The sequence below is a fragment of the Nocardia sp. NPDC051911 genome, from assembly GCF_040681035.1.
Lineage (GTDB): Bacteria > Actinomycetota > Actinomycetes > Mycobacteriales > Mycobacteriaceae > Nocardia > Nocardia sichangensis.
Map to the genome: position 1 here is coordinate 593,038 of NZ_JBFAXY010000001.1, position 49,069 is coordinate 642,106.

Consider the following 49,069-nt stretch of genomic DNA (forward strand, 5'->3'; position numbering starts at 1 on the left):
TAGGGCACGAACGCGCGGACATCGTCGATGGTGAATCCGGCATCGAGCAGTTCCCGGATGTTGTGTACCCGCTTCACCGCCTCTTCGTCGTAGCGGCGGTAGCCCGAAGTGGTGCGTTCACAGGTGAGCAGACCTCGTTCCTCGTAGAAGCGCAGAGCGCGCGTGGTCGTTCCGGTCCGCTCCGCCAGTTCACCGATCAGCATTGTCGTGTCCTTCCCGTGGTGACTGTTCAACGCGTGAGCCGCACAACTACTTTCCCGGTGTAGCGACCTCGCACCAGGTCGAGCAGTGCCTGTGGAGCGTTTTCCAGCCCATCGACGACATTCTCGGCGTGCCGCAGCGAACCCTCGGCGAGCCACTGGCGTAACCGCCGTCCGAATTCCGGCGCCAGATCCAGGTGATCGAGGGCGGTGAATCCGCGCAGTGTGATTCGCTTCGCGATCACCGGCAGCAGGTCTCCGGGCCCACCATCGGGCGTCCCACCCGCGCGCTGCCGGGCGAGCGCGCCGCACAGGGCGATTCGTCCGCCGACGTTCATCGTCTCGATCGCGGCGCGCAGTTGCGCGCCGCCGACGTTGTCGAAATACACGTCGACCCCTTCCGGCGCGGCTGCCCGGAACTGGTCGGACAACGGCTGGTCGTGATAGTCGAACGCCGTGTCGAAGCCGAGCTCGTCTATGACGTAGCGGGCCTTCCGCGGTGATCCCACGCTCCCGACGACTCGCCCGGCGCCGAGCAGTCGCGCGAGCTGGCCGGCCAGGGTTCCGGTAGCTCCGGCGGCGCTGGAGACCAGAACGGTCTCACCCTCGCGTAACCCCGCGACCACGGTCAGCCCCACATACGCGACCAATCCGAAACCGAGGTACGTCGACGGCGACGGATACGCCTGTGCGTCGACGACCCGAACGCTGTCGGCGTCCGCGATGGCGTACTCGCGCCAGCCGTGTTGGTGCAGCACCAATGCTCCCTCCGGCACATACTGGTCAGCGGACGCGACGACCTCACCGATCGCGCCACCGGACATCACTTCGCCGACGGCGAAGGCGGGCATCGGGATTTCGGGATATCCGCCGATTTGCATCAGCATCCCCGGATCGAGCGACAGGTACAGGTTGCGGATCAGCACTTGTCCCGGTGCGGGGTCGGGTACCGCCTCTTCGATCAGCCGGAAGTCCGGCAATGCCGGCAATCCGTTCGGTCGCGCGGCCAGCTGAATCGCTCGGGAGGTTCGCGTCACAGTCGTCATGCCCCGACGCTAAGGATTGACGCATACGTGAAGGTCAAGCAGCAGCCAGGCGCAAGGGGACGCTTCGCGGTTCGAACCCTTCCATCCGGCACTAAGTAACGCGCAGGGTCCCTACCACGACGTCCTCGGTGACGTATGGCCCGTCGGGGGGCTTGTCCGTCCACTTTGTCGGTGTATGGAATGGGAAATCAGGACATGGCTCTTCGCGAGTTCTTCGCGCGGCATCGCATCGCTTCGGCGGTTGCCGCTCCGGCGGTGCTGGGCGTGGCGGCGGTGGTCGCCACCTCGTTGGCGTTGACGTCGACGCCGGAAACCAGGGAAACCCAGCTCACGACCTCCGTCACGGAATGCCGCGACATGGTCACCATCTCGGTGGCCGGTCGCAACGACACTCCGGTGGAGGGGACCACCAGGATGCTGGTGGATGCCAACGGCAACCCGTTGCCCGCCGCGCTGTCGGGTGATCACAGCAGTGAGTGGGTCGATCCGGTCGTCAACGCACCGGCCGACGACGTCGACCCCGACGCGTACGCCGCGGTCTACATCGCCTATCCAGCGAATATGTCCACCTACGAGGACGCTGTCAACGCGGGTGTCGCGAATACCGAGCGGGTGATGCGGGAGATCGCCCAGGCGTGCCCCGACACCAAGTTCTCGATCGTCGGCTACAGCGAGGGCGCCGACGTCGTCCGCCGCGTCGCGATGCAGATCGGCCATCAGGAACCCGGCCAGGACGGCGCGTACGGGATCGTGGATCCGGACGACGTCGTCGGCGTCGTCATCCTCGCCGACTCGGGTCGCTCGGCGGGCGACGGGCCGTTCCCCGGATCGAAGGACCCGTTCAGCAACCCGGACGGCTTCGACCAGCAATATCAGAACGGCACGAACGCGGTTCCCGGGCAGGGCGCGGTGCGCGGCAGCAGCGGTGACTTCGGCGCGCTGAACGGCAAGATCGCGTCGTTCTGCTCCGACGGCGATCTCACCTGCTCGGCGCCGCAGAACATCTCCCTGCTGCAATTGGTGGTCAATGTCGGCAGGCAGTTGAACGTGGACGCGCTCGAGCGCGACGGGCTCACGCCCGCGACCGGGCAGGACGTCGCCGTAGTCCTCGGCCGGATCGCGATGGCGGCGTTCGCGGACATCCAGTCGCAGCCGAACTGGATGCAGAGCGACGAGACCTTCCTGCAGGTGCTGCTGCGGGTGTCGGACCCGGCGTACAAGCCGGGTGAGAAGAAGGCGCCGGTGCAGGCGGACTCCATTGCCACGAACGACATGTCGCCGCTGGCCTACCTGCCGCAGAAGGTGCTCAACGAGATCGTCGGGCTCATCGTGACGAACCAGAACACGATCCCGGTCATCCTCAGCGACCCGTACAACCTCACCCTGGGCCCGAATCACACCGGTCACCACTTCGACTACTGGGACGACGCGGACCCCGCCGCGGGCAAGCCGCTGACCTCGGCGGAGTACGCGGCCGCGTGGCTCACCCATCTGGCGAAGCAGGCGCAGGCCGGTAAGCAGGTCGACCCGACGTCCAAGCCGCAGGAGGCGGACCTGGCCGCCGTGTACAAGGCGGCGGAGACCACCTCGGCGGCTCCGACGACCGCACCCGCCAAGAGCTCGACCACGGCACCGAAGCCGACCAGCGCCGCCCCTACGACGACCGGCACCACGGACCGGCCGACGACGACGGCGCCTACCTCGACCACCACCTCGGCGCCGGTGGTCACCACCACCACGCCCGCGCCTGCTCCGGTCGCGGCGCCGGTCGAAACGACGAAGCCGACCACCACGACCGAATCGACCACGACGACAACGCACTCCGCGGCGCCGACCACCACGGCGACCGCGAAGGCGTCGAACTGATCGACCCGCGGGCCGCGATCACAGCCGTTCGGCGTGATCGCGGCCCGCGGCGTATTCGCCCGCCAACGCGCGAGTGGTGACGTGTAACCGGGTGCGCTCGGTGTCGGGCGGAATCAGTCGTGCACGGCGCGAAGGTTGCGGGCCAGCACTTCGACGCGATGGCGTTGGAGCTGGGTGAATTCCTCAGGATGATGGATCTCCACACTCAGCCGTCCGGCGAAAGTGCTGATGACGCAGGTGCCGCCGCCCGGTTGCTGCGGACGGCGGCCGGTCAGGTCCGGCTTCGCGAGCATGGTGGAGTGGAAGTCGTCGATGCGCAACTCGCCCTGCTCGGGCAGCGGCGGGATAGTGCCCCAGTTGGTCGCGATGACCACGCCGGGCAGAGCCGGTCGCGGCGCCGCCGCCATGTCGGGGATGCTCAACGGCGTGCGTTGCACGATGCCAGCGGCCAGGCCCGCGTGCAGCGCCGCGCTGATGCCGCGGGCCGATTCCACCAGCGTGACGGCGGATTCGGGGGAGAGGTAATTGGCGAAACCGAGGACGTTCGTGCCTTCGGTGGCGGAGATTTCGGGGCTCACCCTGGTCCGCAGGTCGACGGAGTACAGGTAGAGCAGCCCGGTGAGCGGTAGCTCGCGGATCTCGGCTTCGGTCCGCAACAGCGCCGCCGACACCAGACCGTGCACCGTGACGTTCTCGCGATGTCCGAGGGCGACCAGCGCCGCGGTCTCCTCTCGGGAGAGCCGGCATCGGGTGGTGTGCAGCGTCGGATAGTCGTCGTCGCGCGGCTGCGGTACCTGTGGCGCGGTAGCAGCGGCCCCGGCTCCGGGCAGCGCCATCTTCTCGATGCCTCGCGCCGCGAGCAGATGCTCGATCGATTCGGGGAACGCGTGCACCGGCGACTCGGGGATCTTTCCGCCGACCGCGTCTCGATACCCGGCCCAGAACTCGGTGACGATGGCGAACGCGTGGAACGCGTCCGCGATGCTGTGATGGATCACGACGGTGACGCTCGCGGTGTCGCCGTCGCGTACCACGCACAGCCCACAGACGCCGGTGCGCTGGTCGAATTTCGCTCCGGTGAAGGCGAATTCGGTATCGCCGTCGGCGACGAAGACCTGGGGTGCCGCGTCCGTCACGGTGAAGACTCGACCGCCGTCGGCGGACGACTCGATGCGGGCGCGCAGAATGGGATGCGCCCGGGCGACTGCCTCGAAGGCGGCTGTCAACGCGGGCAGGTCCAACCGACCGGATACCCGTGCCGCATAACCGATGAAGACCTCGCCCGCGGCGAACATCTCCTCGCTCGGGGCCAGTCGGCGGATGACGTCGACCACGATGATGCCTTCCCTTCGCTCCGGGCGAAGACTAGCCCGAACAACGTTGCACTCGCGCATCATTCGCTCAAATAGGACGAACGGGACATGGAAACGGAGCGAACCGGCCTTGCCGGAGCGGGGAAGTGGATCTGTCGGATGATCGGATCGCCTGGATAAGCTCCCAGTGGTCGAAAGCGAGCGGAGCATGTTCTCAACCCCCGGCACCGAATCGGTCGCCGTCCGTCCGCGCCGCGCGGTGGTCGTGCGATGACCCGCCGCGGATGGGCCCTCTTCCTGGCGATGGGCGTGATCTGGGGCGTGCCGTACGCGATGATCCGCATCGCGGTGGAGGATCTCGACCCGATCGTGGTCGCGTTCGGCCGCACGCTGATCGGTGGCTTGCTGCTCCTGCCGGTCGCGCTCTACGCCGACGCGCTGGCGCCGGTGTTCCGGCGATGGCGGCCTCTGCTGCTCTACACCCTGGTGGAGATCACCGGGCCGTGGTTCCTGATCGGGTACGCCGAGACCACGCTGCACAGTTCGACGGTCGGCTTGCTGATCGCGGCGGTGCCGCTGATCGCCGTGGTGATCGTGACCGTGCTCGGCCACGACCGGTTCGACGCGAGCCGGGTGGTCGGCCTGCTCGTCGGGTTCGCGGGCGTCGCCGCGCTCGTCGGCTTGGATGTCGATTCGGGGAATCCGGCGGCGATCGCGGCGATCGGGCTCACCACGGTCGGCTACGCGGTCGGTCCGATCGTCATCAATCGCGCACTGGCCGATCTGCCCCCGCTCGGTGTGGTGACCGCATCGCTGCTGCTGGCGGCGGTGATCTACGCGCCGTTCGCGGGGTGGCTGCGCCCGTCGCGCATCACCGCCGACGCGGCCTGGTCGGTGCTCGGCCTCGCGGTGATCTGCACGGCCGTAGCGTTCCTGTTCTTCTTCGCGCTGATCGCCGAGGTCGGCCCGGCCCGTGCGACGGTGATCACCTACATCAATCCCGCGGTGGCGATCCTGCTCGGCGTCACGGCGCTCGGCGAGCCGCTGACCGCGGGCATGGCGCTCGGCTTCCCGCTGGTCATCCTCGGTTCCGTGCTGGGAACCGCGCGCGGTCGCGACACAGCGGCACGAGCGGACGCGCCCGCCGCGCCGGAGGCTGCCGCCCAATTACCCGAGAGGTGATCGTCACGGCGCCTCATCACCCGGCACCGCGTCTACGCGGACGGCCTCGCCGTCGCCCTGGCATTCGATTCGAGGGAGTGAGCACGTAATACGCTGCTCCGGGTGCTGGATTCGACCGAAGACTTCGCAGACGAACACCCTGACGTGGCCGCCACCCGAGCCGCCTACGACGACGTCGCCGAGCTCTACACCGAGCTTTTCCGCCACCACCTCGCCGGTGCGATGCTCGATCGGGCGATGCTCGGCGCCTTCGTGGAATCGGTGGCGGGCAACGGCTCCGGCCCCATAGCCGATGTCGGCTGCGGCCCAGGACGGATCACCGGACACCTCGCTGCGTTGGGTGCGCAGGTATTCGGGATCGATCTCTCGCCGCGAATGGTGGAGCTGGCCCGCGTGGAACATCCGCAGCTACTTTTCGCGCAAGGTTCCGTAGAGCAGCTACCGATAAGCAACGAGGCGCTCGGCGGCATAGTCGCGTGGTATTCGTTGATTCACCTCCCACCGGATCGCGTGCCGCACGTGTTGAGCGAGTTCCATCGGGTACTCGCAAGCAAAGGGCACGTGTTGCTGGCTTTCCAGACGGCCGACCAGCCCGACGCGGTGGAAGCCTTCGACCACAAGGTGACTCGCGCCTACCGGTGGGCGCCGAAGCGTCTCGTGCGTCTGCTCGGTGACGCCGGGTTCGCCATGATCGCTCGCATGGTGCGCGAGCCGGGTCCCGACGAGCGGTTCGGGCAGGCCTACCTGCTGGCCTCGAAGGTTCGGTGATTCACCGAACGCGGTCCGTCGCGCCCGGGTAAGTTTGTCGTGTCGCGGCGGTTTCATGGCTGCGCGGGCCCGCCGACAACGTGGTCGATTCGTACTCCGAACATCCTCACCATGTCGTCAGGGGGCGACTCATCATGGAATTCATCGCGCCGGTCGATGCCGTCTTCTTGCTCGCCGAATCCCGCGAACAGCCGATGCACGTGGGAGCGTTGCAGCTGTTCGAGCCGCCGGAGGACGCCGGAGCGGACTTCGCCGCACAAGTGCACGACAAGCTATTACGCAGCACCGACATCGATCCGGCCTTTCGCAAGCATCCCGCGACGATCTTCGGGTCTCCGCAGATGGCGTGGACGCGCGCCGAGGACGTGGAACTCGACTACCACGTGCGGCGGCTGGCCGTGCCCGGGCCGGGACGCATGGACCAACTCGTTGAGCTGGCCTCCGGCCTGCACGGCAGTCTGCTCGACCGGCACCGCCCGCTGTGGGAGTTCCACCTGATCGAGGGCCTCGCCGACGGCAGGTTCGCACTGTATTCGAAGATGCATCACGCGTTGATCGACGGCGTTTCCGCCCAGCGTCTACTCCGGCGCACGCTGACCGGCGATCCGTCCTCGAGTGTCACGCGCGTGCCGTGGCACCTGCCTCGGGGCAGGCGTAGGACGCCGTCCGGTACGGATGGTGTGGCGCGAAACCTGTTCTCCGCCGCGACATCCGGCGCATCGGTGCTGCGTGCCGCGCGCACCGCGCTGTCGCGGCAGCAGCTGACCCTGCCGTTCGCGGCGCCGCGCACCATGTTCAACGTCCCGATCGGCGGCGCGCGCCGTGCGGTGGTGCGGTCCTGGCCGTTGGAACGGTTGCAGCAAGTGAAAAAGGCGACCGGCTCGACGCTCAACGACGTGGTGCTCACCATGTCGGCGGGCGCACTGCGGCGCTACCTGCTCGAACGAGACGCTCTGCCGGACAAGCCGTTGGTCGCGATGGTGCCGATGTCGCTGCGCGCCGAGGACGACGACGAGACCAACGGGGTCAAGGTCGGCGCGGTGCTGTGCAACCTCGGCACCGACATCGCCGATGCGCTGGAGCGCCTGCAGGTGGTCACCGCGTCGATGCGCGACGGCAAGGACGTCTATCGCACGCTGTCGTGCAATCAGACGATGGCGTTGTCGGCACTGATGCTCAGCCCGCTCGCCCTCAACCTCGTGCCCGCGCTGATCCCGTGGACCAGTCCGACCTTCAACATCGTCATCTCGAACGTGCCCGGGCCGCGAGAGCCGATGTACTGGAACGGCGCGCGTCTCGACGCGAGTTACCCGCTGTCGATCCCGTTCGACGGTCAGGCGGTGAACATCACGCTCACCTCCAACGCGGGCAATCTCGACTTCGGCCTGGTCGGCTGCCGTCGCAGTGTGCCGCAGCTGCCCCGTCTGCTCGACCACCTGGAGGAGTCGCTCGCCGAACTGGAGCGCGCCACCGCCTGATCCGGCATCGCATTCCGCAGAAAACTAGAACGTGTTACTGTCGAGGCATGGTGCGAAGGCCAGTCGAGGATGCCGCAGCCGCTTCATGGCGATATCAGCGGCTCGCGGTGGACTCGACGTGCGGCGACCAGGCCGAACCGAGCGCCACTTATGCAACTCGTTCTAGTACATCTGCGCCGCGCCGTTCGCGGCGGAGCAGTTAGGGAGACCAGCACGCCATGCGTACCGAAATCTGCGAACGGCTCGGGATCGAATTCCCTATCTTCGCCTTCACCCACTGCCGCGACGTGGCGGCCGCGGTCAGCAATGCGGGCGGACTCGGCGTGCTCGGCGCCGTCGGCTTCACCGCCGAGCAGCTCGAGGTCGAGTTGGCTTGGCTGGATGAGCACGTACAGGGCGTGTACGGCGTCGATCTGGTGATTCCCTCCAAGTACGAGGGCAAGGGCATCGATGGACTGAGCCCGGAGGAACTCGAAGCCAAGCTGGCCGAACTGGTCCCGCAGGGGCACCGCGACTTCGCCGAGAAGATCCTCGCCGACCACGGCGTGCCCAAGCTGCCCGAAGGCGAGCACCACAACCAACTGCTCGGCTGGACCGCCACCACAGCGGGCCCGCAGGTGGAGGTGATTCTGCGGCACCCGAAGGCGAAGCTGGTCGCCAACGCCCTCGGCACCCCGCCCGAGGACGTGATCAAGCAGGTGCAGGATTCCGGCCGGTTGATCGGCGCGCTGTGCGGTTCGGTCAAGCACGCGCTCAACCACAAGCGCGCCGGCCTCGACTTCGTGGTCTGCCAGGGCACCGAGGGCGGCGGCCACTGCGGCGAGGTCTCCTCGATGGTGCTGTGGCCACAGGTCATCGATGCCGTCGGCGATCTGCCCGTGCTGGCCGCGGGCGGCATCGGCAACGGCCGCCAGGTGGCCGCCGCGATGGCGATGGGCGCGGCGGGCGCGTGGACCGGCTCGGTGTGGCTCACCGTCGAGGAAGCCAACGTGCCGCCCGCCCAGATGCAGACCTACATCGACGCGACCAGCCACGACACCGTGCGTTCGCGCGCATGGACCGGCAAGCCCGCCCGCATGCTGCGCAACGACTGGACCGAGGCGTGGGAGCGGGCCGATACCCCCGACCCGCTGCCGATGCCGCTGCAGATGATGGTCGCGTTGGAAGGCGTGAAGCGCGGGCACCGTTATCCGGAGGCCGCCAAGGACGTCAACTTCAATCCGGTCGGCCAGATCGTCGGCATGATGAATCGGGTGGAGCGTTCCGCGGATGTGGTCAACCGCCTGATCCAGGAGTACGTCGAGGCGTGCGAGCGCCTCAACAAGCTCAACGGCGGGGCCTGAGTCCGGGCGTCGATTCCGGGACGGCGATGCCGTGCGGCATCCGTCCGGTCGAAAGCCCGGGACGATCGCACCGGCGTAGCGGCGGCCACCCCTACGCCGGTGCGATCTCCGGTTCACGACTTCGGGCCGAACTCGAACCCCGCTGCCCAGAAGCACTCGGTCGCGCCGCTGAGACCCTGTGCCGGAGACGATTTCGTCGTGGTCGGCGCGGTGCGCAGCGGCCCGAATACCCGCGCGAGCCGGCGGCCGATTCATCCCATTCGACCCATTAGCGTCTGGGACAGATACCCTCAGGGAACGCGGTGGCCCGGCTGACTTCGGCGCAACGAGAGGATGGTCGGGGCAAATCGTCCCAGACGCACTGTGCAGCGTACGAAACGACTAGGCGGTGGCGGCCTGGTTCACGCCGGCGCTTTCCTCGATGCCGACCACCAATTCCTCGAAGCGCGCGATCACCTTCTCGTGGTACATGCCGAACAGATCCTCGAACAGCGCCAGCTGAGCCTCGCTCGGCCCCGAGCCGGAATCCCACACCGCGGCCAGCGCTCGCCAGACCAGAACGTGCAGATCCGGCGCGCCCGCGAAATACGCTTCGACCGCCTCCGGCACCTCGAGCACCGTCTCACCGATCGAGTTCAAGATCGCCCGCTGCATGGGGAGACCGAGCGTGGTCAGCAGTCTGCGCACCAGCGCGACCTCGAGCGCCAGCATCTGCCGCAGATCCGGAACCTGCTGACGCGCCAGGGATTCGAGCTCGTCGATGGTGGATTTCAGTTCGGCCGAATCGATCCGCTGTTCGCCACCGGTGTAGGCGAGCAGCGTCTCGAGCACCAGATTGCGCTCGACGTCCACGATGTCGCGGAACATCTCCATCGCGATGTCCGGCATGGGAATCGAGAAGCGGAACAGCTGGCGGTACACGTCCACCCCGCCCGCCTCTCGGACGTCACGGATCGTGAATCCCTTGCCGCGCCGGGCTTCGACGAAACCGTACGACTCCAGCCTGCCCAGCGTCAGCTGCGCGGTCGCGCGGTTCATATCGAATTCCTCGGCGACCTGACGCACCGACGGCATGAGATCCCCCGGCTGATATTCCCCCGCGGCAACCCGGCGCGCCAGCTCGTCGGCAACGTCGGCGACCACCGTCTGGGATCCCATCGAAGTCACCTTTCGACTACTTTCGAACACGTCCCAGACAGTCTAAGCCCTACTGTCGGGTACTGCACCTGTGTCACACTTGTGCCCGCGACTGTGAGGTGAGTCATGACCATCCGGCCCATCGGAGAGCGCCCCGAGCCGGGGGCCGCGGGCAAACGATCCCGGCTCTTCGCGTCGCGTTCCCACGATAAACCGCCTGTTCACGGCGCTGTTCGCGGCGCGAGACTGGCCGCGCTGCCGGTGGCCTTCGCGGGACGGCAGGCCGCGGGCATCGGCAAGCGGGCGCTCGGCAGATCGGCCGAAGAAGTCAATCGGGACATTCAGCTCCGCACCGCGCAGCACATCTTCGAGGTGCTCGGCGAGCTGAAAGGCTGCGCCGCGAAGCTGGGGCAACTGCTGGCCATCTACGAGTTGGCACTGCCGCGGGAGGTGGCCGAGCCGTACCGGATCGCGCTCAGCAGGTTGCAGGACGCCGCGCCCGCGATGCTGCCGCACACCGTCCGCGCTGCCATAGCCGAAAGCATGGGGACGGAATGGCATTCGCACTTCCGCGAGTTCGATGATCGACGCGCCGCCGCGGCCTCGCTAGGGCAGGTGCACCGGGCGATCTGGCACGACGGCAGACCGGTCGCGGTCAAGGTGATGTATCCCGGCGGCAGGCAGGCGGTGGCCCGCGATTTGGACCACCTGCGCCGGATCTCCTATCTCGCCACGGTTTTCCTGCCGGGCGCGGACGTGAAGGCGGTGACCGAAGCGATCTGCGCGTCGGTCGCAGGGGAACTCGACTATGCGGCGGAAGCCGAGCATCAGCGCGCCTTCGCCGCGGCCTACGCGGATGATCCCGACTTCTATGTGCCGAATGTGGTTGCGCAACACGGCGACGTGCTGATCAGCGAATGGATCGATGGCACACCCGTACCGCGCGTCCTCGCCGCGGGCACGCAGGCCGAGCGTGACCGGGTGGGCATGCTCATGGTCCGCTTCGTGACCTCCGGCTGGGCTCGCCACGGCCTGCTGTACGCCGATCCGCATCCGGGCAACTTCCGCGTGCTGCCGGACGGCCGGCTCGGCGTCATGGACTTCGGCGCGTGCAGCCCGTGGCCTCCTGCGGGTTTCGGCGAACTGACGCTCGACTGCTGTAAAGCGATATTCCGAGGCGGGCCAGGAGATCTGGCCGACGCCACGCGCCGACACGGCTTCGTGGCGAACGGACTCGCTCTCGACAGCGACGCGCTCTACGCCGCCATCACTCCCTGCGGTGAACCCTTCCGGCACGAGACCTACCGGCTGACCACCCGCTGGTTGCGGCGACAAGTGTTGCGCACCACCAATCCTCGATTGACCAATGTGGTCCGGCAGCTGACCATGCCCGCCTACTTCACGCCGTTCGCCCGCTCGTTCCTCACGCTCGTTGGCGTGCTCGGTCAGCTGGAGACCGAAGGTCCTTATCGCGACGAGATCGTCCGTTGGGTACCGGAATTGAGCGAAGCGTTCGTCTCGGACGAGGTGCCGAAGGGCGGTTCGCCGACGCTGGATCTGGAGCCCGCGCGGAGACGGCGGGCAGAGGCGGCCGAGCGGGGAATGTCGATCGGGTAATTCCGGTCACTCTGGGGCGCAGGGGATTTCGGTGCAACGCCGGGTCGGTGACGCCGAATTCGAAAAAGTAGGCTGTTCTGTCTGAGACAGATTAGCCTATACAATCCGAAATCGACGTGTCACCGCGACAGCCACGCGCGCCACTGCGGAGCGATGAGCGCGGCCATCTCCTCGTAACCCGCGGCCCCTGGGTGCGCCCCGTCACCCGCGCGCACGTCGGCGGCCCACACCGCGCTGTCGCGCAGTAGCTGGTGCACTCGCACGTACGGCACCTCCGCCGGGGCGCAGACCTGCGCGAATCGCTCGTCCAGTGCGGCGGTGCGGGCATTGTGCTCGTCGTCGGCGATCGGCGGCGGAGCGACCATCAGCACCGGCCAACCTCGCTCGCCCGCCTGCGCGAGCAACTCGCCGAGGTTGGCCACCGATTCCCCGGGCGCGACCCGCGGACCGCCGTTCTCGTGCATGGCGTCGTTCACGCCGAAGGAGAGCACGACCCGCGCGTCCACGCCCTCCGGCAGGCGGGGCGCGCATTCGGCGCGGAAGCGCCGCACGATCTCGGCCGAGGTCTGTCTGCGCACCCCGAGGTTGTAGGCCGTCAGCGGAATCCCTTCCGCATGTGCCGCGGACGCGAGCCTGCCTACCCACCCCCGGAAATCCGGGTCGCCGACACCGGCGACGAACGAATCCCCGACGAAACACACCCGCAGATCCCGGTTCATTCGCGTGATCCTCGCAGGGCCGGTACCGGCCCGCGTGTTCCGGGTACGGGCAATATGATCACGGAGGTTCGACCGGGAGGGAGTAATGGTGACAACCGAGCCGGAGCTCGCGACACCGCCGGTTCCGCAGTGGTTCGCAGAGTTGTTCGCCCACCGACGCTGGATCCGGCGCAGCAGGCCCTTTCCGCACGTGTACGCCCGCGATGTCTTCGTTCCCGAGTTCTATCAGCGGTTGACCGAGCAACTGGAGCGGGTTCGCGGCGAGCGCCCCGACCTGGTCGCCCCGGTCGCCGACGGCTACAGCGCCGACGGAATTCGGCTGGGGGACCTGCGCGACGGCCCGCTCGCGGTGTTCACCTCACGCGAGTGGCACGACCTGGTCGCCCGGCTCGGGGGCGTCGAACCGACCGGCGACGTCGAAGGATCGGTGCACCACCACGGGCCGGGCAGCCCGTTCGGCTGGCCGCACAACGATCTCAACCCGGCCTGGTTCCCCGGCCCGCCGCCAAGTCCCGGCGAAGTACGCCTGCCCGACGCCACCGTGCACACCAAAACTGGGGCACGCGCGCCCGGCGTCGTCGCGCGCGAGACCGTGCGCGGCGTCGCGGTGCTGTTCTATCTGGGCAATCCGGGCTGGCAGCCGGGCGACGGCGGCGAGACCGCGCTGTACGACCACGTCGCCCAGGGAGCCGCGCTGCCGTCGGTGTCCCTCGTCCCGCCGCTGGACAATTCGCTGCTGCTGTTCGAGGTCACCCCGCGCACCTGGCACACGTTCGCGGGCAACAACGTCAACGACCGCAACAGCGTGGTGATGTGGGTGCACCGCACCAAGGCGGACGCCGAACGGCGCTGGGGAGGAGACAAGATTGTCCACTGGTGAACGCCGCGTCTGCCTGCTCACCGGTGCGAGCGGCACGCTGGGCGACGCGTTCTGCCAGGCCTACTACCGCGACTACGACATCGTCGCCGTGTGCCGCACGCGCACACCCGCGGTGCCGTCGCAGCTGGAGTGGTACATCGATCCGCTGGCGCCGGACGCGACCGTGCCCGAGAACGATTCCCGTGTGTTCGTGGTGCGGTCGGATCTGACCGAGCCGGGTGAAGTGGAACGGGTGGTCGATCTGGCGCTGGCCCGGTTCGGCGGAGTCGACCTGCTGGTGAACAACGCGGCGCACGTCCGGCTGCATCCGGGCGGCATCGTCGACGGCGACGCAGCGCTGGACGACTTCGATCCGCACTTCGCGCTGAACGTAGCGGTACCCCTGCGTCTTTCGGCGCGGCTGGCACAACGATGCTGGTTGCACGCGGGACCCGAGAATCGCGCGCGCAACCGCAACATCGTCAATGTCTCGAGCATCTCCGGCTCGGAGGTCTACCCGGCACAGACGCTGTACTCCGCGTCGAAAGCCGCGCTCAACCAGCTGACCCGGAATATCGCCGCCGAGTTCGCCGAGTTCGGGGTGCGCGCGAACGCGATCGCCCCGACCACTTTTCCGGCCCTGGTCCCCACCGAGCAAGTCGCGCGCGCGATCGTCGAGCTGGACGCGGGCGCGGTGTCCGGTGGGGTGTACGGGGTCGGTGTCGAGCCGGAGCGGGCAGCGGGCTCCTCACTCCGGCTCGCAGAACCGTGACCGCCTGACTATTCGGTCGACGTGAGCCCGGTGGCCCGCTCGGACAGCGTCCAGAGCCGTCCCGCGAGATCGGCGTCGACCGCCTGCTTGTTGCGCGGCGGCTCCAGTCGGAAACGATGGAAGTACTGGCCGTTGATCGCCGCACCGTCGGCGGTCGTGGCCAAATGCACCAGCGGCTCGGCGCCCTTGTCCGGCTGGATGAAGAACGGGCGCGCCAGCGGAGACCGGACGAACCAGCCGAAGCCGAGTGGCGCGTTGTCGTAGACATGGGTCGCGACCACACCGGGGTGGAAGGCCGCGGTGGTGATGCCGGTGCCCTCGGTGCGGCGGGCCAGTTCCCTGGTGAACAAGATATTCGCCAGTTTGGACGCGCCGTACGCGCCGAGCTGGTTGAACGAGCCGGTCGGCGCGTTGGCCGTGTCCAAGTCCAGCTTCGCCATCCGGTAGGTCGTGCTCGCGGTGTTCACCACCCGGGCCCGCGAACGGGTCAAACGCTCCAGCAGCAGGTTGGTCAGCAGGAACGGGGACAGGTGATTGACCTGGAAGGTGAGTTCGTTGCCGTCGTCGGTGACCGTCCGCTTGGGCCACGCGCCGCCCGCGTTGTTGGCCAGCACGTCGATCGTCGGGTACCGGTCGAGCAGTTGGTCGGCCAGCTTGCGCACGTCGTCGAGCCGGGCGAAGTCGGCGACGAATGGCTGCGCGCCCGCCTTCGCCGCCACCTCGGCGGTGCGCTCCGGTGATCGGCCGACGACGGCGACGGTGGCGCCGCGAGCCGCGAGCCGCTGCGCCGCTGCCGCGCCGATGCCCGAGCTCGCGCCGGTCACCACCACCGTCTTTCCGGTGAGGTCCTGGTCCTGTGTCTGTTCCTGCGCTGCCATCGCTGCCTCTCGCAGATCGGTTTACCTGACCCGATCGTCATCGGCTCGCGCGGGTTCGGCAAGCACCGACGCGCTCGAGTAGTGGGCGGCGATCTCGTCGCTGGTGGTCAGCCACACTCTCGGGTGGCCCGACACGTATGCGAGTGCTTCGTCCAGGTATTTGATCCGGAAAGCCTGCCCGATCACGAAGGGGTGCAGGGCCAGCGCCATGACCCGCCCGCTGTCGGCCGACTCGGCGTAGAGCTGGTCGAACTGATCGCGGACCATGCGCACGAAATCCGGTCCGCTGGTGGCTTTGCCGAGGAACAGTGTGTTGTCGTTGAGTTCCACCGAGTAAGGGACACTGAGCACGCCGGGTACCGACAGGGGATAGGGCTGGTCGTCGTTGGTCCAGTCGAGGACGTAGCCGAGGCCGAGTTCGGCCAGCAGCGACGGGGTGCGGAAGGACTCGGTGAGCGCGGGCCCCATCCAGCCGCGCGGCCTGCGTCCGGTCGCGCGCTCGATGGTCGCGACCACATCGGCGAGGTAGGCGCCCTCCTCCTCCGCCGGAACGTCCGGCTGGAAGATCGAGTTGTTCTTCCCGTGCGCGAGCCACGCCCAGTCCCGCCGTACACCCGCCGCGATGATCTGCGGATACCGCTCGGCGACATCGGAATTCAGCAACGCGCTGGCCCGGATACCGTGCCGGTCGAGCACCTCGATCACCCGCCAGATGCCCACCCGCGGTCCGTAATCACGCCAGCCGTAGTTCAGCGGATCCGGCGCGAGCCCGGCAGTACCGGGAAAGATGCTCGTGGACGGCCGGTCCACCCGATAGTGCTCGACATTGAGTCCGACATAGAACGCCACCCTGGCACCGCCGGGCCACCGCAACGGCGGACGATCGACGATCGGGCTGTACTCGAAGAGTTCGTTGTCCATGCCCTCATGCTGAAACTTGACACTGATGTGAAGATCAACCTCGAGCGTGAGTGATGTCCGGCACACTGCACAACCGAGCGGAGACAGCGGCGGGGTTCCGCGAGCCGGATCGTCCACACCAGCCGGTATCGTGCAGCGAACGTAACAACAGACTTCGTACGCACATGGGTAACTCACCGGGTACGCCCAGAAAAGGGGAGCGGCACTCGACGCAGGACCTGAACGCGGGTCTCGCGGCTCCAACCAGTACGGCCTGAATACCCGGAGAGGCGGGCGAGCATGCGAGTGGACGGGCGGGAGATCCCGGTCACGGGGAGCCTGCTACAGCCGCTGATCCGGCGCACGAGTGACATCATCCGGGTCGTCCTCGCAACACTGTGGGTGGCGGTCGTGATCGCGGCCTCACTGATCACCCGCCCGGAATGGCTGGCCCTGGAACGCTCGGTCTCCAACATCGTCGGTTTCCTCAACCCGGACCAGTCGAACCTGGTGTACCTGGTCTACGGCATGGCGATTCTCGCGCTGCCGTTCGCGATCCTGATCGAGCTGATCATCGGCAGGCAGTGGAAGCTGCTCGCCGGCTATGCCGCTGCCGGGGTGGTAGCGGGATTGCTGTTGTCCATCACCGGCACCGGCCTCTCCGCGCCGAAATGGCATCTGCAGGTGCCGGACCGGTTGGACACCTTCCTGTCCCAGTTCCTCGACGATCCGCGCTGGATCGCGATGATCGCCGCCATGCTCACCGTCGCCAGTCCGTGGCTGCCCACCCGCCCGCGGCGCTGGTTGTGGTTCCTGCTGCTGGCGTTCGCGCCGATCCACCTCGCGGTCAGCACCGTGGTGCCCGCCCGGGCGATGTTCGGGCTCGCGGTCGGCTGGCTGGTCGGCGCGGTGATCGTGCTCGTGGTGGGCACGCCCGCGTTGGAGGTTCCGCTCGACGCGGCCGTGCGGGTGCTCGCCAATCGTGGTCACACGGTCACCGGGTTCACCGTGGTGCATCCGGCGGGCCGCGGTCCGTTGGTGCTCGCCGCCGCCATCGAAGGGCCGGAACGCGAGCTGCTCGTCGAGATGTTCGGCAAGAACCAGCGCAGTTTCGGCGCGCTGCGCCAGCTGTGGCGCTGGCTGACCTTCCGCTCCAGCGAAACCGCGGCCATCCACGGTTCCATGCACCGTGCGGTCGAGCATCGCGCGCTCATGGCGATCGCCGTCGCCGACCTGGGGCTCGGCAGCGGCACCCCCGTCGCGGTCGCCGCGCTGTCGCGTGGCTGGATGTTGTACGCGCACACGCAGCCGTGCGGCACGGCGATCACCGAACAGTCCGCCGAAGTGCTGCCCGGAGTGTGGCGAGCGCTGGACACTCTGCAACAGAAGCAGATCTCACACGGCGACCTGCGGCCGGTCGACATCCGTGTGGCCGACGGCGTCACACTGTTCGGCGGCTTCGGCAACGCCGAATACGGAGCGTCGGACGCGCAACTGCAATCCGACATCGCCCAGTTGCTGGTGACGACCACCGCGACGTTCGGCAAGGAGCCCGCCGTGCGCGCGGCGATCGAAACCCTGGGTGAGGCGCGGGTACTCGCCGCGGCGGGCCGGTTGACCAAGTCGGCCATACCGACCGGCATCCGCAAAGCGGTCCCGGAATGGAAGACCGCGCTGTCCGACGCCCGCGACGAGGTGCGCAAACAGACCGGTCAGGACCGGATCGAAGCCGAGCAGATCACCCGGTTCTCCCGCAACCAGATCATCCAGTTGGTCCTGCTGATCGGGCTGGTGTACGTCGCCTACCCGTTCATCAGCGCCGTGCCGACCTTCTTCACCCAGCTGCGCACGGCGAACTGGTGGTGGGCGCTGCTCGGGCTGCTCGTCTCCGCCCTGACCTACGTCGGCGCGGCGGCGGCGCTGTGGGCCTGTGCGTTCGGCGCGGTGAACATCCGGAATCTGCTCATCATGCAGGTCGCCAATACTTTCGCCGCGACCACCACTCCCGCAGGCGTCGGCGGACTCGCGTTGAGCGTGCGGTTTCTGCAGAAGTCAGGTATCGGCACGGTGCGCGCCACCGCCGCGGTCGCGCTGCAACAGGCGGTGCAGGTGATCACGCATGTCGGTCTGCTGCTCGCGTTCAGCATCCTGGCGGGCACCTCGACGGACCTGTCGCATTTCGTCCCGCACGCCACGGTGCTGTATCTGCTCGCCGGCGTGGGCGTCGGGATCGTCGGCGCGTTCATGTTCGTGCCGAAACTGCGCCGCTGGCTGAACGACGCGGTGCGGCCGCAGTTGCAGGAGGTCATCGGCGAACTCGCCGACCTGGCCCGCGATCCCAAACGTTCCGCGGTGATCATCGGCGGATGCGCGGCGCTCACCGTCGGTATGGCGGGCGCGCTGTGGGCCAGCGTGCAGGCGTTCGGCGGCGGCACCACCTTCATCACCGTCACGATCGTCACCATGATCGGCGGCACGCTGGCCGCGGCCGCGCCGACCCCGGGCGGTGTCGGCGCGGTCGAGGCGGCGCTGATCGGTGGTCTGGCCGCCTTCGGCCTGCCCGCGAACATCGCGGTGCCCTCGGTGCTGCTCTACCGCGTACTCACCTGCTGGCTTCCGGTGTTCTGCGGCTGGGGCGCCATGCGCTGGCTGGCGAAGAAGGACCTGATCTAAGCGGCGGTCTCGCCTGGTTTATTCGCCAGCAGCACGGCGGTCGCGGGGCGGACGACGACGAATTCGACACTTTCGAAACCGTTCGCGCGCAGGTCGTCTCGATACCGGCGGATATCGATGCCCGCCAGTGGATCACCGTGGTCGTGATCGGCATCGTGGGTGCGGTGCGCCGCGAATCTCGCCATGACGCGCACCACGGTGGAGAGCAACGGATCGGTCGGCAGCGTGTCGGCGAGCAGCAGCCGGCCGCCCGGGCGCAATACCCGGAACATCTGCGCGATGGCGTCGGCACGGTGCGACGCGGGGATGTGATGCATCGCGAAGGTCGAGGTCACGAGATCGGCGGACGCGTCGGGCAGCGGAAGATCCTGTGCCGTCCCGACTTCGAACCGGCAATTGGCCAGGTCATGTGAGCGCGCGGTCGCGTAGTCGATCATCTGCGGCGACGGATCGACGCCGGTGACCCGGCCGACGCGGCGAGCGAGCACGCGAGCGAGGTCGCCCGGACCGCAACCGACATCGACGACCTCGGCGCCGGCGGCGGGACGAGCCAACTCGGCGAGCCGGGCGTTCAGGCGGTTCGCCCGGCCGAGTAGAAGCGCGGCTTTGAGGGCACGGTAGCGGCGCGGTTGGGTGAGCAGCACGCCGACGTCGGGGTGGCTATCGGTGGCAGACTGGTGTTCGTTTCCGGACATGAGTTCAGGATCTGCCGATATGGCCGTGCCGACCAGGATCAATGCCACGGAAACCGTCCGTAATCGGACGCGTACGAGACATTTGTCCGGGAGGCACCGTGCAGGAAGAACAGGACAGCGCCGATCGCCGGGTCCGGCGCACCAGGGCCTCGCTGCACCGAGCGCTGATCGAACTCATGGTCGAAGGCGCCTACGACCGGATCACCGTGCGCGACATCCTCGAGCGCGCGGACGTCGGGCGGTCGACGTTCTACACCCACTACCGGGACAAAGACGATCTGCTGCTGCGCAGCAGCACCGACTACCTGCGCGCGGCCATGACCGCGGCGGAGACCGACGCGGACGCTCCCGAACCGCTCGCGCCGGTGCGCACGCTGTTCGAGCTGGCCGCCGGTCACCCGGAGATCTACCGGGCGCTGCTCGGCCGCAAGAGCGGCACGGTGCTATTGCGCACCACGCGGGTGATGGTCGCGCAGATCCTCGCCGAGCGGCTGCGCGACCGGCTGACGATGCCGGAAGACGAGTTCGCGACCACCGTGACGTTCCTGTCCTGGGGTGTCGTCGGCCTGCTCGGCGCGATCGCGGAAGGACACCCACCGCTCTCGGCCGAGGAGGCGTACCAGCAGGTGGTCCGCCTCATCGGTCCAGGGTTGGCCGGACGGAGTGGGTGACCGGCCTTCCGCGTGGGCCGAGAAGCCATTTCCTCCGCGGCGATGCTCAGCCGCTGATCAGTTCCAGCGCATCCGCGGCGCGCACACTGCCCGCTGTGACGAGTTCGAGGTTGGCCAAAGCGGCTTCGTGCGCTTCCGGGGTGGCGGCGGCCACGCAGTCGGCTACCGGGTGCACGGTGAAGCCGAGATCGGTGCCGTGCCGTGCGGTCTGCTCGACGGTCAGGTTGGTGGCGACGCCAGTGACGAAGAGCGTCTCGATCCCTTGATCGGCCAACCATTCCGGCAGTTTGCTGCCCGCCAGGCCGGAGAGTTTCTGGTTGTCGAAGACTTCCGTCGGCTGCGCCGCCATCTCCGGAATTATCGCGGCACCCGGTGATTCCGGCCGGAACTCGGTCTGCGCCGCGCCGACCGAGCGCATGAATCCGGTGTTGCGCACCAGTTCTCCTTCGCCGATCGGAATGGTGAACCGGGTGAAGACCACCGGCAGCCGCGCCGCGAGCGCCGCGGCGTGGAAGTCCGTGGCCCGCGCCACGACGCCAGAAGCCGCCACGGGCGCGGCCAGCATGGGACCGAAGAACCCCTCCGGCCGAATGACATTCACCTGCCAGTGCAGCGCCAGCACGGCGGCGCGGATGCGTCGGATCGCCATGTGACGACCTTACGCATCCGCGCCCGCGTGCATTGTCCGATTCACGTGAAACCGAACGCACCGCACGCTCAAGACGAATAGTCCTTGCGCAACTGGACTTTGACCACCTTGCCGCTCGCATTGCGCGGCAGCTCGGCAAGCAGCACCAGTTCCTTGGGGTGCTTGTAGCGCGCGAGGTTCTCGTTGAGGAACGGCTCCAACTCGGCCAAGGTCAGCTCATCGTCCGGGTTGTGCAGGGCGACCACCGCGACCGGCACCTCACCCCACTTCTCGTGCGTGCGGCCCACCACCGCGGCCTCCCGGATCTTCGGGTGGGCGAACAGGACGTTCTCCACCTCGGCGCAGTAGATGTTCTCGCCACCGGAGATGATCATGTCCTTCTTGCGGTCCACCACGTAGACGAAGCCCTCTTCGTCCTGGCGGACCAGGTCGCCGGAGTGGAACCAGCCGCCCGCGAAGGCCTCGGCGGTGGCTTCCGGCTTGTTCCAGTAGCCCCGCATGAGCGTGGGACCGCGATAGACGATCTCGCCCACTTCGCCGGGCGCGACGTCGTTCATCTCGTCGTCGACGATGCGCGCCTGGATGGTGGGGATCACCTTGCCGACCGAGCCGAGCTTGCGGATGGCGTCCTTGCCCTCCAGCACGCAGGTGATCGGCGACATCTCCGTCTGGCCGAACACCGCGACGTTGAACGAGTTCGGGAAGCACTCGGCCATCGCGCGCAGCACGGTGTCGGAGGCGGGCGCGGCGCCCCAGCTGAGCACCTCGAGCGCGAGCTTGCGATCCTTCACCGTCGGATGGTCGCAGACCAGCTGCCACTGCGCGGGCACGCAGAACGCGGAGGTGGCCTGCTCGCGCTCCAGCGCGTCCAGGAACTCACCGGCGTCGAAGGCGCCGAGCGGATGCAGCACCGTCTTCGAGCCCAGCAGGAAGGCGGGCGCGAGGCTACCGAGACCGGCGATGTGGAACAGCGGCGAGGTGCACAGCCCGATCGAGTCGGGTTCCAGCGCCAGCGCTCGGATGCAGGTCAGCGCCTGCGCGTTCATATTCGCGTGGGTCAGCACCGCGCCCTTCGGGCTGCCGGTGGTGCCCGAGGTGTACATGATGAGGCTGGGGGTGTCCTCGGGGATGTCCAGCGGGGTGTGCGACTCACCCGATTCGGCGATCAGGTCGTCGTAGCCGATCACGCCGTCCTCGGACGCGCCGCCGATCACCACGAGGGTCTCCAGGGCGAGCGCCTGCGCTCGCACGGCGGCGGCCAGCGGCCGCAGCACGGTATCGGTGACGACCGCCTTGGCCCCGCTGTCGCCGACGATATAGGCGACCTCCGGCGGCGTGAGCCGGAAGTTGACCGGGACCGCGATCGCGCCCAGCGCGTTGATGCCGAACACGGCCTCGAGGTATTCCGGGTAATTCAGCGCCAGGATCAGCACCCGGTCGCCGAACCCGACGCCCCGGCGCGCCAGTCCGTCGGCGAACTTCAGCGACCGCTCGTGCAACTGCCGCCAGGTCGTGTCCACGCCACGGAACCGGATCGCGACCGCGTCCGGGCGCATCTGCGCGTGCACGGCGATCTGGTTGTTCCAGTGATTACGCCGCGACCTGATCGGCTCGTCGAGCGCTGCTGCCCCGGTGGTCATTGCCACGAACTCCTCTCGGACCGTCATCGGCCCGCCGGGTGGTCCGACGGCGGCGACGGGCTGAATCGCGTGCAGAATATCAACTAACTTAAACGCCCGGCAAGAGATTGCGGAATGAATCCGGGTTAATCAGCCCGGAGCTGGTACCCGGTTCGGCTTGAACTCTTCTAGCAGGCCATTTGACCTCCCACCGAACGGTTGCGAAGCGGAAACGGCAGCGATGAAGATCGTCAAATATGCGAACCTCGGCTCACTTGTGAGTTGAAGACGGGCCGATTCTCGTGTCACCATCGACCCGAACGGGCGAACCGGCACGCCCGCGCGAGACATAGGAGAAGCGCAATGCTGCGGACCAGGTTCACCGAGAAGTTCGGGGTGGAACACCCGATCGTGCAGGGCGGCATGATGTGGGTCGGGCGGGCCGAACTCGTCGCGGCCGTCGCCAACGCGGGCGGGCTCGGCTTCATCACGGCGCTGACCCAGCCGACCCCGGACGACCTGCTCCGCGAGATCGAGCGCACCAGAGAACTCACCGACAAGCCGTTCGGCGTGAACGTCACCATCCTGCCGTCGATCAATCCGCCGCCGTACGCGGAATACGTGCGGGCGATCATCGACAGCGGCGTCGGGATCGTCGAAACGGCAGGCAGCAACCCCGAACCGTTCCTGCCGTACTACAAGGACGCGGGTATCAAGGTGCTGCACAAGTGCACCAGCGTGCGGCACGCGCTGAAGGCCGAGCGGATCGGCGTGGACGGAGTGAGCATCGATGGCTTCGAATGCGCGGGCCACCCCGGTGAGGACGACGTCCCCGGCCTGGTGCTCATCCCGGCCGCCGCACGGGAGCTGAGCATCCCGATGATCGCCTCCGGCGGCATCGCCGACGCCCGCGGCCTGGTCGCCGCGCTCGCCCTCGGCGCGGACGGCGTCAACATGGGCACCCGGTTCCTGTGCACGCAGGAGTCCTCGATCGATCAGAAGGTCAAGGAGAAGATCGTCGCGAACTCCGAGCGCGACACCCAGCTCATCTTCCGCACCATGCGCAACACGGCGCGGGTGGCGGACAACGAGATCAGCCGCAAGGTCGTCGAGATCGAGAAGTCCGGCGGCACCTTCGACGACGTGCGGGACCTGGTGGCGGGTGCGCGCGGCCGCCGGGTGTTCGAGGAGGGCGACCTGGACGCGGGCATCTGGTCGGTCGGCCTGTGCCAGGGCCTGATCCACGACATCCCGACCTGCGCCGAGCTGATCGGCCGGATGGTCACCGAGGCCGAGGAGCTGATCACGGCCCGTCTGGCCGAAACCGTGGTGGTCGGCTGACCGCGTTTACTTGGCCGCGCGGGCGGTGACGGCCGCGTAGTCGTGGCTCGCGACGAGTTCGATGCCGTCGGGCAGCGCGTGCAGGCGATGGATCGTGGTGAAGGCGGCGTCCCGGTCGGCGTCGAACAGCTTGCCCGGCATGGGCGCCTTCTCCCGCAGCAGATCGACCTGCAACTTGCTCCAGACGGCGTCGCCGGCGAACAGCACGCGGCTGCCGTCGTCCACCGCGAGCAATACGCCGATGCTGCCCGGCGTGTGGCCCGCGAGATCGACCAGCAGCACGGAGCCGTCGCCGAACAGGTCCTTGCTGCGCGGGAAGGTCAGCACGGGCGGTCCGTCCAGCTCGAAGCGGTCGAAACTGCGCCCACGCAGCGGTCCGCGCGCCACACCGGCCGGTGCGTGCGGGCCGCCCATCGCCCAGTCGTACTCGACTCCGGGCAATCGGATCTCGACCGAGGCGGGCAGCTCCAGCAGGCCGGAGACGTGATCCCAGTGCAGATGGGTCGGCACCACGAAATCGATGTCCTCGCCCGCGACATCGTGCGCGGCGAGCGCGTCGGACAGCCCGAGCACCGGCTTGTCCGGCGCGACGAGCAGCGGCACCGGGAACGGCAATTCGGGCAGCACGCGCTCGTGCACGCCCGCACACAGGGCCGGGTCGACCAGGAACCGCGCCTTCGGATGCTCGACCAGGAACGCCGCCATCGACAGCCGCATCTCCCGCAGGCTGCGCACGCCCTCGGCCACGATCGTGGTCGGCGCCGACATGGTGGCCTGGGTGAGCACGGTCAGCCGGACCGTGGCGCTCGCGGCGGGCGGCGGCAGCGCTTCGAGGTTCGCCAGCAGGGCGGTGTCGGGGCGGCGCGGCCGCAACAACCGGCCCGGCGTGGCCGCCAGGGCGGCGCAGCAGCGCAGCAGGGTGGGCAGAGTCGGCGTGCGCTCGGCACGGGTGGCGGCACCGCTGTCCGGTTCGGTCACGGTGCCACGGTATGTGATCACGCCGGTTCGCGAAAGAGCCGGGCAGGCAGCGGATATGCGACGTTGCTCCGGGCGGTTTCTGCGGCATAATCGCGGGGGTACCGTTCTCGAGCGGTGACAGCAGCCGGGGAGACGGGGAGGGAGGACGCGATGCGGCCCGGTCTTCCGGACGGGCACAGTGGTGCACCGGAACACGACGGTTCGCTCGGCAATAGCCGACGCACCGCACTCACTTGTGCCGCCGTCCTTGCCGTAGCGGATCTACTAGGTGTCGACGCCGCCTCGGTGTCGACCAGCTCGCCATTCACCGATCTCGGCCTCGGTTCCACTCAGCTCGCGAGGCTGACCGCCTATCTCGAGGACGCCATGGGAGTCGAAGTTCCGCTGACCGCGCTCTACGACCATCCGGACATCGAACAGCTTGTCGAGTATCTCGCGATGCGATGAGCAGCGCGGTCACTGATTCCGTCGGCTCGCATCCACCCGTCTCCATCATCGGCATCGGCTGCCGACTGCCCGGGGCGGCGAGCGTCGCCGAGTTCTGGCAGCTGTTGCTCGAGGGCCGGGACGCCACGTCCGCCCCGCCCGCCGGGCGGCTGGGCTCGCGGCGCGGCGGGTACCTCGCGGATGTCGAGTCCTTCGACAACGACTGGTTCGCCATCTCCGACCGCGAGGCCGCGCTGATGGATCCGCAGCAGCGGCTCGCGCTGGAAGTCGCGGTCGAGGCGCTCGACGATGCCGGGATCGGCTATCGCACGCGGGGTTCCGGCGCGGCCGTCGTCTTCGGCGCGTCGGGGTACGACCACGGCATCGCGGTGCTCGGCCGCGCGGGTCACGACGCGCCCTACGCGGTGACCGGGTCGGCGCTCAGCATCATCGCCAACCGGTTGTCGTATGTGCTCGACCTGCACGGGCCGAGTCTGGTACTCGACAGCGCATGCTCGTCCTCGCTCGCCGCGGTCGACCTCGCGGTCCGGCTGCTCGCCGACGGCGCCGTCCCGTTCGCCATCGTGGGCGGCGTCAATCTCGTCTTGCTGGAACACACCTCGAACTACCTGGCCGAGGGCGGCTTCCTGTCGCCCGGCGGACGCTCGACGCCGTTCGACGTCGCCGCGGACGGTTACACCCGCGGCGACGGCTGCGCCGTGGTGATTCTGCAGCGCAGCGCGGACGCGGTACGCGAGGGCAACCGGGTGTACGCGGAGATCGTCGGAACCGCCGTCGGATCGGACGGCCGCTCCAACGGCCTGTACGCGCCGAACGGCCGCGCACAGCAGGAGACGTTGCGGGCCGCGTGGTCGCGAGCCGGGCGCCCGCCCAGCAGCGCGGGGTACATCGAATGCCACGGCACCGGAACGCCTTTGGGTGACGCGGTGGAGGTCGGCGCGCTCGCCGCCGCGCTCGGGCCCGGCGCGGACGACCCGATCTGGATCGGTTCGGTGAAGTCCAACATCGGGCATCTGGAGGCCGCCGCCGGAGTCACCGGGATGGTGAAGACCGCGCTGTCCGTCCACCACGGGGTGATCGCCCCGACGATCAACGTGCACACCGAGCATCCGCTGCTGCGCTTGGCCGAGCGCGGCCTGCGCGTGCCCACCGAGCCGGTGGACTGGAGCGGGGTGGACGCGACGGAACGCGTGGCGGGCATCAGCTCGTTCGGATTCGGCGGCACGATCGCGCATCTCGTGCTCCGCGGCGCCACGCGAGCGCGGGCCGAACACGATGCGCACTTCCCGATACTGCTGCCGCTCACCGCACGTGACGAGGAGGAACTGCGCGACCGCGCGCTGCGGCTGGCCGATGAATTCGACCGAACAGGGCCCTCCTTGGTCGCAGCGGCGGCGCGAGCGGTGCCGGAGCCGACCCGGGCCGCGATCCTCGCGCACGATCACGCCGACGCGGTGCACCGGTTGCGCACGCTCGGCCACGGCGACGCCGACGCGGCGCTGGGCCCCGTGGCGAACCGCCGCCGTGGCGGGCTGTTGTTCCTGTTCTCCGGGCAAGGCGGCCAGCATCCGAAGATGGGCCGTGCGCTGGCGGCGCGATATCCGGTCTTCGCCGCCGCACTCGCCGAGGCGACCGACGCGATCGTGACGGCGGGCGGGCCGCGGGTCTGGACGCCGCGTCACGGTTTCACCTCCGCGGGTGCGGCGCAAGCCACCGATCTGGTGCAGCCCGCGTTGTTCGCCTTCCAGGTGGCGCTGGTGAAATTGCTGGCGGCATGGGGGATCCGCCCTGATGCGGTGGCCGGCCACAGTCTCGGCGAGATCGCGGCGGCGGCGGTGAGCGGCGCGCTGACCCTCGCGGACGCGGCGCGCGTGGTGGTGCTGCGCAGCGCGACGCTGGCGCATCTGGACGGGCGCGGCGCGATGGCAGTGCTGGAGGCGGCCCCGGGCGAGGCGGCCAAACTCGTGGAGCCGATGCGATCGGAAGTGGCCGTCGCCGCGATCAACGGCCCGAGGTCGGTAGTCGTGTCCGGCACCCCGCGCTATATCGACACGCTGGTGCGGCGAGCCACCCGCCGCAACATGTTCGCGCGCAGGCTCGCGGTCGACTTCGCCGCGCACAGCCCGCAGGTCACCACCGTGCTCGCGCCTTTCGTCGCGGCGTTGACCGAGATCACGCCCCTGACGCCGCGCCTGCCGGTGTATTCGACGGCGCGGCGCGGCGCGAAAATCACCACCGCCGCTATGGACCGCGACTACTGGACGGAGAATGCCGCGGGCACGGTGGAATTGGCGGCCGCGCTCGAGCGCGCGGCCGAAGACGGCATCGCCACCGTGGTGGAGATCGGCCCGCAGCCGGTGTTGCTCGCGGCGGTGCGGGAGTACCCGGACTTCCGCGACGGCACGCATGCCGCGGCGCTGCGCGATGACGAGGCGAGCGGCTTCCTCACCGGCGTGGCCGGGCTGTACCTGGAGGGGCGGCCGGTCGACTGGTCCGCACTCGGCCCCTTCGGCACACCCGTACCGCGGCAGTGGCGCAAGCGGAAATTCCCGCTGCTGGTGGCCGGACCCGCGAGCGCGCACGTCCCCGAATCCGCCTTCGCCGCCGAGGATCTGACCCATCACGTGGTACAGGGCGACAACATCGTGCCCGCCGTCTTCTGGCTGCGGCGGCTGCTGCGGCTCGCCAAGGACACGGCGGGGGCGGCCGCACTGGCCGACTTCGCCGTACATGAGAGGACCGATCCCAGCGCCCTGCCCGAGGTCGTCTATCGCGGGCCGGGAGCGGAGGAAAGCGTACGGGCGGAGGTCACGGGCACCGGAACGCTGGCTTCGGCCCGGCCCGCCGGTGACCCCACACCCGCGGATATCGTCGCATGGATGCGGGTGGTCGACGCAAACCGGGCCGCAAGACATCACATGCGCGTCATCACCATCGGCGTCTTCTACCAGGAATTGCGCCGCAGACGGCTGGAGTACGGTCCGCGATTCCGCCCGCTGCGCGGCATCGCCGCGGGCACCGGACGGGCGCTGGGCCTGTTCGACGCCGCCGAATTGCATCGCACCGCGACGCTGGACGGCTGCCTGCACGTGCTCGCCGCGGCGGTGTTCGACGAATTGCCCGGCACGTCGATTCCGCTGCCGATCGGCATCGACTCGGCCTGGCTGTCACATGAACCGAATCGCCACGTGCTCGAGGTGCACGCGCTGGTCCGCGAGCGCGCCGACACCGGATTGATCGGCGACGTCATCGCGACCGACCAGCACGGGGTGCCCTGTCTCGCCTTCTCCGGTGTACACATTCGCTATGCCGACCCCACCGACGAGGAGGGGCTCGGCAGGCTTCGCACGGCGCACGCCGAACACGAAACGCGAAACGCGCCCTTCCGTCAGGAGTCCTGGGAGTCGCGCGATCCCGGTTCACTCGGGCTCGGTGACGCACCCGCGCCCCTCGTGCGGCGCGCGGTGGTGGTCGGCGCCTCCGACCTCGCCGTCCGGCTCGCTCGCGCGCTGGACGCCGAGCTGCCCACCGAGCGGATCGCGCGGGAACCGGACGACGCGAGCTCGCTCGTCAGCGCGGTACTGGCCGGGCGCAGCGGTGACCACGCCGTAGTGGCCGTCTGGCCCAGCGGTTTCGGCGTGAGCGCGGGCAAGAGCGCCGCGGCGGCCGGTCGTGTCCTCGAACTACTGCAACTGATCTCCGCTCACGACGCCACCGCGTCCGTGACGGTGGTACTGCCGCACGAGGATCCGGCCCGCCCGCTCCCGCGGCCCGATGAGCCCGCCGCGGCGGCCTCGGTCGTCCCCGCGGCGATCGCCGGGCTGGTGCGCTCGCTGCAACTGGAGACGGGTCGTACGGTGCGCCTGGTCTGGGCCGATTCCGACCCTAGGAACCTGCCGCTGCTCACCCGCCTGGTGGCGACCACCGACAGCGCCGTTCCCGACGAGCTGCGCCTGTCGGCGGGCGAGACCGCGGTGCGTCGCTTCACGCCCGCGCGACCACGCGCCGTGCCTGCCGTCGGCGTCGACGCGAACGGAACATACGTCGTCACCGGCGGACTGGGCAGGCTCGGCTCGGTCGCCGTGCGCTGGTTGCTCGACGCGGGCGCGCGCGACGTGGTGGTGCTGACCAGGGCGCCTCGCCCGGTGCCCGCGCTGCTCGACGGCTTGGAGGACCGCATCGTCGTGGTGCGCTGCGACGCCGCCGACCGGGACGACCTGGCCAACGCGCTCAGCGACATCCGGGCCTCCGACTCGATGATCCGCGGTGTCGTGCACGCGGCGGGCGTGCTGGAGGACGCCGGGTTCGACGCGATTACCGCGGGCCAGCTGACCAGGACGTTCCTGCCCAAATCCACCGCGGCGGGCAATCTGATCGAGCTCACCGCCACCGACGCCACCGACTTCGTATTGCTGTTCTCCTCGGCCACCGGCGCCCTCGGTGCGCCGGGGCAGGCCGCGTACGCTGCCGCCAACGCCGCGATGGACGCACTCGCGCAGCGTGATCCGGGCAGACGGATCCTGAGCGTCGGCTGGGGGCTGTGGGATTCCGGCCTCGCCGCGGCGGCGGGCGGCGCGAGCCATTTGCGTCGAGCGGGCATCGGCGCGTTCGACTTGCCGGGCGGAAGTGCCGTACTGTCCCAGGTCCTGCGCTACGACGGCCCATACCTTCTGGCGCTGGAGCACACGCCGACGACCGACACTTCCCCGATCGCGATCCGTTTGACGAATCTGCTCGTGCCCGTCGGCCGTCCCGACCCCGCGCCCGCCCGCGCCGAGGCGAGTGAGCGCACGCCCGAGCCCGCCGAACCGCTGACCACGACCATCCGCCGCGTTCTGGCGAGCACGCTCGATCTGCCCGCCGAGCACATCGACGCCGGGGCCGACTTCAACGACCTCGGACTCAGTTCGTTGCTCGCGATCGAGATGCGCCGAAACCTGGAAGCGCGGCTACGCGTCCGGATCGCGACGGCGGAGTTGTTCAAACACCCCACCATCACCGCCCTCGGCGCCGCCCTGCTGGATCGGGTCGCCGCGAACACCGGAGAGACCTCGTGAGCCGCGGCGACCACCCGGCGGGGAATGGTCTCGCGACTTCGGTGGCCGCGTGGGCCGCCACCCGCCCGGACGAGCCCGCCTTCACCGAGCTGCGGTTCCGCGTCCAGGAACGCAAGCCCGTCACGCTGACCTACGCGCGCCTGCATGCCGCGTCGGGCGCGCTGGCCGCACGACTGCGGCAGGAAAGCGCCCCCGGCGACCGCGTGGGCATCCTCTGCGCCCACGGCATCGACTACGCGGTGGCGTTTCTCGCCTGCCTGTACAGCAATCGAGTCGCGGTGCCGCTGTTCCCTGCCGCGGGCGCACGCAACCGCGAACGCCTGCACGCCGTCCTGGCCGATGCCAGGCCCTCGCTCAGCCTGCTCTCCGCTCACGACGAGATCACCGCGCCGATCCTGGGCACAGCACTGGGACGAGCACTCGCCTTGCCCGCGAATCCCGGTGTGCCGGAATGGGGTTCAGCCGCGGGAATCAGGTGCGGCGCGCCTACCGCGATGGCGTCGGCGAGCGTGGCCGACCCGACGACACGCCGCGCGGGGTCACTCGAGACACGCTTCGTCGCGCCCGGCATTGGTCCCGCCACGCCGTCGGCCGCACCGGTGATCGATCCGGTATGCGACGAGCTGGCCTATTTGCAGTACACCTCCGGATCGACGAGGTCTCCCGCGGGCGTCCGGGTCACGCACGACAATCTCGCCACGGCGTTGACGCAACTCGGGCACGCCGTGTCGGTCGCGGACGATCGGCCCGTCGTGACCTGGCTGCCGTTCTTCCACGACATGGGTCTGATCCTCGGCCTTTCGCTGCCACTCTTCCTGGGCGTGCACGGCATCACGCTGGCGCCCGCCGAGTTCGTGAAGCGCCCCGTCCGCTGGCTGCGCGCGATCGCCGACTACCGCGCCGGTACCACGGGGTGTCCCAATTTCGGCCTGAAACTCGCGGTGTCCGGCACCACCCCCGCCGAGCGGGCCGGGCTGGACCTGTCCGGACTGGACATCGTGCTCAACGGCTCGGAGCCGGTCCGCGCCGACGCCTTGCAGGAGTTCACCGAGACCTTCGCCCCTTACGGTTTTCGCCATCACGCGCACACTCCCGGCTTCGGCTTGGCCGAGGCCACCCTGACGGTCACCGTCTGCGACCAGCGCGAGAACCCGGTATGGCACCGTTTCGACCGCGCCGCACTGTCCGAAGGCCGCGCGGTCGCGCTGTCCGAGGACGCGGCGGGATCCGTGGACGGTGTGCCACTGGTCGGGTGCGGCGCCCCCGCTGGACAACAGCTGCGGATCGTCGATCCGGTGCTCGGAACCGCGCTGCCCGCTGGACGCGTCGGAGAGATCTGGGTGGCCGGAGACAATGTGTGCGACGGATATTTCGGGAGACCGGATGCCACGGCGGAGATATTCTGCGCCACGCTGCCGGGAAGCACTGCCCGCTGGCTGCGCACCGGCGATCTCGGCTTCCAGCACGAGGGCCAGCTCTACATCGCCGGCCGCCGCAAGGACGTCATCGTGGTCGACGGACGCAATCACTATCCCGCCGACATCGAGGCGACGGTGCAGGCATGCGCGCCCGAGGTCAGGCCGGGTCACGTGACGGCGTTCGGGCACGACGACGGGCTGCGCGAAGACCTGGTCGTTGCCGCCGAACTCGGCACGGTCGACGGACGCGAGCCGATCGAACTGTTCGCCCTGGCCCGGCGCATCCGCACCGCGGTCGCGTCCACCCACGAGGTGATGCCCGGTGCGGTACTGCTCCTCGAACCGGGGCGAATCCCCAAGACCAGCAGCGGAAAGCTCCGCCGCGGCGAGTGCAGGGCACGCTATCTGGCGGGCCGACTCAGCCCGGTGGCCATGATCTGACCAGCGGTCGCCGGCTTTCGTTCAGTGCTCGTCTCGGCCCATGAGACGGTCGGTCTCGCGACGCTCGCGCTTGGTGGGCCGCCCTGCGCCGCGGTCACGGCGGGGCATGCTCGCCAGGATTTCGCGCGGGGGAGGAGGCGGACTGCGATCGATCAAGCACTGCGCGGCGATCGGAGCGCCCACGCGCTTGGTGACGATCCGCTCCACGATGACAATGCGTTCGATACCGCCCGCGCGGACGCGGACCTCGTCACCGGGACGCACGGGCTGTGCGGGCTTGACTGTCGCGCCGTTCACCCGGACGTGCCCGCCACGACATGCCTCCGCAGCGGCGGATCTGGTCTTGAACAGACGCACCGCCCAGGTCCACGAATCAACGCGGGCCTGGGTGGCGATGTTCTGGATGCCGGATTCGGCGCGGGCCACTCGTTAGACGATACGGCGTGCGGTGACCACCATGTCGGGGCGCAGCGGCGTGTAGGACACCGGCGTACCCGTCTGCACCGCGTTCAGGAGCTTGTTGTCGCCCGCGTAGATGCCGACGTGACCGCCGCCGTTGGTGATGACGATGTCACCCGGCTTCAGCTCGTTGTAAGCGACCGGAGCGCCGACGTGCGACTGCTCGAAGCTGGTGCGGGGAAGCTCGATGCCCGCCTGACGGAATGCCCACTGGACGAGACCGGAGCAGTCGAAGGAGCGGGGACCCGCCGCGCCCCAGGAGTACTGGGCGCCGACCTTGGTCCTGGCGGCGTCGAGGGCGATGTCACCCGGGGAGTTGCTCTGCTGCTGGCCGAACAGGCCCGGCAGCATGGGCGCGAAATTGGGAGCCTGAGGAGCGACCTCTTGCGGCGCCTGGGCAGGGGCGGCGGGAACGGCCGCGAGCGCCTGCTGGATCTGCTGATTGAGCTGCTGGACCGGCTGTTCCCATTCCTGCGGAACATCGAAATTGCCGACACCGGGAACGTTGATGGTCGCGGCCATGGCCGGAATCGCGGGCATGGCGCCGGTCGCGGCCACCGCACCCATGACAATCGCACCCTTGACGGAATTCGGAACCCGAGAATCCCGTTGCAAGCTGTGTTTACCCACCGAGCTACGTCTCCGATCTTGCTGCTCTCCCGCCGACCGGGTTAGCTGACGGGCTCGGGCCGGGAGAGCGGCCCTACCTCGCGACCGAAATCGGCCTCGAGGATTCACCCCAGACGAACCTGTGGGTCCCCGGTACGACAGCCGAGACCGGTTGGCCCCGACAGCCGTTAAGGCGGTAACTAGTGGCGCCGTTTCTCTTACGAAGCGACTGGTTCCACTAAGTCACGAAGAGATTACGGTGCCGACGCGATGTTGTCCACCCCACAGAGCTGCGTCTTTTCCATCACGACCGGAGCCCGCTTGGATCGGCGGAAAATGGCCGCCCAAGCGAAGGTCACGGACTGATCTCGCCGGGCGGCGCGAGGTCACCGAAGGACATCGCCGGCCCGTCCGACCACTCGGGTTCAGGGGCGCGTTCCGTGCACCGCGCGCTCGAGTTCGTCGATCCTGCGGCGCGCCTCGGCCAGCTCGACCTCGAGCTTGCCGAGCGCCATGACCAGCGGGCCGACCGCGAGATCGGCGACCAGCTGTGGATCGTCGTAGCCCCGCTCGATCGCGACGAGGATGTTGGACCGGATGCGCTGGGCCACCGTGGCGCCCGCCGGCACGTTCCAAGACCCGACTACCTCGGCGAGGCCGGCGAGAGGTGGTTCGTCGGACATGCCCCTCCGTTCCCGCGCTGCCGTGCCGCGCGACCGTTCTGGCGAACCGCAACCAGCCTAGAGAGCCGGCGGCGAGAGCAATAGTGCAATACGAAACGCTAAGGCTTTCTAGAACACGCCATAGATGTGCCCAGATTATCCGGACGAAACGCGCTACGGTGTCGGGGCATGGACCCCGTGCGGAATCCGTATGCCCCTGGGGCGGGACAGCGCCCGCCCGAATTGGCCGGGCGCGACAAGCAACTCACGGCTTTCGACATCGTGCTCGAACGCGTCGCGCGCGGCAGGCCGGAACGCAGCGTCATGCTCACCGGCTTGCGCGGCGTCGGAAAGACGGTGTTGCTCAACCAGCTTCGCTCGGCCGCCATCTCGCGCGGCTGGGGCACCGGCAAGATCGAGGCGCGCCCGGACCAGGAATTGCGCCGCCCGCTGTCCTCGGCGCTGCACATGGCGGCGCGTGCGATCGCGACGGCGCACCGCAATCCGGAACGGGTGGACGACTTCCTCGGCATCCTCAAGGCTTTCGCGCTGCGGTCCACCGCGGACAAGGGCATGCGGGAACGCTGGCAGCCCGGCATCGACGTGCCCGCGGTGAGCGGCCGGGCCGATTCCGGCGACATCGAGATCGATCTGGTGGAGCTGCTGGTCGAGGCGGCGGCGCTGGCCGGTGACATCGGCGTCGGCATCGCGATCTTCATCGACGAGATGCAGGATCTGGGGCCCGCCGACATCTCCGCGATCTGCGGCGCGTGCCACGAACTGAGCCAGGACGCCGCACCGCTGATCGTGGTGGGCGCGGGCCTGCCGCACCTGCCCGCGGTGCTGTCCGCCTCGAAGAGCTACTCGGAACGACTATTCAGCTATCACCGCATCGACCGCCTGGATCGGGAGTCCGCCGACCAAGCGCTGATCGCGCCCGCCCAGCGCGAGGATGTGAAGTTCACCGACGAGGCATTGGACTCGTTGTACAGCAAGGCCGATGGTTACCCGTATTTCGTGCAGGCGTACGGCAAGGCCGCATGGGATCAGGCGCCGGAGAGCCCGATCACGGCCGAGGATGTGGAGGTGGCCTCGCCCGCCGCCGAGGAAGAGTTGGCGGTCGGATTCTTCGGTTCCCGTTATGAGCGGGCTACCCCCGCTGAGCGGGAATACATGCGCGCCATGGCCGACCTGTCCGGCGACGACGGGCCGGTGGCGACCGCGGCGGTGGCCAACGAACTCGGCCGCAAACCGGCTTCCCTCTCGCCCGCCCGGGACGGCCTGATCAAGAAAGGCCTCATCTACTCCGCCGAGCGCGGCACCATCGGATTCACGGTGCCGCACTTCGGCCGCTATCTGCGCTCGGTGTGAGCGCCCGCCGGCCACGCGCGCAGCGATTGATTGCCAACTATTCGCCCGTCTTTCAAGATCAATAGATATTCGTAGATTTATCTCGACCAGCAGGCCTACCGATGAGTAACAAACCCTCCTACACTCGGATGTGATCCTGATCACGTCCGAGGGAGGACATCATGGCGACAGCCGCGAAAGTCGACGCCACCGAAGAACAGGCCCGCGCACTGGTCGAGGAATCCCGCGAAACGAGCTGGGCCAAGCCGTCCTTCGCCAAGGAAATGTTCCTGGGGCGGTTCCGGCTCGACCTGATCCACCCGTATCCGGAGCCCGGCCCCGAGGACGCCGAGCGGACCGAGGCGTTCCTGTCCCGGCTGCGGACGCTGTGCGAGTCCATCGACGGATCGGTGATCGAAGCGGAGAGCCGGATCCCGGACGAGTACGTCAAGGGCCTGGCCGAACTCGGTTGCTTCGGCCTGAAGATCCCACAATCGTTCGGCGGCCAGGGACTTTCCCAGTTCGGCTACAACCGAGCGTTGATGCTGGTCGGCTCGGCGCACCCGAGCCTCGGCGTGCTGCTGTCCGCACATCAGTCGATCGGGGTGCCCGAACCGCTGAAACTGGCGGGCACCGACGAGCAGAAGGCCGAGTTCCTGCCCCGCTGCGCGGCCGGGGCGGTCAGCGCGTTCCTGCTCACCGAGCCCGATGTCGGCTCCGATCCGGCCAGGATGGCCAGTACCGCGACGCCGACCGAGGACGGCGAGGCCTACCTGCTCAACGGCGTGAAGCTGTGGACGACCAACGGCGTGGTCGCCGAGTTGCTGGTGGTGATGGCACGCGTGCCCAAGAGCGAGGGGCACCGCGGTGGCATCTCGGCGTTCGTGGTCGAAGCCGACTCACCGGGCATCACCGTCGAGCGGCGCAACTCGTTCATGGGCTTGCGCGGCATCGAGAACGGCCTGACCCGGATGCACGACGTCCGCGTGCCCAAGCGCAACCTGATCGGCCGGGAGGGCGACGGCCTCAAGATCGCGCTCACCACCCTGAACGCGGGCAGGCTCGCCATCCCCGCGTTGTGCACCGCCGCCGCCAAGTGGTCGCTGAAGATCGCGCGGGAGTGGAGCACCCAGCGGGTGCAGTGGGGCAGGCCGGTCGGCGAGCACGCGGCCGTCGGTCAGAAGATCGCGTTCATCGCGGCGACGACGTTCGCGCTGGAAGCGGCGCTCGATCTGTCGGCCACCATGTCCGACGAGGGCCGCAACGACATCCGGATCGAAGCGGCGCTGGCCAAGCTGTGGGCCAGTGAGATGAGCTGCCGGATCGCCGACGAACTCGTGCAGATCCGCGGCGGCCGCGGCTACGAGACGGCGGCCTCGCTCGCCGCGCGGGGCGAGCGGGCCGTCCCCGCCGAGCAGCTGGTGCGCGATCTGCGGATCAACCGCATCTTCGAAGGCTCCAGCGAGATCATGCGGTTGCTGATCGCCAGGGAGATGGCCGACGCGCACATGGCGGCCGCCGGCGCGCTGGTCGACCGCAAAGCAGAGTTCAAGGACAAGGCGAAGGCCGCGGTCGGCGCGACGGGTTTCTACGCCAAGTGGTTCCCGCAGCTCGCGGTCGGCGCGGGGACGGTACCCGCGGCGTACACCGAATTCGGCGTGCTGGCCCGGCATTTGCGCTTCGTCGAGCGCAGTGCGCGCAAGCAGGCCAGGTCCCTGATGTACGCGATGGGCCGGTGGCAGGCGGGCCTGGAGTACCGGCAGAACTTCCTCGGCCGGATCGTCGACATCGGCGCCGAGCTGTTCGCGATGTCGGCGGCCTGCGTGCGAGCCCACGCGTTGCGCGCCGCCGACGCGCCGGAGGGCAAGGCGGCCGAAGAACTGGCGGACACCTTCTGCAGGCAGTCGCGGCTGCGCGTGCGCGAGTTGTTCGACGCGCTGTGGGACAACACCGACGACGACGACCGCACCCTCACCCGCGGCGTGCTCGACGGCCGCTACGAATGGCTGGAGGGCGGCGTGCTCGACCCGAGCGAGGGGACCGGCCCGTGGATCGCGGAGTGGCAGATGGGCCCGTCCACCGAGGAGAACCTCCTGCATCCATTCCTGCCGTCCACGCGTTCCCGCGCGGAAGCCTGAGCGGTAGCGGACCCGCCGCACGCCCACCCGAGCGTGCGGCGGGCGGTCGCTCGCGAACTATTCGCCAATATCGGAATTCTCCTAGAGAACCGCAGATATTTCTCGCGAGCGTGCCGCCCATAGCGATCAGGGCAATCTAAAGCTATCTAGTTCTCCGACTACTATTTAGTAGATTTTTCTGCGCGAGCGAAGCCAGCTGCTCGATCGACCGGCAGCGTCGGTTGGACAACGTGTACGTAACGGCAGGTGTAGGGGGTTAACGGGGCGGAAATCCAGTGCGACATCTGGGCAAGAGGCGCCGAACATGCGCCGCGCCCACAGGAGGGTGCCATGTCCACGACCATCGCCCGCCGCGCCGTAGATCACGACGGCCACCACGTCACAGTGTCGGCCGAAGACGGCGTTCCCCTCGCGGTCCGCGTCTTCGGCGGCGACGACGCCCTCGCGACCGTCGTCTTCGTGCACGGCCACTGCCTGCGCACCGAATCCTGGATCTACCTGCGCGAGCACCTCCTGCGGCAGTGGGGAGACGACACCAGGATGGTGTTCTACGATCACCGCGGCCACGGCGAATCCGGGGTGGCGCATCCGTCGACCTACACCATCGAACAGCTCGGGCACGACCTGGACACCGTGTTGCGGACGGTCGCGCCGGCCGGTCCGGTGATCCTGGTCGGCCACTCGATGGGCGCGATGGTCGTGCTCGCCTACGCCCGGCTCTACCCGCAGGCCATCGGCACGCGGATCGCGGGCGTCGGGTTGCTCGCGGCCGCTGCCGCCGGGATCACCGAGGTGGGGCTGGCGCGCCTGTTGAACCGGCGGGCGGTGAACTCGCTGCAAGCCGCCGTCACGCACGCCCCGAGGGTGATGCAGGCGTCCAGGCACCTGACCCGCCGCCTGTTCACGCCGATCCTGCGCGAGGCCGAATTCGGCACCAGGAAGGTGAACCCGCGGATCGCCGCGCTGGCCACGGCCATGCTGAACGACACGCCGCTGCTGACCATGGCCGGATTCCTGCACTCGCTGATCACCTTCGACGAGACGGCGACTCTGCACCGGCTCGGCGCGATTCCCACGCTGGTGCTGGCGGGCTCGGCGGACCTCATCTTCCCGTTCGCGCACTCGGTGGCGCTGGCCTCCCAGCTGGCCGGTTCCGAACTGGTCCGGCTCGAAGGCGCCGGGCACAGCGTGCTGCTCGAGCGGGCCGAAGAAGTCGCGCTGTCCATCGCCGGACTCGCCGAACGCGCGTTCGCCGCGGCGCCGTCGGGCGCCGGGTACGCCGCAGCGGGCTGAGCTCGGCAAGCGGGCGGCAACCATCGGATTTCGACCGCACGCGAGCCAGGATCGAATTCTTTCGGTACTGTGTTGTAGATCACGTTGTGTGGTGGGTCACACGGCTCGGTACAGCGCACCCCAAGGCAAACGGGCAACCGCGCGTCACGGCACCGAGTTCGCATGTCCGCCAGGGAATCCAGGAGGTATCGATGACTCGCAGCGAATTCGCGGAACTACGCTACGCGGTCGGCCAACTCCGGCAATCCATCGGCGTACTCCGCACCCAGTACGGCGACGCCAGCACGGTGCGGCGGTTGGAGAACGACCTCGAGCGCCTCGCCATCGACGCCGACGAACTCGAGCAGTCACCGCCGCCGGAGGTGCGGCGGACCGCCCAAGACGTCATCTACGTGCCGGACAGCAAGTCCGACGAGGCCGCTTGGATGGGCGCACAGGACGAGGGGCTCGGCTTCCACTCCCGTCCGCGGACGAAGTAGTTCCGGGGTGGGCGGCGCGCGCCGCCCATCGCGGTACTCCCTGCCCGATGCCTGCCGTGGCGGCCGCACCCGTGCCACCGGGCCGCGCGCGGTCCCGGCGGCCTGGCGGACGGCGCCGCCGTGATCGCACAGCGCGCGATGGACGTCTGAGCCGTATCGGTCCTCCGCACGACACAGTTCGTGCAGCGACCCGCCATGGTGCGCAAGCCGCTCACCCCCGCCGGACACCGAGCGCGATGAAGATGTTCACCTTGCCCGGCGCGACGATCGAGTCGTTCTCCTCGCACCAGCGCCGAGACCGCCACCCGTGTCGGTTCCCGCACCGAGCGTTCGGTCACCGCGGCGGGCACACCATCGAGACCGACATCCGGCGAGGCCGCGCGGCGCGTGCCGCTGCCTGCACAGGCGCTCCAGTCGCACCCTCCCGTTGCCGGGTGCATCCGAGCAGGTCAACAGGTTGATTCCGGTCGGGTATGGCCGACGATCGATGTCTTCACCCTGCGGTTGAAGAGACAATTACGGCATTCCGTTTTTGCCTGCTCGAATCTTGTTTCGCGGAAGGTGACTTCGAAAAGTCCGGTTGGCCCGGAACCCGCGTAGACAAGCATGAGGCGTGCCTGATGTGGCGCAAATCATACGGTTGACGGCGGGGCATGTTTGTCGAGACCCCGTTCGATCAATAGCGCACGTGTCGTATGGTGCTCAGCATCACATTCGATTGCGGAGGTAACGATGACCACCCGCACACAAGATCAGCGAGGCATCCGCCTGTGAGTGCCGCACCGACCGCCGCCCCCGAAGCGGGCACCGGCGTATTCAGCAGAACAAGGGCCCGAATCTCGGATCGCACGTTGCGCACCGACCGATGGTGGATCCCCCCACTCGTCACGGTGCTCGGGCTAGCCGCGTTCGTCATCTACGCGACGATCAGATCGTATGTGCGCACGGCATATTGGGTCCCGGACTATCACTATCTGACCCCGTTCTATTCACCGTGCCTGAGCACTTCCTGCGTCGAGGGCTCCAGCCATTTCGGCACCCCTTTCGGCGATCTGCCCGCGATCCTGCCGCTGGGCTTCGTGGTGCTGCCCTTCCTGCTCGGTTTCCGCCTGACCTGCTACTACTACCGCAAGGCCTACTACCGGGCGGTGTGGTTCTCCCCGCCCGCCTGCGCCGTGGCCGAGCCGCACGCCAAGTACACCGGTGAGACCAGGCTGCCGCTGATCGTCCAGAACGCGCATCGCTACTTCTTCTATGTGGCCCTGGTGGTTTCGGTGATCAACACCTACGACGCCATCGTCGCCTTCCACGGCAAGACCGGTGGCTTCGGTTTCGGCCTCGGCAATATCGTGCTGCTGGTCAACGTGATCCTGCTGTGGGCCTACACGCTGTCGTGCCACTCGTGCAGGCACATCGCGGGTGGACGGCTCAAGAACTTCTCCGCGCATCCGGTGCGCTACTGGTTCTGGACTCAGGTCTCCAAGCTGAACACCCGGCACATGGCGCTGGCCTGGACCACTCTCGGCACGCTCGTGCTGACCGACTTCTACGTCATGTTGGTTGCCAGCCAAACGATTTCGGACCTGCGGTTCATCGACTGACCGCCTCATCGAGGAGTTTCTCTGCATGGCAGAAGTGGAACGGCACAAGTACGACGTCGTCGTGATCGGAGCGGGCGGCGCCGGATTGCGGGCGGTCATCGAAGCCAGGGAGCACGGCCTGTCCGTCGCGGTGGTGTGCAAGTCGCTGTTCGGCAAAGCGCACACCGTGATGGCCGAAGGCGGCTGCGCGGCGTCGATGGGCAACGCGAACGAGAAGGACAATTGGCAGGTTCATTTCCGGGACACGATGCGCGGCGGCAAGTTCCTGAACAACTGGCGCATGGCCGAATTGCATGCTCAGGAAGCGCCCGATCGAGTGTGGGAACTGGAGACCTACGGGGCGCTGTTCGACCGGACGGCGGACGGCCGCATCAGTCAGCGCAATTTCGGCGGCCACACCTACCCGCGGCTCGCGCATGTCGGCGACCGGACCGGCCTCGAGATCATCCGCACCATGCAGCAGAAGATCGTGTCGCTGCAACAGGAGGATTTCGCCGAGACCGGTGACTACGAGAAGCGCATCAAAGTCTTCGCCGAATGCACCATCACCGAATTGCTCAAGGACGGTGACCGCATCTCCGGCGCGTTCGGTTACTGGCGCGAATCCGGCCGCTTCATCCTGTTCGAGACCCCCGCGGTGGTCCTGGCGACCGGCGGCATCGGCAAGTCGTACAAGGTGACCTCGAACTCCTGGGAGTACACCGGCGACGGGCACGCGCTGGCGCTGCGCGCGGGCGCGACGCTGATCAACATGGAGTTCCTGCAGTTCCACCCCACCGGCATGGTCTGGCCGCCCAGCGTGAAGGGCATCCTGGTCACCGAGGGCGTACGCGGCGACGGCGGGGTGCTGAAGAACACCGAGGACAAGCGGTTCATGTTCGACTACATTCCGCCGGTCTTCAAGGGGCAGTACGCCGAGACCGAGGAAGAGGCCGACCAGTGGCTGCGCGACAACGACTCCGCTCGCCGCACACCGGACCTGCTGCCGCGTGACGAGGTCGCCCGCGCCATCAACGAAGAGGTCAAGGCCGGGCGCGGCACCGAGCACGGTGGCGTCTACCTCGACATCGCTTCCCGGATGCCCGCCGAGGAGATCGTGCGACGACTGCCTTCGATGCACCATCAGTTCAAAGAGCTGGCGGACGTCGACATCACGAAGGAACCGATGGAGGTCGGGCCCACCTGTCACTACGTGATGGGCGGAGTCGAGGTCGATCCGGACACCGGCGCGGCCACGGTGCCCGGTCTGTTCGCCGCGGGTGAGTGTTCCGGCGGCATGCACGGGTCCAACCGCCTCGGCGGGAACTCGCTGTCCGACCTGCTGGTGTTCGGCCGCCGGGCCGGGCTCGGGGCCGCGGCCTATGTAGAACAGCTCGGCGAGCGGCCCGCAGTCGCGGACGACGATGTCACGAACGCCGCGAAGGCCGCCGTGGCGCCGTTCGATCCGCCCGCCGACGGCAAAGGCGAGAACCCCTACACCTTGCACACCGATTTGCAGCAGACGATGAACGACCTGGTCGGCATCATCCGCAAGGAACACGAGGTGCGCGAGGCGATCGACAAACTCGCCGAGTTGCGTGCCCGGTTCCGCCAGGTGACCGTCGAGGGCCACCGCCAGTTCAACCCCGGCTGGCATCTCGCGCTCGACCTGCAAAACATGCTGCTGGTCAGCGAATGCGTGGCGCACGCGGCGCTGCTGCGGACCGAGAGCCGCGGCGGGCACACCCGGGACGACCACCCGTCGATGGACCCCGACTGGCGGAACAAACTGCTGGTCTGCGCGGTGGATCCGGGCACGGCCTGCGACCCGATCCCCGGCGTCACCGTGACGCGCAAGGATCAGATCCCGATGCGATCGGACCTGCTCGCCCTCTTCGATCTCGGCGAGCTCGAGAAGTACTACACCCCGGATGAACTCGCCGGGCACCCGGCCGCGGCCGGGCAATCGACGGAGCGAGAGGCGTAACGATGGGTTACGACGCCAAATTCCGCGTATGGCGCGGCGATCTCGACGGCGGAGAACTGCAGGATTTCACCGTGCTGGTGAACGAGGGCGAGGTCGTACTCGACATCATCCACCGGCTACAGGCCACCCAGGCGCCCGATTTGGCCGTGCGCTGGAACTGCAAGGCGGGCAAGTGCGGTTCCTGTTCGGCCGAAGTGAACGGGCGGCCGCGCCTGCTGTGCATGACCCGGATGTCCACCTTCACCCAGGACGAAGTGATCACGGTGACGCCGATGCGCACCTTCCCCGTGATCAAGGACCTCGTGACGGACGTGTCGTTCAATTACGAAAAGGCGCGGGAGATACCGTCTTTCACGCCACCCGCCGATCTCAAACCGGGCGAGTACCGGATGAAGCAGGTCGACGTCGAACGTTCGCAGGAATTCCGCAAGTGCATCGAGTGCTTCCTGTGCCAGAACACCTGTCACGTGGTGCGTGACCACGAAGAGAACAAGAAAGCGTTCGCCGGACCGCGTTATTTGATGCGGATCAGTGAATTGGAGATGCACCCGCTGGATGCGGGCGACCGCACCGAACTCGCCCAGGACGAGCAAGGGCTCGGTCTGTGCAACATCACCAAATGCTGTACCGAGGTCTGCCCCGAGCACATCAAGATCACCGACAACGCGTTGATCCCGATGAAGGAACGGGTGGCCGACCGCAAGTACGACCCGCTGGTCTGGCTGGGCAACAAGCTGTTCCGCCGATAGACGCCGGACAACCGGCCGGGGCGATCCCCGGCCGGTCGGCGCACCCTTACAACATGGCCACGACGCCGAGGGCCACGACCCACACCAGCATGCCGACGAGCAGCGCCGACAACAGCGAGCTGGTGAGGACGAAGACTCCGACCGCCGACACCGCGAACAACAGCGCGACGATCAGCCATTCCACCCAATCGTCCGGCCGCAATTTCCGGTACCGGGGATGGGAACTCTTGAGCCCTCGGTCCACAGATGATGGGCTACCCGTATTCGGCCTCGATAAACGTCTTTTCGTTGCCGAAAATGTGTCATTCCGTGATCTTCGAAGGCGGCCGTGCCTTATCGCGGCCGGTCGAACTCTCCGTCCTGCACACCGGCGGTGAAGGCGGCCCACTCCGCGGGCGTGAAGATCAGCACCGGCCCCTCGGGATCGTTCCCGTTGCGCATTCCCACGTGTCCGTCGGCGAGCAGCGCCACTTCGACGCTGTCGTTGCCCGCCCCTTCCCCGGCCCTCCGCCACGTGGCGCCGGACAGGTCGATGTTCGTGTTGCCTTGAATGCTCACGAGACGGACTCCTTCGCTATCTGCCGTGGGAGACGTGTGTACGGACCGAGAACCCAGCACCACCGCTGGGCGCACGCACGCGCGCCCGATAGTACCGCCGCCGACCGGCGCTGTCGGGCGAACAACCGACGAAGAACGGCCCGGTACTCCGACCGACCACGTGATTCGCCGCCTGCGCTCAGCGGCGGCGTGGCGCGGGCTCCGCCCACGCACGAATGGCCGCGACGACCACCCGGCCGGACGGGCGAAACCTGTTCCGTGGCGGCACTATCCAAGACCGAATCGCGCCGACCGACGCCGTCGGGGACGGCAACGCGATCGTCGACCCCGTGCGGCAGACCGAGACGTTGAGCCGGAACAACTCCGCGAACAGGCGCGTGTCGTTTTCCGGCAGGTCCGGCGCGATCAGGAAGGTCCATCGATTCGAGCGCGGGTGCGCCAGGATCGGGCCCAGCCGCACGCTCTTGCTCTGCATGTGCGCCTTGACCGCCTGACCCAGGCTGCTCGGCATGGTCAACGCCCACACCGACCCCGCGCGCATCACGATCCGGCCGAGCTCGGGCGGATCCACAACGGCGGGCAGATCGCATTCCCGCCGGTAGAACAGGCATCTGGATCGTGGCGTATCCCCGAGTGGCCTCTGCTCCACTGACAACCCCCTGCAGTTGTGTGGTTCGACGATGAGTGCGCGCCATACGGAACCCCTCCGGCTACCGCTCGCGTACCGATGAGAATGCGGCGATGGCCGAGTGTGGCGCGACTACCTATAGTTTTGCTTTTCTCCGGCCGGAACCGACTGATAAAGAATGGGCAAAACTGCGGAAAAGTGAACGCGCCGAGGGGCCGCTGTGAACTCAGTGCCAGGTGTGATCGGTCAGCGGGGTGCGCGGGCCGAACTTCGGCTTGTAGAAGTGGCCGCTGATTTCCAGCAGGCGGATCGCTCGATAACGGTGCGGGCGCAGCGGCTCCAGGTATTCGACCATCGCATCGTCATCCATGGGACGGCCGAGCAGAGTCCAGCCGACCGCGGCGGACAGGTGGTAATCGCCGACCGACAGCGCGTCCGCGTCGCCGAAAGCCCGCTGCGCGATCTCCGCGGCCGTCCACACCCCGATACCGGGGACACCGCACAACCTTCGTGCCGCCTCGACCGGATCGACCCGGGCCGCGCGCTCCAGCGATTCGGCGATCCGAGCCGCGCGCACGATGGTCTGCGCGCGTTGCGGTCCGACATTGGCCCGGTGGTACACCCAGGAAGGAATTCGCCGCCAAGTGTCCGCGTCCGGCGGCAGCCGCATTCCCTCTGGTGCGGGGCCGGGCGCCGGTTCGCCGTACTGCCGCACCAGTTTCCGCCACGACGCCCGCGCGGAGACGGTGTGCACCTTTTGCTCCAGCACCGACGGCACAAGGGCTTCGAAGACCAAGCCCGTGCGCAGCATGCGCAGCCCGGGAAAACGGCGATGGGCATCGACGAGTTTCGGATGGTCCGGGAGGAACGCCGAGACATCCTCGTCCAGGCAGAGCATGTGCTCGAGACCCGCGAGGAATTCCGCCGCGCCCGGCCCCCAGGCGCGGGCCCGCACAGTGCGCGGATCGGACTGGGCGAGGCGGTAGGTGACCGGCCCGGTCGGCAGACGGGAGGCGTGCCAGTGCGCGCCGTCGCCGGTCACCCGATGGCACGGATCGCCGGTGCCGCGACCGAGGGGAGCGAGCGTGCACGCCAGGTCGATCGGCCGATCCGTGGTCACGGTCCGGCTGGCTCCCGGCTCGACCGTCATGCTGCGCACCCGAGACATTCTGCCCGGTGCGGCGCGCGGCGCCGCGTCCCCCTCCACCGGGACACGCGGATTATTATCTGAGCCACACCTAAAGCCATTCATACCGATCGCACATGATTATGGTTTCGCAATCAGATGTAACGGCATGAGATTCACGGCGATATTGCTTTCGTTCGGCAAATATCTGGCAGTAGCAATGACGGAGGTTCTTCGATGATCACCAATCTGCTCAACTGGCTGCTCAACGCCTGGGGTGGAGTTTCCGCGGGCAGCTCGGGCTACCAGATTCCGCCGGGCACCCTGCCGTTCGGCAGCTGAACCGCGCGGCGCCCGCCCTGCCTGTCCGGCGGGCGCCCCAAAAGGTCACTCGCCCAGTAGGAATTGCGCGATATGCCGCGCCCGGCGCCCAGCGAGGGACGCGGCCTGAGTGCGGCAGGAAAAGCCATCGGCGAGGAGGATCGCGTCGTCTCCCGCGGCGCGCAGCGCGGGGAGCATGCCGCTCTCGGCCACCGCGACCGAAATGTCGTAATGGCCCGACTGCATTCCAAAATTTCCCGCCAGACCGCAGCACCCGGTGATTTCCGTCACCGTCACGCCCATACTGGCTAATAAATGGCGATCGGCATCGAATCCGAGAATCGCGTGCTGGTGACAATGCGGTTGAACCACCACCGATCGGCCGGTGCGCTGCGGGGGGCGCCAGGAGGGCTGATCGGCGAGGAATTCGGCCAAGGTGCGCACCGCGGCGGCGGTCGGGGCGGATCTGGGATCGTCCGGCAACAATTCCGTGAGGTCCGCGCGCAGAACCGCGGTGCAGGACGGCTCCAGTCCCACGACCACTCCACCCGCCTCCACATGCTCCTGCAACGCGGTCAACGTGGCCCGCAACCGCGCGCGAGCGCCGTCGAGCTGACCGGTGCTGATCCAGGTGAGTCCGCAGCAGACGCGTTGCTCGGGGATGCGAACGCGGTAGCCCAAGGTGGCAAGCAGCCGCGCCGCGGCCAAGGCGATCTCCGGGTCGAACGCGTCGGTGAAGGTATCGATCCACAGCATCACCTCGCCGGAGACACCGCTTTCGGCCCGCACCTCGGGCGCGTAGGCGGACTCGGCCAGGCGCGCGCCTTCGTCCAGATCGCGCCAGATGCGGCGGAACGTACGCGCGGCCAAGCGCGGCACCTCACGACGCGGGTCGATGCCTGCCGCCCGCAGCCCGGCTCGACGCAGCGCGGTCCGGCCCGCCAGCGCGTTGACGACCCGCGGCATCCGGCTCGCGGCGGACAGCCACCGAGGCAACCAGCCCAGCGAATAGTGATCGATCGGCCGGAGCCGGTGGCGGTAGCGGCGATACAGCGTCTCCGACTTGTAGGTGGCCATGTCCACGCCCGCCGGGCAGTCCGACCGGCACGCCCGGCAGGACAGGCACAGATCGAGCGACTCGGCGACGGCCTCCGACGACCAGGGCAGCGCGCCGCGCACCACCTCTTGCAGCACCCTCGCCCGCCCGCGTGTGCTGTCCTTCTCGTCCCGGGTCGCCTGGTAAGACGGGCACATGAAACCACCGTCGGCCCGGCATTTGCCGACGCCGACGCAGCGGTGCACCGCGACGCTCATATCGCCGTCGTCTTCTCCGAGCGGGTAACCGTTCGATGTGCCGACCTCACCGAGTCCGGCCAGCCGCAGGTCGGCATCGATCGGACGCGGCGCGACGAGCACGCCCGGATTCAAGATGTCGCCGGGGTCGAACAAGGCCTTGTACCCGGCGAAGACATCGAGCACCGCGGGGGAGTACATCGCCGAGAGCAACTCGGAGCGAGCCCGGCCGTCGCCGTGCTCGCCGGACAGCGAACCGCCGTGCCGGACGACCAGCTCCGCCGCGTCGAACAGGAAGGCGCGGAAGCGCCGCGGCGCGTCGGCGATCGGAAGATCGAGGCGGACGTGGATGCAGCCGTCGCCGATGTGCCCGTAGAGCAGCCCGTCGACACCGTGCTCGCGCGTCAGCGCGGCGAAATCGCGGAGGTAGGAGCCGAGCCGTTCCGGTGGGACGGCCGCGTCCTCCCAGCCCGGCCAGGCCGGCCGCCCGTCCGGCGTGCGACCGGCCAGCCCCGCGCCGTCGGCCCTGATCCGCCACAGCTGCGCGGCGGTACCGGGATCGGTGACGATCCTGCTGTCCATCGCGCCCGCCGTCCGGCACAGTCGCTGTGCGACGGCCAGCGCGTCGGCCTGCGTCGCGCCCGCGGTCTCCACGAACAGCCAACCGCCACCGCGCGGCAGGTAGGGCACCGTTCCCCGATGCGCCCGGACCACGTCGACCAGCCGCGCGTCGATGCCCTCCACCGCGATCGGCGCGCAGGCCAGCACGGCGGCGACATCGTCGGCCGCCGTGGCGATGTCCGGGTAGCCGAGCACCGTGAGCACGGTGGCCGCGGGCAGCTCGACCAGCTCGACGGTCGCGTCCAGCAGCAGACCGCAGGTGCCCTCGCTGCCGACGAACGCCTTCGCCGCCGACGCGCCGCGCTCGGGCAGCAGATGTTCCAAACCGTATCCGGACGCCTGGCGGTCGAAACGCCCGAGATCGGTGCGCAACACCGCGAGATTTGCCCGGCTGAATTCCGCGAGACCCGGCACCGCGGACAGGTCGGCTGCCAGTGTGCGTTCGGTGCGGGTGCCGTCCAGGATGCGCAGTTCGCGCACCGCGTCGGAGGTGCGGCCCCACGCGACGGCGCGCGGCCCGCACGCGTTGTTGCCGATCATGCCGCCGAGCGTGCAGCGATTCTGTGTCGAAGGGTCCGGTCCGAAGCGCAGTCCGTGCGGACGGGCCGCGCGCTGCAGCTCCGACAGCACCACGCCCGGCTGCACGGTAGCCACGCGCGCGGCCGCATCGATCGCCACGATCCGGTTCATATGCCTACTGAAATCGAGCACCAGTCCGGGACCGATCGCGTTGCCCGCCACCGACGTCCCCGCGCCACGCGCGGTCACCGGCAGCCCCTCGGCTCGGGCGAACTCCAAGGTGACCGCGACGTCCTCCTCGGTCCGCGGAAAGACGACCGCCGCCGGGAGAACCCGATAGTTCGACGCGTCCGAGGAGTACTCCGCCCGCCGCCGCTCGGAGGCGTCGACCTCACCCGCGATCCTGGCGCGCAGCGCCGCCATACGGTTCACTGTGTTGATTTTTCCAGCGCCTGCGGCGCTGGGTGTTCACGGGCTGTGTTATTTGGCCACGCCTTCGGCGCGGCGTGTTCGCGGCCCTCTTGTGGCTCGCGTTTGCGCGACCGCCGCTCCTTGGCGTATTCCACCGCGCGTTCGATGGCGTAGCGACCCATGCCGACGGCCATCGCGGCGCCCATGATCCGCTCCGGG

41 protein-coding genes and 1 riboswitch (1 of these 42 cut by a window edge) are annotated in these 49,069 nt (G+C 68.4%); of the genes, 21 read left to right on the top strand and 20 right to left on the bottom strand.

The window, feature by feature from the left end; all coding sequences use genetic code 11:
• Both AB0L97_RS02990 and AB0L97_RS02995 read right to left on the bottom strand, forming a co-directional pair.
• Window positions 1–203, bottom strand: the 5' portion of a protein-coding gene (locus tag AB0L97_RS02990; protein ID WP_355071136.1) for a MerR family transcriptional regulator. The gene continues 211 nt to the left of window position 1, outside the view; the window shows 203 of its 414 coding nt (coding positions 1–203); its start codon is at window positions 201–203; its stop codon lies off the left edge, out of view.
• Between the two features lie 26 nt (window positions 204–229).
• Window positions 230–1,246 carry an NADP-dependent oxidoreductase gene (locus tag AB0L97_RS02995; RefSeq protein WP_364424834.1) on the bottom strand — a complete coding sequence of 339 codons (1,017 nt, stop codon included), beginning with the start codon at window positions 1,244–1,246 and terminating at the stop codon, window positions 230–232.
• Window positions 1,247–1,441: 195 nt separating this feature from the next.
• Here AB0L97_RS02995 and AB0L97_RS03000 point away from each other — a divergent pair, with 195 nt between their 5' ends.
• Entirely contained in the window at window positions 1,442–3,112 is a 1,671-nt protein-coding gene (locus AB0L97_RS03000; protein WP_364424835.1) for a cutinase family protein, read from the top strand.
• Window positions 3,113–3,225: 113 nt separating this feature from the next.
• Here AB0L97_RS03000 and AB0L97_RS03005 read toward each other — a convergent pair whose 3' ends face one another.
• Window positions 3,226–4,446 (bottom strand): hypothetical protein, encoded by a 1,221-nt coding sequence (locus AB0L97_RS03005; RefSeq protein WP_364424836.1) that lies wholly within the window; start codon window positions 4,444–4,446, stop codon window positions 3,226–3,228.
• Window positions 4,447–4,695: 249 nt separating this feature from the next.
• Between AB0L97_RS03005 and AB0L97_RS03010 the strand changes: the two genes are divergently transcribed.
• The 4 genes from AB0L97_RS03010 (at window position 4,696) to AB0L97_RS03025 (ending at window position 9,196) form a co-directional block, all read left to right on the top strand.
• Window positions 4,696–5,607 carry a DMT family transporter gene (locus AB0L97_RS03010; RefSeq protein ID WP_364424837.1) on the top strand — a complete coding sequence of 304 codons (912 nt, stop codon included), beginning with the start codon at window positions 4,696–4,698 and terminating at the stop codon, window positions 5,605–5,607.
• A gap of 102 nt (window positions 5,608–5,709) precedes the next feature.
• Window positions 5,710–6,375, top strand: a complete 666-nt coding sequence (locus tag AB0L97_RS03015; protein WP_364424838.1) for a class I SAM-dependent methyltransferase — start codon at window positions 5,710–5,712, stop codon at window positions 6,373–6,375.
• Between the two features lie 134 nt (window positions 6,376–6,509).
• Complete coding sequence (locus AB0L97_RS03020) at window positions 6,510–7,853, top strand: wax ester/triacylglycerol synthase family O-acyltransferase (protein ID WP_364424839.1); 1,344 nt, start codon at window positions 6,510–6,512, stop codon at window positions 7,851–7,853.
• A 218-nt stretch (window positions 7,854–8,071) separates the two neighbouring features.
• Entirely contained in the window at window positions 8,072–9,196 is a 1,125-nt protein-coding gene (locus AB0L97_RS03025; RefSeq protein ID WP_364424840.1) for a nitronate monooxygenase family protein, read from the top strand.
• Between the two features lie 381 nt (window positions 9,197–9,577).
• Here the strand turns inward: AB0L97_RS03025 and AB0L97_RS03030 are convergent, their stop codons facing one another.
• Complete coding sequence (locus AB0L97_RS03030) at window positions 9,578–10,354, bottom strand: GntR family transcriptional regulator (RefSeq protein WP_355071122.1); 777 nt, start codon at window positions 10,352–10,354, stop codon at window positions 9,578–9,580.
• A gap of 105 nt (window positions 10,355–10,459) precedes the next feature.
• On the opposite strand from AB0L97_RS03030, the gene AB0L97_RS03035 reads away from it, so the two are divergent.
• Entirely contained in the window at window positions 10,460–11,950 is a 1,491-nt protein-coding gene (locus AB0L97_RS03035; RefSeq protein ID WP_364424841.1) for an AarF/ABC1/UbiB kinase family protein, read from the top strand.
• Window positions 11,951–12,069: 119 nt separating this feature from the next.
• On the opposite strand, the gene AB0L97_RS03040 is transcribed toward AB0L97_RS03035, so the two are convergent.
• Window positions 12,070–12,669 (bottom strand): GDSL-type esterase/lipase family protein, encoded by a 600-nt coding sequence (locus AB0L97_RS03040; RefSeq protein WP_364424842.1) that lies wholly within the window; start codon window positions 12,667–12,669, stop codon window positions 12,070–12,072.
• Window positions 12,670–12,754: 85 nt separating this feature from the next.
• Here AB0L97_RS03040 and AB0L97_RS03045 point away from each other — a divergent pair, with 85 nt between their 5' ends.
• Window positions 12,755–13,549 (top strand): 2OG-Fe(II) oxygenase family protein, encoded by a 795-nt coding sequence (locus tag AB0L97_RS03045; RefSeq protein WP_364424843.1) that lies wholly within the window; start codon window positions 12,755–12,757, stop codon window positions 13,547–13,549.
• Window positions 13,536–14,300 carry an SDR family oxidoreductase gene (locus AB0L97_RS03050; protein WP_364424844.1) on the top strand — a complete coding sequence of 255 codons (765 nt, stop codon included), beginning with the start codon at window positions 13,536–13,538 and terminating at the stop codon, window positions 14,298–14,300. The genes AB0L97_RS03045 and AB0L97_RS03050 overlap by 14 nt, the downstream gene beginning before the upstream one ends.
• Window positions 14,301–14,308: 8 nt before the next feature.
• Here the strand turns inward: AB0L97_RS03050 and AB0L97_RS03055 are convergent, their stop codons facing one another.
• Both AB0L97_RS03055 and AB0L97_RS03060 read right to left on the bottom strand, forming a co-directional pair.
• Window positions 14,309–15,178, bottom strand: a complete 870-nt coding sequence (locus AB0L97_RS03055; RefSeq protein WP_355071113.1) for an SDR family NAD(P)-dependent oxidoreductase — start codon at window positions 15,176–15,178, stop codon at window positions 14,309–14,311.
• A 21-nt stretch (window positions 15,179–15,199) separates the two neighbouring features.
• Window positions 15,200–16,099: a polysaccharide deacetylase family protein gene (locus AB0L97_RS03060; protein ID WP_355071111.1), complete on the bottom strand. Its 900-nt coding sequence runs from the start codon at window positions 16,097–16,099 to the stop codon at window positions 15,200–15,202.
• A 279-nt stretch (window positions 16,100–16,378) separates the two neighbouring features.
• Between AB0L97_RS03060 and AB0L97_RS03065 the strand changes: the two genes are divergently transcribed.
• A complete protein-coding gene (locus AB0L97_RS03065; protein ID WP_364424845.1) occupies window positions 16,379–18,751 on the top strand; it encodes a lysylphosphatidylglycerol synthase transmembrane domain-containing protein in 2,373 nt (790 codons plus the stop codon).
• Here the strand turns inward: AB0L97_RS03065 and AB0L97_RS03070 are convergent.
• Entirely contained in the window at window positions 18,748–19,446 is a 699-nt protein-coding gene (locus AB0L97_RS03070; RefSeq protein ID WP_364424846.1) for a class I SAM-dependent methyltransferase, read from the bottom strand. The genes AB0L97_RS03065 and AB0L97_RS03070 overlap by 4 nt on opposite strands.
• Window positions 19,447–19,544: 98 nt before the next feature.
• On the opposite strand from AB0L97_RS03070, the gene AB0L97_RS03075 reads away from it, so the two are divergent.
• Complete coding sequence (locus AB0L97_RS03075) at window positions 19,545–20,117, top strand: TetR/AcrR family transcriptional regulator (protein WP_364424847.1); 573 nt, start codon at window positions 19,545–19,547, stop codon at window positions 20,115–20,117.
• Between the two features lie 46 nt (window positions 20,118–20,163).
• On the opposite strand, the gene AB0L97_RS03080 is transcribed toward AB0L97_RS03075, so the two are convergent.
• Window positions 20,164–20,766 (bottom strand): cysteine hydrolase, encoded by a 603-nt coding sequence (locus AB0L97_RS03080; protein WP_355071104.1) that lies wholly within the window; start codon window positions 20,764–20,766, stop codon window positions 20,164–20,166.
• A gap of 68 nt (window positions 20,767–20,834) precedes the next feature.
• Window positions 20,835–22,406 carry a fatty-acid--CoA ligase FadD5 gene (gene fadD5, locus AB0L97_RS03085; protein ID WP_364424848.1) on the bottom strand — a complete coding sequence of 524 codons (1,572 nt, stop codon included), beginning with the start codon at window positions 22,404–22,406 and terminating at the stop codon, window positions 20,835–20,837.
• Between the two features lie 342 nt (window positions 22,407–22,748).
• Here fadD5 and AB0L97_RS03090 point away from each other — a divergent pair, with 342 nt between their 5' ends.
• Complete coding sequence (locus AB0L97_RS03090; RefSeq protein WP_364424849.1) at window positions 22,749–23,726, top strand: nitronate monooxygenase family protein; 978 nt, start codon at window positions 22,749–22,751, stop codon at window positions 23,724–23,726.
• Between the two features lie 6 nt (window positions 23,727–23,732).
• On the opposite strand, the gene AB0L97_RS03095 is transcribed toward AB0L97_RS03090, so the two are convergent.
• On the bottom strand, window positions 23,733–24,704 hold the full coding sequence (locus AB0L97_RS03095; protein WP_355071100.1) for an MBL fold metallo-hydrolase: 972 nt from the start codon (window positions 24,702–24,704) through the stop codon (window positions 23,733–23,735).
• A 150-nt stretch (window positions 24,705–24,854) separates the two neighbouring features.
• Here AB0L97_RS03095 and AB0L97_RS03100 point away from each other — a divergent pair, with 150 nt between their 5' ends.
• Genes AB0L97_RS03100 through AB0L97_RS03110 form a run of 3 tightly spaced genes read left to right on the top strand, consistent with a single transcriptional unit; the run spans window position 24,855 to window position 32,067 of the window.
• A complete protein-coding gene (locus tag AB0L97_RS03100; RefSeq protein ID WP_364424850.1) occupies window positions 24,855–25,151 on the top strand; it encodes an acyl carrier protein in 297 nt (98 codons plus the stop codon).
• Window positions 25,148–30,208 carry an SDR family NAD(P)-dependent oxidoreductase gene (locus AB0L97_RS03105; RefSeq protein ID WP_364424851.1) on the top strand — a complete coding sequence of 1,687 codons (5,061 nt, stop codon included), beginning with the start codon at window positions 25,148–25,150 and terminating at the stop codon, window positions 30,206–30,208. Before AB0L97_RS03100 ends, AB0L97_RS03105 begins: the two co-directional genes overlap by 4 nt.
• Complete coding sequence (locus AB0L97_RS03110) at window positions 30,205–32,067, top strand: fatty acyl-AMP ligase (protein ID WP_364424852.1); 1,863 nt, start codon at window positions 30,205–30,207, stop codon at window positions 32,065–32,067. Before AB0L97_RS03105 ends, AB0L97_RS03110 begins: the two co-directional genes overlap by 4 nt.
• 21 nt (window positions 32,068–32,088) lie before the next feature.
• Here the strand turns inward: AB0L97_RS03110 and AB0L97_RS03115 are convergent, their stop codons facing one another.
• From AB0L97_RS03115 to AB0L97_RS03125, 3 genes are all read right to left on the bottom strand, one after another.
• Complete coding sequence (locus AB0L97_RS03115) at window positions 32,089–32,493, bottom strand: RNA-binding S4 domain-containing protein (protein WP_355071094.1); 405 nt, start codon at window positions 32,491–32,493, stop codon at window positions 32,089–32,091.
• Window positions 32,494–32,496: 3 nt separating this feature from the next.
• Window positions 32,497–33,093: an NlpC/P60 family protein gene (locus AB0L97_RS03120; RefSeq protein WP_355071092.1), complete on the bottom strand. Its 597-nt coding sequence runs from the start codon at window positions 33,091–33,093 to the stop codon at window positions 32,497–32,499.
• 78 nt (window positions 33,094–33,171) lie between these two features.
• A riboswitch (cyclic di-AMP (ydaO/yuaA leader) is annotated at window positions 33,172–33,341 on the bottom strand.
• Between the two features lie 219 nt (window positions 33,342–33,560).
• Complete coding sequence (locus AB0L97_RS03125) at window positions 33,561–33,818, bottom strand: hypothetical protein (RefSeq protein WP_355071090.1); 258 nt, start codon at window positions 33,816–33,818, stop codon at window positions 33,561–33,563.
• A 168-nt stretch (window positions 33,819–33,986) separates the two neighbouring features.
• On the opposite strand from AB0L97_RS03125, the gene AB0L97_RS03130 reads away from it, so the two are divergent.
• From AB0L97_RS03130 to AB0L97_RS03160, 7 genes are all read left to right on the top strand, one after another.
• Window positions 33,987–35,168: an ATP-binding protein gene (locus AB0L97_RS03130; RefSeq protein WP_355071089.1), complete on the top strand. Its 1,182-nt coding sequence runs from the start codon at window positions 33,987–33,989 to the stop codon at window positions 35,166–35,168.
• A gap of 161 nt (window positions 35,169–35,329) precedes the next feature.
• Window positions 35,330–37,285, top strand: coding sequence for an acyl-CoA dehydrogenase family protein (locus tag AB0L97_RS03135; RefSeq protein WP_364424853.1), 1,956 nt, complete (start codon window positions 35,330–35,332; stop codon window positions 37,283–37,285).
• 330 nt (window positions 37,286–37,615) lie between these two features.
• On the top strand, window positions 37,616–38,578 hold the full coding sequence (locus AB0L97_RS03140; RefSeq protein ID WP_364424854.1) for an alpha/beta hydrolase: 963 nt from the start codon (window positions 37,616–37,618) through the stop codon (window positions 38,576–38,578).
• 191 nt (window positions 38,579–38,769) lie between these two features.
• On the top strand, window positions 38,770–39,057 hold the full coding sequence (locus AB0L97_RS03145) for a hypothetical protein (RefSeq protein ID WP_355071084.1): 288 nt from the start codon (window positions 38,770–38,772) through the stop codon (window positions 39,055–39,057).
• Window positions 39,058–39,827: 770 nt separating this feature from the next.
• Window positions 39,828–40,658 (top strand): hypothetical protein, encoded by an 831-nt coding sequence (locus AB0L97_RS03150; RefSeq protein ID WP_355071083.1) that lies wholly within the window; start codon window positions 39,828–39,830, stop codon window positions 40,656–40,658.
• Between the two features lie 25 nt (window positions 40,659–40,683).
• Window positions 40,684–42,624, top strand: a complete 1,941-nt coding sequence (locus AB0L97_RS03155) for a fumarate reductase/succinate dehydrogenase flavoprotein subunit (RefSeq protein WP_364424855.1) — start codon at window positions 40,684–40,686, stop codon at window positions 42,622–42,624.
• A 2-nt stretch (window positions 42,625–42,626) separates the two neighbouring features.
• Window positions 42,627–43,373, top strand: a complete 747-nt coding sequence (locus tag AB0L97_RS03160; protein ID WP_355071079.1) for a succinate dehydrogenase/fumarate reductase iron-sulfur subunit — start codon at window positions 42,627–42,629, stop codon at window positions 43,371–43,373.
• Window positions 43,374–43,419: 46 nt separating this feature from the next.
• On the opposite strand, the gene AB0L97_RS03165 is transcribed toward AB0L97_RS03160, so the two are convergent.
• The 6 genes from AB0L97_RS03165 to AB0L97_RS03190 all read right to left on the bottom strand — a co-directional run.
• Entirely contained in the window at window positions 43,420–43,617 is a 198-nt protein-coding gene (locus AB0L97_RS03165) for a hypothetical protein (RefSeq protein ID WP_355071078.1), read from the bottom strand.
• A gap of 89 nt (window positions 43,618–43,706) precedes the next feature.
• Window positions 43,707–43,931, bottom strand: coding sequence for a DUF397 domain-containing protein (locus tag AB0L97_RS03170; protein ID WP_355071076.1), 225 nt, complete (start codon window positions 43,929–43,931; stop codon window positions 43,707–43,709).
• Between the two features lie 178 nt (window positions 43,932–44,109).
• Window positions 44,110–44,580: a DNA-directed RNA polymerase subunit beta gene (locus tag AB0L97_RS03175; protein ID WP_364424856.1), complete on the bottom strand. Its 471-nt coding sequence runs from the start codon at window positions 44,578–44,580 to the stop codon at window positions 44,110–44,112.
• Window positions 44,581–44,785: 205 nt separating this feature from the next.
• On the bottom strand, window positions 44,786–45,709 hold the full coding sequence (locus AB0L97_RS03180) for a DNA-3-methyladenine glycosylase 2 family protein (RefSeq protein ID WP_364424879.1): 924 nt from the start codon (window positions 45,707–45,709) through the stop codon (window positions 44,786–44,788).
• 363 nt (window positions 45,710–46,072) lie between these two features.
• Window positions 46,073–48,862, bottom strand: a complete 2,790-nt coding sequence (locus AB0L97_RS03185; protein ID WP_364424880.1) for an FAD-binding and (Fe-S)-binding domain-containing protein — start codon at window positions 48,860–48,862, stop codon at window positions 46,073–46,075.
• Between the two features lie 5 nt (window positions 48,863–48,867).
• A partial coding sequence (locus tag AB0L97_RS03190; protein ID WP_364424857.1) for an acyl-CoA dehydrogenase family protein occupies window positions 48,868–49,069 on the bottom strand: 202 nt, incomplete at its 5' end.

Bases quoted from the DNA above. Each gene is read 5' to 3' on its own strand.
- AB0L97_RS03035 (WP_364424841.1), top strand. From the start codon at position 10,460: ATGACCATCCGGCCCATCGGAGAGCGCCCCGAGCCGGGGGCCGCGGGC.
- fadD5 (WP_364424848.1), bottom strand. From the start codon at position 22,406: ATGACCACCGGGGCAGCAGCGCTCGACGAGCCGATCAGGTCGCGGCGT.
- AB0L97_RS03135 (WP_364424853.1), top strand. From the start codon at position 35,330: ATGGCGACAGCCGCGAAAGTCGACGCCACCGAAGAACAGGCCCGCGCA.
- AB0L97_RS03100 (WP_364424850.1), top strand. From the start codon at position 24,855: ATGCGGCCCGGTCTTCCGGACGGGCACAGTGGTGCACCGGAACACGAC.
- AB0L97_RS03030 (WP_355071122.1), bottom strand. From the start codon at position 10,354: ATGGGATCCCAGACGGTGGTCGCCGACGTTGCCGACGAGCTGGCGCGC.
- AB0L97_RS03140 (WP_364424854.1), top strand. From the start codon at position 37,616: ATGTCCACGACCATCGCCCGCCGCGCCGTAGATCACGACGGCCACCAC.
- AB0L97_RS03060 (WP_355071111.1), bottom strand. From the start codon at position 16,099: ATGGACAACGAACTCTTCGAGTACAGCCCGATCGTCGATCGTCCGCCG.
- AB0L97_RS03180 (WP_364424879.1), bottom strand. From the start codon at position 45,709: ATGACGGTCGAGCCGGGAGCCAGCCGGACCGTGACCACGGATCGGCCG.
- AB0L97_RS03065 (WP_364424845.1), top strand. From the start codon at position 16,379: ATGCGAGTGGACGGGCGGGAGATCCCGGTCACGGGGAGCCTGCTACAG.
- AB0L97_RS03090 (WP_364424849.1), top strand. From the start codon at position 22,749: ATGCTGCGGACCAGGTTCACCGAGAAGTTCGGGGTGGAACACCCGATC.
- AB0L97_RS03145 (WP_355071084.1), top strand. From the start codon at position 38,770: ATGACTCGCAGCGAATTCGCGGAACTACGCTACGCGGTCGGCCAACTC.
- AB0L97_RS03185 (WP_364424880.1), bottom strand. From the start codon at position 48,862: ATGGCGGCGCTGCGCGCCAGGATCGCGGGTGAGGTCGACGCCTCCGAG.
- AB0L97_RS03130 (WP_355071089.1), top strand. From the start codon at position 33,987: ATGGACCCCGTGCGGAATCCGTATGCCCCTGGGGCGGGACAGCGCCCG.
- AB0L97_RS03160 (WP_355071079.1), top strand. From the start codon at position 42,627: ATGGGTTACGACGCCAAATTCCGCGTATGGCGCGGCGATCTCGACGGC.
- AB0L97_RS03045 (WP_364424843.1), top strand. From the start codon at position 12,755: ATGGTGACAACCGAGCCGGAGCTCGCGACACCGCCGGTTCCGCAGTGG.
- AB0L97_RS02995 (WP_364424834.1), bottom strand. From the start codon at position 1,246: ATGACGACTGTGACGCGAACCTCCCGAGCGATTCAGCTGGCCGCGCGA.
- AB0L97_RS03020 (WP_364424839.1), top strand. From the start codon at position 6,510: ATGGAATTCATCGCGCCGGTCGATGCCGTCTTCTTGCTCGCCGAATCC.
- AB0L97_RS03055 (WP_355071113.1), bottom strand. From the start codon at position 15,178: ATGGCAGCGCAGGAACAGACACAGGACCAGGACCTCACCGGAAAGACG.
- AB0L97_RS03025 (WP_364424840.1), top strand. From the start codon at position 8,072: ATGCGTACCGAAATCTGCGAACGGCTCGGGATCGAATTCCCTATCTTC.
- AB0L97_RS03010 (WP_364424837.1), top strand. From the start codon at position 4,696: ATGACCCGCCGCGGATGGGCCCTCTTCCTGGCGATGGGCGTGATCTGG.
- AB0L97_RS03120 (WP_355071092.1), bottom strand. From the start codon at position 33,093: ATGGGTGCGGTGGCCGCGACCGGCGCCATGCCCGCGATTCCGGCCATG.
- AB0L97_RS03080 (WP_355071104.1), bottom strand. From the start codon at position 20,766: ATGGCGATCCGACGCATCCGCGCCGCCGTGCTGGCGCTGCACTGGCAG.
- AB0L97_RS03070 (WP_364424846.1), bottom strand. From the start codon at position 19,446: ATGTCCGGAAACGAACACCAGTCTGCCACCGATAGCCACCCCGACGTC.
- AB0L97_RS03155 (WP_364424855.1), top strand. From the start codon at position 40,684: ATGGCAGAAGTGGAACGGCACAAGTACGACGTCGTCGTGATCGGAGCG.
- AB0L97_RS03040 (WP_364424842.1), bottom strand. From the start codon at position 12,669: ATGAACCGGGATCTGCGGGTGTGTTTCGTCGGGGATTCGTTCGTCGCC.
- AB0L97_RS03000 (WP_364424835.1), top strand. From the start codon at position 1,442: ATGGCTCTTCGCGAGTTCTTCGCGCGGCATCGCATCGCTTCGGCGGTT.
- AB0L97_RS03125 (WP_355071090.1), bottom strand. From the start codon at position 33,818: ATGTCCGACGAACCACCTCTCGCCGGCCTCGCCGAGGTAGTCGGGTCT.
- AB0L97_RS03105 (WP_364424851.1), top strand. From the start codon at position 25,148: ATGAGCAGCGCGGTCACTGATTCCGTCGGCTCGCATCCACCCGTCTCC.